General features: G+C 70.1%; 44 protein-coding genes and 1 pseudogene. 25 read left to right on the top strand and 20 right to left on the bottom strand.

Translation table 11 applies throughout. The annotated features are described in order from the left end of the window. From A5714_RS16430 to A5714_RS16385, 10 genes are all read right to left on the bottom strand, one after another. Nucleotides 1-2,804: vWA domain-containing protein (locus A5714_RS16430; RefSeq protein ID WP_231975907.1), on the bottom strand; the 2,804-nt coding region annotated here is incomplete at its 3' end. Then, nucleotides 2,804-3,376: a hypothetical protein gene (locus A5714_RS16425; protein ID WP_068286766.1), complete on the bottom strand. Its 573-nt coding sequence runs from the start codon at nt 3,374-3,376 to the stop codon at nt 2,804-2,806. The genes A5714_RS16430 and A5714_RS16425, both read right to left, overlap by 1 nt. A 10-nt stretch (nt 3,377-3,386) precedes the next feature. Next, nucleotides 3,387-4,058, bottom strand: a complete 672-nt coding sequence (locus A5714_RS16420) for a DUF4190 domain-containing protein (protein ID WP_068286762.1) — start codon at nt 4,056-4,058, stop codon at nt 3,387-3,389. A 4-nt stretch (nt 4,059-4,062) separates the two neighbouring features. Continuing rightward, entirely contained in the window at nt 4,063-4,737 is a 675-nt protein-coding gene (locus tag A5714_RS16415; protein ID WP_082959784.1) for a DUF4190 domain-containing protein, read from the bottom strand. A gap of 384 nt (nt 4,738-5,121) precedes the next feature. After that, a complete protein-coding gene (locus tag A5714_RS16410) occupies nt 5,122-5,883 on the bottom strand; it encodes an Rv3717 family N-acetylmuramoyl-L-alanine amidase (protein ID WP_068286759.1) in 762 nt (253 codons plus the stop codon). Between the two features lie 19 nt (nt 5,884-5,902). Beyond that, nucleotides 5,903-7,165, bottom strand: coding sequence for a condensation domain-containing protein (locus A5714_RS16405; RefSeq protein ID WP_068286774.1), 1,263 nt, complete (start codon nt 7,163-7,165; stop codon nt 5,903-5,905). A 138-nt stretch (nt 7,166-7,303) separates the two neighbouring features. After that, nucleotides 7,304-7,849: a carboxymuconolactone decarboxylase family protein gene (locus A5714_RS16400; RefSeq protein WP_068286757.1), complete on the bottom strand. Its 546-nt coding sequence runs from the start codon at nt 7,847-7,849 to the stop codon at nt 7,304-7,306. After that, nucleotides 7,846-8,364 (bottom strand): carboxymuconolactone decarboxylase family protein, encoded by a 519-nt coding sequence (locus A5714_RS16395; protein WP_068286755.1) that lies wholly within the window; start codon nt 8,362-8,364, stop codon nt 7,846-7,848. The genes A5714_RS16400 and A5714_RS16395 overlap by 4 nt, the downstream gene beginning before the upstream one ends. 13 nt (nt 8,365-8,377) lie before the next feature. Beyond that, entirely contained in the window at nt 8,378-9,256 is an 879-nt protein-coding gene (locus A5714_RS16390; protein ID WP_068286752.1) for a dioxygenase, read from the bottom strand. Between the two features lie 113 nt (nt 9,257-9,369). Next, the gene (locus tag A5714_RS16385) at nt 9,370-9,966 is read right to left on the bottom strand and encodes a TetR/AcrR family transcriptional regulator (protein WP_068286747.1); all 597 of its coding nucleotides are present in this window, start codon (nt 9,964-9,966) and stop codon (nt 9,370-9,372) included. Between the two features lie 66 nt (nt 9,967-10,032). Here A5714_RS16385 and A5714_RS16380 point away from each other — a divergent pair, with 66 nt between their 5' ends. The 6 genes from A5714_RS16380 to A5714_RS16355 all read left to right on the top strand — a co-directional run bounded on the left by A5714_RS16380 (nt 10,033) and on the right by A5714_RS16355 (nt 15,657). After that, nucleotides 10,033-10,461 (top strand): DUF1707 domain-containing protein, encoded by a 429-nt coding sequence (locus A5714_RS16380; protein WP_068286745.1) that lies wholly within the window; start codon nt 10,033-10,035, stop codon nt 10,459-10,461. Between the two features lie 33 nt (nt 10,462-10,494). Further along, nucleotides 10,495-11,298 (top strand): SDR family oxidoreductase, encoded by an 804-nt coding sequence (locus tag A5714_RS16375; protein ID WP_068286741.1) that lies wholly within the window; start codon nt 10,495-10,497, stop codon nt 11,296-11,298. A gap of 32 nt (nt 11,299-11,330) precedes the next feature. Continuing rightward, complete coding sequence (locus A5714_RS16370; RefSeq protein WP_068286738.1) at nt 11,331-12,182, top strand: phytanoyl-CoA dioxygenase family protein; 852 nt, start codon at nt 11,331-11,333, stop codon at nt 12,180-12,182. 339 nt (nt 12,183-12,521) lie between these two features. Continuing rightward, a complete protein-coding gene (locus A5714_RS16365; protein ID WP_068286736.1) occupies nt 12,522-14,189 on the top strand; it encodes a nitrite/sulfite reductase in 1,668 nt (555 codons plus the stop codon). Nucleotides 14,190-14,200: 11 nt separating this feature from the next. Next, a complete protein-coding gene (locus A5714_RS16360) occupies nt 14,201-14,944 on the top strand; it encodes a phosphoadenylyl-sulfate reductase (RefSeq protein WP_068286734.1) in 744 nt (247 codons plus the stop codon). After that, the gene (locus A5714_RS16355) at nt 14,941-15,657 is read left to right on the top strand and encodes a sirohydrochlorin chelatase (RefSeq protein WP_068286731.1); all 717 of its coding nucleotides are present in this window, start codon (nt 14,941-14,943) and stop codon (nt 15,655-15,657) included. The genes A5714_RS16360 and A5714_RS16355 overlap by 4 nt, the downstream gene beginning before the upstream one ends. A 1-nt stretch (nt 15,658) precedes the next feature. Here A5714_RS16355 and A5714_RS16350 read toward each other — a convergent pair whose 3' ends face one another. Both A5714_RS16350 and A5714_RS16345 read right to left on the bottom strand, forming a co-directional pair. Continuing rightward, nucleotides 15,659-16,600, bottom strand: a complete 942-nt coding sequence (locus A5714_RS16350) for a LysR family transcriptional regulator (RefSeq protein WP_068286728.1) — start codon at nt 16,598-16,600, stop codon at nt 15,659-15,661. Nucleotides 16,601-16,753: 153 nt separating this feature from the next. Beyond that, nucleotides 16,754-17,113 (bottom strand): type II toxin-antitoxin system HicB family antitoxin, encoded by a 360-nt coding sequence (locus tag A5714_RS16345; RefSeq protein ID WP_068286723.1) that lies wholly within the window; start codon nt 17,111-17,113, stop codon nt 16,754-16,756. A 229-nt stretch (nt 17,114-17,342) separates the two neighbouring features. Here A5714_RS16345 and A5714_RS16340 point away from each other — a divergent pair, with 229 nt between their 5' ends. Beyond that, nucleotides 17,343-18,617 carry an alpha/beta hydrolase gene (locus A5714_RS16340; protein WP_068286719.1) on the top strand — a complete coding sequence of 425 codons (1,275 nt, stop codon included), beginning with the start codon at nt 17,343-17,345 and terminating at the stop codon, nt 18,615-18,617. A gap of 10 nt (nt 18,618-18,627) precedes the next feature. On the opposite strand, the gene A5714_RS16335 is transcribed toward A5714_RS16340, so the two are convergent. Next, the gene (locus tag A5714_RS16335; RefSeq protein ID WP_068286716.1) at nt 18,628-19,062 is read right to left on the bottom strand and encodes a protease inhibitor I42 family protein; all 435 of its coding nucleotides are present in this window, start codon (nt 19,060-19,062) and stop codon (nt 18,628-18,630) included. Between the two features lie 382 nt (nt 19,063-19,444). Between A5714_RS16335 and A5714_RS16330 the strand changes: the two genes are divergently transcribed. From A5714_RS16330 to A5714_RS16295, 8 genes are all read left to right on the top strand, one after another. Next, the gene (locus tag A5714_RS16330; protein WP_369829452.1) at nt 19,445-20,653 is read left to right on the top strand and encodes an MFS transporter; all 1,209 of its coding nucleotides are present in this window, start codon (nt 19,445-19,447) and stop codon (nt 20,651-20,653) included. Nucleotides 20,654-20,713: 60 nt separating this feature from the next. Then, a complete protein-coding gene (locus tag A5714_RS16325; protein ID WP_068286715.1) occupies nt 20,714-22,327 on the top strand; it encodes a Na+/H+ antiporter in 1,614 nt (537 codons plus the stop codon). 27 nt (nt 22,328-22,354) lie between these two features. Next, nucleotides 22,355-23,530 (top strand): AAA family ATPase, encoded by a 1,176-nt coding sequence (locus tag A5714_RS16320; protein ID WP_068286712.1) that lies wholly within the window; start codon nt 22,355-22,357, stop codon nt 23,528-23,530. Nucleotides 23,531-23,594: 64 nt separating this feature from the next. Beyond that, the gene (alsS, locus tag A5714_RS16315; protein WP_068286710.1) at nt 23,595-25,277 is read left to right on the top strand and encodes an acetolactate synthase AlsS; all 1,683 of its coding nucleotides are present in this window, start codon (nt 23,595-23,597) and stop codon (nt 25,275-25,277) included. 6 nt (nt 25,278-25,283) lie between these two features. Continuing rightward, nucleotides 25,284-26,072 (top strand): acetolactate decarboxylase, encoded by a 789-nt coding sequence (gene budA / locus A5714_RS16310; protein WP_082959783.1) that lies wholly within the window; start codon nt 25,284-25,286, stop codon nt 26,070-26,072. Nucleotides 26,073-26,205: 133 nt separating this feature from the next. Next, nucleotides 26,206-27,351, top strand: coding sequence for a glycosyltransferase (locus A5714_RS16305; RefSeq protein ID WP_068286707.1), 1,146 nt, complete (start codon nt 26,206-26,208; stop codon nt 27,349-27,351). Between the two features lie 67 nt (nt 27,352-27,418). Beyond that, nucleotides 27,419-28,270 carry a sulfurtransferase gene (locus tag A5714_RS16300; protein ID WP_068286704.1) on the top strand — a complete coding sequence of 284 codons (852 nt, stop codon included), beginning with the start codon at nt 27,419-27,421 and terminating at the stop codon, nt 28,268-28,270. Nucleotides 28,271-28,453: 183 nt separating this feature from the next. Beyond that, complete coding sequence (locus A5714_RS16295) at nt 28,454-29,182, top strand: sulfite exporter TauE/SafE family protein (RefSeq protein ID WP_068286701.1); 729 nt, start codon at nt 28,454-28,456, stop codon at nt 29,180-29,182. On the opposite strand, the gene A5714_RS16290 is transcribed toward A5714_RS16295, so the two are convergent. Then, nucleotides 29,160-30,440 (bottom strand): cytochrome P450, encoded by a 1,281-nt coding sequence (locus A5714_RS16290; protein ID WP_068286698.1) that lies wholly within the window; start codon nt 30,438-30,440, stop codon nt 29,160-29,162. The genes A5714_RS16295 and A5714_RS16290 overlap by 23 nt on opposite strands. Next, nucleotides 30,437-31,009, bottom strand: a complete 573-nt coding sequence (locus A5714_RS16285; RefSeq protein WP_068286696.1) for a TetR/AcrR family transcriptional regulator — start codon at nt 31,007-31,009, stop codon at nt 30,437-30,439. The genes A5714_RS16290 and A5714_RS16285 overlap by 4 nt, the downstream gene beginning before the upstream one ends. A 354-nt stretch (nt 31,010-31,363) precedes the next feature. Between A5714_RS16285 and A5714_RS16280 the strand changes: the two genes are divergently transcribed. Both A5714_RS16280 and A5714_RS16275 read left to right on the top strand, forming a co-directional pair. Then, a complete protein-coding gene (locus tag A5714_RS16280; protein ID WP_068286694.1) occupies nt 31,364-31,879 on the top strand; it encodes a lipoprotein LpqH in 516 nt (171 codons plus the stop codon). Nucleotides 31,880-32,094: 215 nt separating this feature from the next. After that, nucleotides 32,095-33,075 carry an alpha/beta fold hydrolase gene (locus A5714_RS16275; RefSeq protein WP_068286691.1) on the top strand — a complete coding sequence of 327 codons (981 nt, stop codon included), beginning with the start codon at nt 32,095-32,097 and terminating at the stop codon, nt 33,073-33,075. A 66-nt stretch (nt 33,076-33,141) separates the two neighbouring features. On the opposite strand, the gene A5714_RS16270 is transcribed toward A5714_RS16275, so the two are convergent. Further along, nucleotides 33,142-34,116 (bottom strand): LLM class flavin-dependent oxidoreductase, encoded by a 975-nt coding sequence (locus A5714_RS16270; protein ID WP_068286688.1) that lies wholly within the window; start codon nt 34,114-34,116, stop codon nt 33,142-33,144. Nucleotides 34,117-34,344: 228 nt separating this feature from the next. Between A5714_RS16270 and A5714_RS16265 the strand changes: the two genes are divergently transcribed. Together A5714_RS16265 and A5714_RS16260 are read left to right on the top strand one after the other, a co-directional pair. Then, the gene (locus A5714_RS16265; protein WP_068286685.1) at nt 34,345-35,553 is read left to right on the top strand and encodes a MalY/PatB family protein; all 1,209 of its coding nucleotides are present in this window, start codon (nt 34,345-34,347) and stop codon (nt 35,551-35,553) included. 108 nt (nt 35,554-35,661) lie between these two features. Continuing rightward, complete coding sequence (locus A5714_RS16260; protein ID WP_068070138.1) at nt 35,662-36,567, top strand: haloalkane dehalogenase; 906 nt, start codon at nt 35,662-35,664, stop codon at nt 36,565-36,567. Nucleotides 36,568-36,577: 10 nt separating this feature from the next. On the opposite strand, the gene A5714_RS16255 is transcribed toward A5714_RS16260, so the two are convergent. Then, a complete protein-coding gene (locus tag A5714_RS16255; protein ID WP_068286682.1) occupies nt 36,578-37,609 on the bottom strand; it encodes an amidohydrolase family protein in 1,032 nt (343 codons plus the stop codon). Between the two features lie 67 nt (nt 37,610-37,676). Here A5714_RS16255 and A5714_RS16250 point away from each other — a divergent pair, with 67 nt between their 5' ends. Continuing rightward, complete coding sequence (locus tag A5714_RS16250) at nt 37,677-38,126, top strand: hypothetical protein (protein ID WP_068286678.1); 450 nt, start codon at nt 37,677-37,679, stop codon at nt 38,124-38,126. Between the two features lie 7 nt (nt 38,127-38,133). Here A5714_RS16250 and A5714_RS16245 read toward each other — a convergent pair whose 3' ends face one another. Continuing rightward, nucleotides 38,134-39,000, bottom strand: coding sequence for an alpha/beta fold hydrolase (locus tag A5714_RS16245; protein WP_369829451.1), 867 nt, complete (start codon nt 38,998-39,000; stop codon nt 38,134-38,136). 19 nt (nt 39,001-39,019) lie between these two features. After that, nucleotides 39,020-39,748: a 3'(2'),5'-bisphosphate nucleotidase CysQ gene (locus tag A5714_RS16240; protein WP_068070140.1), complete on the bottom strand. Its 729-nt coding sequence runs from the start codon at nt 39,746-39,748 to the stop codon at nt 39,020-39,022. Between the two features lie 201 nt (nt 39,749-39,949). On the opposite strand from A5714_RS16240, the gene A5714_RS16235 reads away from it, so the two are divergent. After that, on the top strand, nt 39,950-40,501 hold the full coding sequence (locus A5714_RS16235; protein WP_068286769.1) for a hypothetical protein: 552 nt from the start codon (nt 39,950-39,952) through the stop codon (nt 40,499-40,501). A gap of 10 nt (nt 40,502-40,511) precedes the next feature. Here A5714_RS16235 and A5714_RS16230 read toward each other — a convergent pair whose 3' ends face one another. Continuing rightward, nucleotides 40,512-41,687 carry a thiolase family protein gene (locus tag A5714_RS16230; protein WP_068070152.1) on the bottom strand — a complete coding sequence of 392 codons (1,176 nt, stop codon included), beginning with the start codon at nt 41,685-41,687 and terminating at the stop codon, nt 40,512-40,514. A 187-nt stretch (nt 41,688-41,874) separates the two neighbouring features. Here A5714_RS16230 and A5714_RS16225 point away from each other — a divergent pair, with 187 nt between their 5' ends. From A5714_RS16225 to A5714_RS16210, 4 genes and pseudogenes are all read left to right on the top strand, one after another. Beyond that, entirely contained in the window at nt 41,875-42,267 is a 393-nt protein-coding gene (locus A5714_RS16225) for a hypothetical protein (protein ID WP_068286672.1), read from the top strand. A gap of 95 nt (nt 42,268-42,362) precedes the next feature. Continuing rightward, the gene (locus tag A5714_RS16220) at nt 42,363-43,256 is read left to right on the top strand and encodes a DMT family transporter (RefSeq protein WP_068070153.1); all 894 of its coding nucleotides are present in this window, start codon (nt 42,363-42,365) and stop codon (nt 43,254-43,256) included. Nucleotides 43,257-43,386: 130 nt separating this feature from the next. Next, nucleotides 43,387-44,139, top strand: coding sequence for a sensor domain-containing protein (locus A5714_RS16215; protein WP_068070142.1), 753 nt, complete (start codon nt 43,387-43,389; stop codon nt 44,137-44,139). A 153-nt stretch (nt 44,140-44,292) separates the two neighbouring features. Further along, nucleotides 44,293-44,493 (top strand): annotated as a pseudogene (locus tag A5714_RS16210) (hypothetical protein); the annotation flags it as partial.

The following is a 44,493-nucleotide window of genomic DNA, read 5'->3' as shown; positions in this document are numbered from 1 at the left end:
CCGGGCGGCGGTGGCGGCGACTGCTGGCCCGCGTGGGTTGAATTATCCGACAACGCAATTCGTCCCGACGGCGGCTGCCGCGGGGCCGGGGCGGCGCCCCAGGGCTCGGCGCCGCCGAACGGGTCGTCGGTGGCCGGGGTCGCGGCGGAGCCGGCCGAGTAGCCGGAGCCCACGACGGCGGGGGCATCCCCGAACGGGGACGCCGTCTCCCCGGGTGCGGCGAAACCGGCGCCCAGGCCGGCGTGCATGGCGCGCAGCCTGAGCCCGCTGAGCAGTTCGGGCAGCCGCTGCGCGACGTCTTCGTAGAGCCGCTCCCGCGCGGCGGTGTCGGTGGTGCCGGCGACCAGCAGCAGGACCTCGGCGACGGTCTCGGGGCCGCGCGGGTCGTGCAGCAGCACCCAGGTGTTGTGCACGGCCAACGGCAGCACCGCGCGCAGGCCGGTCTTGTCGGAGCCGGGCAGCTGCGAGCCGACACTCACCAGGCCGTCGGCGTTGACCACCACGCTGCCGGAGCCGAAGGGGCTGCGCCCCAGCACGACGGAGAGGGTGACCCCTGCGACGGACAGGTGCCGGGTGCCGCCGGGGGGTAGCCCGGCGACCGGGTGCACCAGGTCGGTGTCGGCCATCGCGAACGGTTCACCGCCGCGCAGCACGGCGTCGTGCTCCACCTCCACCGGGATGCGTTCGGCCAACAGCGGATTGTCCGGGATCTTGCTCGCCCACCACTTCGAGGCGTAGAGCAGCGCCAGCGGCAGGCCGGGCCCCAGCAACAGGGCGGCGATCAGCACCAGGACGAAATTGGTGGTGTTGAGCGGGTTGATCATCGACGCCGTGAACGCCACCTTGACCACCTGCGCGTCGTCGGGGTTGTCCAGCGTCGAAACATGCACGGGGACAGTACCGTTCAGGCCGCCGTGGCCGTTGCGGTCGGTGCGCAGGGTCACCGGCAGTTGCGCGGTCTCCCCGGCTTGCACCTTGACGCAGTTCTGGCCGGAGTTCGCCGACGAGCCGAGGTGGGGCGTCCCGATCCCGTCCGGTGAGCCCGTCACCGTCGCGGCGTCGCCGTCGCCGATCCATGCGCAGCCCGGCCCGGTGATGCTCAGCTGCGCGGTCGCGCCCTTGGTGCCCTCGACGGTGCCGAAGTCGATGCGCTGCCCGGGCGTGGGCAGTCCCGCCTTGGGCAGGATCTGGATCGGCACGTCGACCTCTTGCGGTGAGAGCTGCGTGCCCTCGACCGGGCCGCCGGTGAGGTCGGTGGTGGGGGCGGTGGTGACCACCAGCGACATCCGCAGCGTCGCATGCCCGGGCTCGACCTTGGTGAGGTCGGCGTCCACCGGTTTGGCGATGTCGTCCTTGCCCGCGGCGGTCAGCAACGGGATCGGCGCGGCGCCGTCGGGCGCCAGCGAGGCGGACATGGTCGCCGAGCCGGCCAGGTCGGTCGGCGCCATCGCCTTGCCCTGGCCGTCGACGAGGCCAAACGTCAAGCCCTGCAGCACTTGTCCGCTGTGCCAGGAAACCTTGTCGGCGCCTACGAGCGCCGGGAAGATGTCGGTGGTGATGTGGATGCTGACCTTCGACACCGCGTCGGGATGCTGGCCGGTGGTGTCGACGTAGACGATCGCCCACAGCCCGGTCCAGCGTGGGACGTTGCTGTTCTGCAGCGAGATGTTCTGCGCCGACTCGGATTGCCATTGATAGGTCACCGGCACGCCGTCGACGCTGACGTTCTGCGCGCCGTCCTTCTTGGGCAGCGGCAGCGTCTGTCCGGACGGCGACACCAGGTAGGGCTCCACGCCCGGCACGCCGCCGGAGCCCAGGATGTTGACCTCTTTGATGGAGCGGTCCAGGACGAAGTTGTGCCGCGCCTCGGGGCAGACCTTGAGGGGGCACACCCCGCCCTGCTCGGTGACCTGGGGGTCGGGGTTGAGCGCGTCGAAGGCGAACAGCATGTCGTCGATGTTGGCGACGGGGAAGAAGTCGCCGGGGACCGGATCGGTGATCGACCCGCAGGTCATGCCCTGCAGTCCCTTGCCGGTGCTGATCGCCGACATCACGTTGAAGTCACCGGGAGTCTGCTTGGCGCCCAACCCGATTCCTAGGATGATGATGTTGCTCGAGCGCAGCTGGTCGGCCAGGCCGCTGGGGCGGCAGATGGAGTTGACGGCCTTCTGAGTGGTGTCGGGAATGCCGTTGGGTGCGTCCAGGTGCACCCCGTCGGCGTAGGGCTTGGCGACGGGCCGGGCGGTGAAGTCGATCATGCCGTCGGAGAACCAGGCGATGGCCTGGCACCGCGGGGCGCCGTTGGTGCCTCCGCCGCGGGTGGCCAGCGCCTGCCGGGCGCCGTCCAGCGCCAACCAGTAGTCGGTGTCGATGCCGGTGTTCTTCTTGGCGATCGGGTCCAGCGACGCGCCGACGCTGCCGGCCGACGCGGCGGTGAGCTGGGTCCAATCGTGTTCCGGCACATAGGTGTCGGAGAAACCGGCCACCGCGACGTCGAGCTTGGCGTTGACCCGGTCGGCGTATTTGCCCAACGTCTGCACCAGATAGCGGGCGGCCTGCACCCGCGCGGCCTGCGGATCGGTCTGCTGCAGGCTGCTCGACTCGTCGAACAGCAACAGCAGATCGCCGGCCTTCTGGGAGGCGAGGCAGCCACCGAACCGGCTGGCGCCCGGTGAGCCCGCCGCCGACGCGGTCGGCGCCCAGCCGATGACGCTCAGCGCGGCGACGACCGCGACCGCGGCCAGCAGGCGCGCGGCAACCGCGAGCCTTCTTGCGCTGGACAAGTTCCGCGTTCCGTCGGCCACTACAGCGTCCCCGCCCACAACGCGATCTGCCAGGCGCCCAACGCGATTCCCGCCAGACATACGGCCAGCACCACCCAGTACAGCGTCGACGTCCAGGTGGGCGCCGAGTAGATCGCCTCGGTGCGCCGGCGGGTGTCGACCCGGCTGAACACGGCCAGCGCGCCGATGGCGAGCGGCCCCGCCAACAGCCAGCCCGCCGCGGCCGCCGCGATCGTCGGGCCGCTCAACGCGCTCAGGCTGGCCAACGCCGCGCCGGCCAGGGCGAGCGCCAGCGCCACCGCGAACCACACCAGCGGCGGGCGGGTGGTGGTGAGCGCGCCCAGTGCCGCCGGGCCGGGCGTCAGCTGGCCGAACGCGTCGCGCCCGGCCGTCGGGTCGAACGCCGTCGGGTCAGCGGCGGCGAACGGTCCCGTGGGTTGCGGGCCTGTAGCGGGGGGCCGTTGGTTGGCCCACGGATCGAAACCGGCCGAGAAGCCGCCCCCGGGTTGGCCCTGGGCCGGCGGCCGCGGCGCACCCGGTCCCTGCTTGCTGGGCCCAAAGTCGCTGAAGTCGAAGGGGTTCGGTGAGCTCATGGACGGTGCCTCAGAACGGGTTCAGGCACAGCGCGAAGGAATGGTCGGGGGGCGCGGCCACGTAGGTCGATCGGCATTGGTTGCTGGCCTTGACCCGCGTCGTCACGGTGTAGACGCCTTCGCGGTGTTCACAGTCGACTTGGTAGAGGTCCAGCGCGTCGTTACCGGAGCTGTTGCGCAACTGGATTTCGACGCAAGTTCCCAGCGGCACGGTCGCCAGGTCGAGCTTGGGCCGGTCGGGGGTGGTTTGCGGCGCCACCGACGTGACGGTCGACGGGGCGACCGGCACGGGGGCGCTCGAGCTGGTCGCGGACGTCGTCGACGAGGCGCTCGGGCGGGTGCCCCAGTAGATGCCGCCGATGATCAGCAGCGCACACATCGCGTAACCAATGACGATGCCGGCGATCGCGGCCGGGCGTCCCCGCTCGCCGGTGCGCCTGATGCGCGGCAACGCCAGGTGGCCCATGATGGCGCCGGCGGGCGGCACGATTACGCCGAAGACCGGCGAGAGTACCGCGAGCGTGTTGTAGTCGGCGCGTGGCGGCGTCCCACCGAAGGGCACACCGGGCGGCATCGTGTATCCGACCGGGCCGGTGGGCCCGCCACCGTAGGACACGGTGGGAGGTGGTCCGCCGAAGGGGTCGCCGCCCTGCGGCGCGAAGGGATCGTCACCGGGATACATCAGCTCAACCCTTGAAGTCGACGATGCACGCGAAGACCGTCTTGTCGTGGTTCCACAGCGTGGTGGGTGTCTTGCAGCTCTCGGTCGACAGCAATTGCGTGACCTGCAGCACGCCCTCGCGCACTTCGCAGGCGACAGGATAGATGGTGATGAAGTCCGCGTTCTCCGAGGGGTCGGGTTTGTTCTGCTGCACCTCGATGCAGTCGCCCACCCGCAGGTTGCTGACCGACACCGTCGGCCGCTGCGCCGGCGGCTGGGTGATCACCGTGGTCCGCGGCGGGGGCGGGGCGGCGTAGCTGGTGGCCGACGGCGTGCGCGAGGCGTTGCTCGGCCCGGAGTGGTCACCGGTCACCAGCCACACCACCAACCCGATGACGGCCAGCGCGATGATCAGGTAGGAGGCCGTCAGCCCGAAGATCGCGCGGTCGCGGCCCCTCTGTTGGCGTTGCCGAATCTGTGACAGCGCCACGTGGCCCAGCGCCGCGCCGGCCGGGGCGAACAGGAACGCGAAAACGGCCGACAGCGTGGCCAGCGTGTTGACCTCTTGTTTCGGCTGGGACGGGAAGCCGGTGGACGCCGTGGGCACGCTTCCCGACTGGCCGAAGGTGGGGCTTTGGGGGGCGCTCCCACCGAAGGGGTCGCCGCCGAAGGGGTCTTGGTAGCCGCTGCTATGCGTCATGGGAGTCCCTGACTGTAGGGCCGGACCGCTTCACCAATCCCCCTCATCAGTTGCCATCCACTTTCCGTCTGGGCGCCCGTGCCGCGATATTGACCGTGCCACTGGCCGCCCGATAAGTCGTGACTTCCCACCGCAACAAATCAAACTTAGTCGGTGCTGGCACGGCTCACGGTTTTTCTCCGAGAAGCGCTTATCGGTACTGCTACATATAGTGGGGGCCCGCGCCGTCGCGCAATTTAGCCCGCGGCCACGATGCGCCCGGCGAGGCGTCAGTGCCCATTAGCCAATGGAGCCGCGGGGGTAGTATGCGGGCTGCTCAAAGGCGCACTCAGTCCCCGTTTGCCGTTAGCTGCCGACAGCCGGGGCCCGACGTTGCGACCCTCGTTATCCGGCCCTGCCGTTGAGAAAGGCGACGATCCCCTGCGTCACCGCCGCGGCGTAGCGCGCGCGCCCGTCCGGGCTTTCCATCAGCGCCGCCTCGCCCGCGTTTTTCATGTTGCCGAGTTCGACCAGGACCGCCGGATACTGGGCGAGATTCAGTCCCGCGAGGTCGTCGCGGCCGTAAAGGCCGTCCGAGCCGATATAGGTTGCCGGGGCGAACCCGGCCTGCGCCAGCGCGTCCCGCATCGCGTGGGCGAGCGCAACGGAGGGGCCGGCCTGGACGTCGTTGAGCGGCGGCGCGGAGTAGTTGACGTGGAAGCCGCTGCCCGACGGCGGTCCGCCGTCGGCGTGCACGCTGACGATCGCGTCGGGGCGCATGGCGTTGGCCGCCGCGGCGCGCTGGTCGATGCAGGGTCCGACGCCGCCGTCGCTGTCGCGCGACAGCTGGGTTCGCACGCCCATCTGGGTGAGCGCGTCGTTGATGAGCGCCACTACGGCCCAGGTGAACGCGTGCTCGGGGTAGCCGTCGGCGGCGGCGGTGCCCGAGGTGTTGCACGGCTTGGTGCCGCCGCGGCCGTTGGTGACCTGCTGGTTGATGGAGGCGTCGTTGATCGCGTTGTGGCCCGGGTCGAGGAACACCGCCGATCCGGCCACCCCGGCCGCCGCCCGCGGGGTAGGCAGCAGCGCGCCGGCGCCCAGGATCACCGGCGCGGACCCGGCGAGTCTCAACAGGTCGCGCCGCGCGAACGATCGCGGCCGGCTCACGGCGCGATGGTAGCAATCGTCAGGGTTGTTCGACCGCGGCCAGCAGGGTCTCCGCGACGCTCTTGAGGAAGGTCGAGGGCACGCTGTAGCCGCACGTCGCCATCCGCAGTTGACCTTCGTAGGTGGTCACGCCGGTGACGTACTCGCCGACGGTCTGGCTCTGCACCACCGGCGCCCACACCGCCGTGGGCCGCAGCGGGCCGATGCCGTCGAAGTGCTGGACGCCCAGGTTGGTGATGAGCAGATCCCACGGGCACAGCCGGCCGAACAGTTCCTCCGCCCGGTCGGTGTCCGCGTCGACCGTCATCAGCTGCTCGCCGGCCATCGCCAGCGTGCGGATGCCGCGGGGCGCCCGGGCCAGATCCAGCTGGGCGGTCGTCTCGCGCGCCTGCTCCCAGAACGGTGTTCCGCTCAGCGGCGCGATTCCGGTCGTCACCGACTGAATGAACATGCCGCAATCGTCCCCGACGCCCATCAGCGCTCGGCAATTGATCGGGTTGAGCGTGCGCACAAAGTCTTCCCCGCGCTCGACGGCCCGCACCCGGGACATCGCGGCCACCAGCGCCGCGTGCACGGTGGTCCGTTCCGTGCGGCAGCGCCCCACCAACCGCGCGGTGTCCCAGGCCGACAGCGCCATGGTGCGCACCTTGGTCGGTGCGCCGTCGAAGGGCCGAAACACGTTGGCCCTCAGCATCCTTGGGTCCTGCGGCTGCGCGGCGGGATCGTAGGCCTCGACGTCCCCGAGCGCGTCATCGATGAGGCGCTCCTGCGGACGCCGCAGCGCCAGTTCGGACAGCGTCTGGCCGTTGAGCGCGCGCAGCACGTCGCGCAGGACGAACATGGTCGAAATCCCGTCCGCGAGCGTGTGATCGAAGGTCAGTAGCAGCGTGCTGCGCGGTTGTGCCTGCAGCAACAACGCCCGCATCAACGGCGCCTGCGATCGGTCGAACGGGCGGGTCAGCTCGTCGGCCGCGGCGGCTTCCCACGACGGGTCCGCGCTGCGGCGGGTGGTCAACGGAATGGGCGCGACGGTCGGTTCGCGATAGAAGCCCAGCCGGGTGTCCGGGCGGTCCTCGACGTGCATGGACAGCAACGGGTGCCGTCGTTGGACGGCGCCCAGCGCTGACCTCAACCCGTCGACGGGCAGCGGCTCGGCGAACTCCGCGACCGCGACGTGATGCGCCGGGTTGCGTTCTGAGAAGCGGTAAAACGCTCGCTCGGACGCGCCGAGGGGGCGAACGAGGACTGCGGGTGGATCGTGTGGGGTGCGTTGCGCCGTCACCGATTCTCCTATCGCCGGACGCTTGGTGTCCACTCATGCAGACGTATCCCGGCGGGGTTTCGTTCAGACGGCGAACGGCAAGTGCGGTTTTCGCTTCACGGCGGGGCACTTGGGCGTGCCAGACGTGGGTGCCGCGCGTCAGTCCCGCGGCGGCAGCGGCAGCCGAGCGGTGTCGTCAAGCTCGACGTCGAGCGCATTGAGCATCAATGCCAGGCCGGCGTATCGGCCGATGACCATCAACGCTTCGACGGTGGCCTCCGAGCCGAGGGCGGCATGCACCTGTTCGAAGAGTGGGGCTGTGACGCGGCGGGTGGTGACCAGTTCGGTCGTGAGTCGCAGCACCGCCAGCTCGGTGGCGTCGAATTGCCCAGTGGGCCAGTCCGATTCGTTGATGATGGCGTCGATGGTGTCCGTGTCCAGTCCGACCGTCTGCGCGACGTCTTTGTGCTGGCCCAGTTCGTAGGCGCAGTCCATCAAGGTCGCGGTGCGCAGGACGATGAGTTCGCGGAGCCGGCGCGGCAGGACGGGGCTGGTCAGGGCGGCGTCGCCGGCCAGCATCCATCCGGTGTAGACCTGCTCGGCGTTGGCCAGTGCGCGGTAGACGTTGAGATTGCCGCGCCGCGCGGTCAATTCGCGGGCTTGCTCGGTCATGTCCTCGGGCCGGCGGTACGGGATGCGGGTCATTTGTCCTCGATGTCGAGGTCGACGGCGTTGAGTACCAGCGCCAGGCCGTAGTAACTGCTGACGATCATCAGCAGTTCGGTGAGTGCCTCGTCGCCCAGCAGGGCGTGGGCGGTGGCGAAGGCGTCGTCGCTCAGGTGGTGGCTGGTGCACAGTTCGGTGACGGTGTCGATGACGGTGCGTTCGTCGCCGCTGAATCCGGCCGCGTCCAGGTCTTCCTTGTCGAGCAGGGCGTCGATTTGTCGGTTGGTGAGCCCCGCGGCGCGGCCGAAGATCACGTGCTGGGCGAGTTCGTACGGCGAGTCTTGTAGGTGCCCCACTCGCAGGATGATCACCTCGCGCAGCCGCGGGGTGAAGGTGGGGCTGGTGAACAGTTGTCCCATCATCTGCGCCCACCCGTCAAAGATGTTGGGGGCGTTGGCAAGCAGTCGAACCACGTTGAGCGTGTCGGGGCGCGCGATGGGCTGCTTGATCCGCTCGGGCTGCCGGTCGGTGTCGACCAGGGGCATCCGCGTCATCGGCCAATCCTCTCTAGCGGTCCGCGTTCGCGGCGAGGCTGAAGGTCCAGCCCAACGTCACGAACGGCTCCTCGACCATAGTTCCGTCCGGGGCGAAACCGGGGTCATGGCGCACGAAGTCGGCCTGCAGCGATGTCTGGTCCGCGAACACCGCGTCCCGGCCGATGTACGGGTCGTCCTTCAAGAACAGCTGCGTGATCAGCGGTTGATAACCGTCGGCGTGAAACCAGAAGTGCACGTGCTGGGGGCGCATGACGGACCGGTTCGCGGCGCGCAGGATCTCGCCGCAGGGCCCGTCGGTGGGCACCGGATAGTAGCGCGGGGCGATGGAGCGAAACCAGAATCGGCCGTCGTCATCGGTGGTGAGGAGCGCGCGCATGGCGAACTCTTCGCGCAGTTTTTCGCTCTGTTGTACGTCGTAGAAGCCCTCGCCGTCGCTGTGCCAGGCGTCGACGCGCGCTTTCGCGATCGGGCCGCCCCGCTCGTCGACGACGCGTCCGGTGACGAACATCGGTGTGCCCGCAACGCCATTGGAGATGTCCGCCCCGTTGTCGGCGGTGGGCCGGCCCTCGACATAGAACGGGCCGAGCAACGCCGAGGCCGTAGTCGACGCCCCGGCGTGTTCGTTGATTTTGTCCAGCAGCATGGACAGGCCGAGGATGTCGGAGAGCAGCACGACTTCTTGGCGGGTGGGGCTGGAGATCTTACCCAGGCGCTCGATGAAATCCATTGCGGTGAACCACTCGTCGCCGGTCAGCCGAACCTCGCGGGCGAAGTCGTGCAGGTGCTGGACGAGGCTGACCATGAGGTGCCGGAAGCGGTCGTCGGTGGCGGTGTGGAAGCTGCGCAGCACTGCCTCGGTGAGGGTCTCTTCGGTCAGGTCGCTCGGCATGCGATCAGCCAACACCGGCGTATCTGCATTTGTCCAACGGTGATCGAGGTGGCTGCGCACGTCGTTCAGCGATGCACTTCACCGGCAACGCAGCGAGGCGACTGGCGAACGCCTCAAAACAATTGCGCCACAACGCCGTCGACCAACTCCTCCGGCGCCCGCTCGACCCCCACCTCCCGCAACTGCCCGCCGATGGCCAGCGACGCGATGCCGTGCACCAGTGACCACAGCGGCGCGGCGAGTTCGAGTGGGTCGGAACCCGCGGCGATGCCCGCCTGTTGGCACGCCGTGATCGCCCCAAGCAGCTCGCCGAACGCCCGCTCGCCCGCCGCCGCGACGGTCGGCTCTTCGGACTTGAGCGACTCGACGCCGAACATGACCTGGTAGTGGTCGGGATGGGCGACGGCCCAGCGCACGTAGACCCGGCCGAGCTCGGCCACCCGCTCCTTGGGATCGGTCACGCGCGCGGCGGCCTCGGCCAGGTCGGCGTGCAACTCGACGAACCCCTGCTCGGCGACGGCGGCCAACAGCGACGCCTTGTCGGCGAAGTGCCGGTACGGCGCCGCGGCGCTGACCCCGGCGCGCCGCGCGGCCTCGGTCAGCGTGAAGCCCTTGGGCCCCTTCTCGGCAACCAGCGACAGGGCGGCGCTGGTCAGCGCGTTCTTCAGGTCACCGTGGTGGTACGTCGTGCGGGCTTTCTGCACTGCCATGTTGACGACATTAACATTACGGACTATGTTAAAGCCATTCACATCGAACACCCGAGGGAGGGCACCATGACCACCCAGCTCGACACCACCGCCACGCTCGCCGGCAACCGCGACCGCGAGAGGACCGCCGATCTGCTGGGCCAAGCCCTCGCGCAGGGCTACCTGCAACTCAACGACTACGACCAACGGCTGCAGGCGATCTATCAGACCCACACCGCCCACGAGCTGCGCCAGCTCCTGGGCGACCTGCCGCTGGACCACATTCGGCGTCACGATCCTCGCCGCCGCGCCGCCCGCATCGCCGCCGCCCGCCGCGGCGTGCGCGCCCACCTCGCCGCGTACCTCGCCATGGTCGTCATCGTGCTTACCGTGTGGGCCGCCGTCGCCCTCACCACCGATGCCACCTACTTCTGGCCCATCTGGCCCATCCTCGGCGCAGGAATCGGCCTGGTCAGCCACGCCGTCTCCATCCCACGCTGCCATAAAGCCCGTTGACACCCGTTGACCAAAAGCATTCGAGGAGAAGCCATGAACGCCAACTGGGCAGTCGTCACCGGAGCCAGCTCGGGCCTGGGCGCGATCTTCGCCGAACAACTGGCCCGACGCGGCCACTCGCTCATCCTGGCCGGGCGTGACGAGGCCCGATTGCAGCAGGTCAGGCAACGCATCACGGCCAACACCGAGGTCGAGCTCGTCGTCGGTGACCTCGGCACCGACGCGGGCGTCGAGGGCCTGATCGCGCGCCTCGACGGCCGCGCGGTCGACGTGCTGGTCAACAACGCGGGATTCGGCACCTACGGCCCATTCGCCGACGTCGACGCCCGGCGCGAGCACGAACTCGTCGCGGTCAACGTCGACGCTCTGGTCCGCCTCACCCACGCGGTGCTGCCCCGCATGCTCGCCCGCGGTCGCGGTGGCATCGTTAATGTGGCCTCCACCATCGCCTTTCAACCCGGCACGTACCAAGCCACTTACGGCGCCTCGAAGGCGTTCGTGCTGTCCCTCAGCCAGGCGCTGTGGGCCGAGACCCGCGGCACCGGCGTCACCGTCACCGCCCTGTGCCCGGGGCCGACGCGCACCGGATTCGTCGACGCGCTCGACGCCGACGTCTCCCAGACCGCCATCTACCGGCACCTCGCCGCGCCCGAACCGGTCGTCGCCGCCGGGTTGCGCGGCCTGGACCGGGGCCGCGCGGTCGTCGTCCCCGGGTTGCGTTTCCGGCTGCTGGCCACCGGCGGAAAACTCATGCCCGGCTGGCTTGCGGCGCTGGTGAGCGGGCGACTGCTGCGGCCGGCCGACACGGCCAAGGCCGCGGCCGGAACGGCCACTTGACCACCGGTCGAATGGGGTCCATGGTCTCGTGTATGAGCCTCGACGAGCCCGTCACCACCCTCGACGACCTCAAGACCGACCTGGCGGGCCGGCACAAGTGGACCACGACCGGCGGCGCGTCGGTCGACCCCGCGATCGTCGACGCCGACATGGCCGCCCTCGACCGCGACGGCTACGTCGTGTGGGAGAACCTGCTCAGCCCGGACGAGTGCGCGCAGATCCGCGATGTCGTCGGGCCGTGGCTGGGCCACACCGGGCGCAACGCCTTCGAAGGCCGTCGCACCCAACGCATTTACAGCGTGCTCAGCCGGACCCGGGTCTGCGACCGGCTGGCCGACCACCCCCGAGTGCTCGCGGTGCTCGACCGGCTGCTGATGCCCAACTATCTGTTATCGGCGTTGCAAGCCATCAACATTCAGCCGGGCGAGTCCGCGCAGCTGCCCCACCATGACGACGGCTTCTACCCGATCCCGCGGCCGCGAGACCCGTTGGCCGCCGCCACCATTTGGGCCATCGACGACTTCACCGCGAACAACGGTTCCACCGTGCTGTACCCGGGGAGCCACCGGTGGGGCCGGCGCCCGCCGGGGCCCGACGACCCGTCGCTGCCGGTCGTGATGCCCGCCGGCTCGTGCGTGTTCTTCGTCGGCACCCTGTGGCACGGCGGTGGCGCCAACACGACCGATCGCGCGCGCCTGGCCATCACCGCCCAGTACTGCCAGCCGTGGCTGCGGCCGATGGAGGCCTACACGCTGTCGATTTCGCGCGACATTGCCCGCGCGGTCTCCGACGACATTCGCCGCATGATCGGCTACAGCATTCACCCGCCGTTCGTCGGCGCGGTCGACGGCCTGCATCCGCTGCGGCTGTTGCAGGATTCGTGAGGGGTCCGCGCCATTCCATGGGGGTCTGGGCCCTGCCCTGACGAGGTAGCGAAGTGCCCGCCTCGCAGCGACAAATCGCCACAGCGCCCCGTTGTCGCTGTGAGGCGGGCACTTCGGATGCACCCCAAGACAGGGGCGCACGTGACGCCTGTGACTCCGAAGCCCAACACTCACAACACGAGGTTGTGTCCTCACAACAGGTGACCTCTACTGGCATCCCGGTCCGCACGGCAGCATGGGAGGCGTGACCCGTGGGTCCAGCGACGTACACACGGGTACGCGCACCATCGACGGCCGGCGCCCAGCCCCACGACAGCCCGGCGCCAGGAGTACATCACCATGACCACAGCACGCCCCGCCAAGACCCGCGTCGAGGGCCAGTGGGCGCTGGGCGACCGCGAACCCCTCAACGACGCCGAGAAATTAAAGAACGACGACGCCCCACTGAACGTGCGCGACCGCATCGTCAACGTCTACGCCAACGAGGGCTTCGACAGCATCGCGCCCACCGACCTGCGCGGCCGGTTCCGCTGGATGGGCCTCTACACCCAGCGCGAGCAGGGCTACGACGGCAGCTGGACCGGCGACGAGAACATCGAGAAAATCGAGGCCAAGCACTTTATGATGCGGGTGCGCACCGACGGCAAAGCCCTGCCGGCGCAAGCCATCCGCACGCTCGGCCAGGTCTCCACCGAATTCGCCCGCGACACCGCCGACATCAGCGACCGCGAAAACCTGCAGTATCACTGGATTCGCATCGAGGACGTGCCCCATATCTGGCGCCGCCTCGAATCGGTCGGCCTGCAGACCACCGAGGCCTGCGGTGACTGCCCGCGCGGCATTCACGGCTCGCCGCTGGCCGGTGACTCGCTGGAGGAGGTGCTCGACCCCTCCCCCGCGATCGACGAGATCCTGCGCCGCGCCCTGAACAATCCCGAATACGCCAACCTGCCGCGCAAATTCAAGACGTCGATCTCGGGCCTGCAGGACGTCTCGCACGAGACCCACGACGTCGCCTTCGTCGGCGTGCACCACCCCGAACACGGCCCCGGCATGGACCTGTGGGTCGGCGGCGGTCTGTCCACCAACCCGATGCTGGCGCAGCGCCTGGGCGCGTGGGTCCCGCTCGACGAGGTGCCCGACGTGTGGGAGGCGGTCACCGCGCTGTTCCGCGACTACGGATATCGGCGGATGCGCGCCAAGGCCCGGATCAAGTTCCTGGTCAAGGACTGGGGCGTCGAAAAATTCCGCGACGTCCTGGAGACCGAATACCTCAACCGCCGGCTGATCGACGGCCCGGCCCCCGAGCCCCTCAAGCAGCCCATCGACCACGTCGGGGTGCAACGAATCAAGAACGGCCGCAACGCCGTTGGGGTGGCCGCGGTCGCCGGACGGGTGACCGGCACCATCCTGTCCGCGGTGGCCGACCTGATGGAGCAGGCCGGCTCGGACCGGGCCCGCTTCACCCCGTACCAGAAGCTGGTCATCCTCGACGTCCCGGACGACAAGGTCGACGAACTCGTCGCCGGCCTCGACGCGCTGGGCCTGCCATCGCGGCCGTTGTCGTGGCGCAGGAACCTGATGGCCTGCACCGGCATCGAATTCTGCAAGCTGTCCTTCGCCGAAACCCGGGTTCGCGCACAGTCGTTGGTGCCAGAGTTGGAACAGCGCCTGTCCGACGTCAACGCCAGGATCGACGTGCCGATCGCCGTGCACCTCAACGGGTGCCCGAACTCGTGCGCCCGAATCCAGGTGGCCGACATCGGCTTCAAGGGCCAGTGGATCGACGACGGCGAGGGCAATTCGGTCGAGGGGTTCCAGGTGCACCTCGGCGGCGGCCTGGGCGAGGCGAGCGGCTTCGGTCGAAAACTGCGACAGCACAAGGTGACCAGCGACGAGCTCGGCGACTACATCGACCGCGTCACCCGCAAATTCCTCGACCAGCGCGACGACGGTGAGCGGTTCGCCGCTTGGGCCCTGCGCGCCGCCGAGGACGACTTGCGCTAGGGGATGACTTGATGAGCCGGGCGCTCACCCACTTCACCGAGGAGCAGCTGCGCGAGATCGCGTCGCGCGGCGCCGCCGAGATGGAGGGTCGCAGCGCCGTCGACATCCTGCGCTGGACCGACGAGCACTTCGGCGGCATCGGCGGGCCCCGCGGCTGGGCCACTTGCAAGTGGGTGGTGACCAGCACCATGCAGGACGCGGTGACGGTGTCGCTGGCGTCCAGCGTCCGGCCCGGCGTGCCGGTGGTGTTCCTCGACACCGGCTACCACTTCGCCGAAACCCTCGGCACCCGCGACGCGGTCGACTCCGTCTACGACATCCACCTGCTCAACATCGCCCCCGAGCGCAGCGTCGCGGAGCAGGACACCCTGCTCGGCAAGGACCTGTTCGCCCGCGACCCCAACGAATGCTGCCGCCTGCGTAAGGTCCTCCCGCTGCGCCGCGCGCTGCGCGGCTACGCCGCCTGGATCACCGGCCTGCGCCGGGTCGAGGCGCCCACCCGCGCCAACGCGGCGCAGATCAGCTACGACGAATCCTTCGGCATCATCAAGGTCAACCCGATCGCGGCCTGGACCGACGAGGACGTCGACGCGTACATCCAGGCCAACGGCGTGCTGGTCAACCCGCTGGTCGACGAGGGCTACCCGTCGATCGGCTGCGCGCCGTGCACCGCCAAGCCGGCCGAAGGCGCGGATCCCCGCAGTGGACGTTGGCAGGGACGCGCCAAGACCGAATGTGGGCTGCACGCCTCATGAGCACCCTGATCCTCACCGCCCACGGCAGCCGCGACCCGCGCTCGGCCGCCAACGCCGCCGCCGTGGCGGACCGGCTCACGAGCATGCGTCCCGGCCTCGACGTGCGGCTGGCGTTCCTGGAACTCAGCGCGCCGAGCTTCGCCGACGCCCTCGCCGGCCTGCCCGACCCCCGCCAGGCGGTCGTCGCCCCGCTCCTGCTGGCCAGCGCATACCACGCCCGTCGCGACATACCCGAGCAAATCGCCCGCGCCGGCACGCACGGCATCCGCCAGGCCGGGGTGCTCGCCGAGGACGCCCGGCTCGTGTCGGTGCTGCGGGAACGCCTCGCGGAGATCCGGGCGTCGCCCGACGACGAGGACCTGGGCGTGTTGGTCGTCGCCATCGGTTCGTCGAACGCCGCGGCCAACGCCCGCACCGCCCAGGTGGCGCGCCGGCTGGCCGCGGGCACCCGCTGGGCGGGCGCCGGCACGGCGTTCGCCACCCGGCCCGAGGCGTCGGTGACGCGGATCGCCCACCAGCTGCGCGGCCGCGGCGCGCGCCGCCTCGTCATCGCGCCGTGGTTCCTGGCGCCGGGACGCATCACCGACGGGGTGTCGGCCTATGCGCGCGAGCACGACATCCCGATGGCGGCGCCCCTGGGCGCGCATCGTCTGGTGGCCGAGACGGTGCTGGACCGCTACGACGAGGCCCGCGCCGCCGACGCCGCGGCCTGAGCTATCGCGGTGCGCCACTGAGGATGTGTGCGAGGAAGTCGCGGATCGCCCCGGCGGGCGGGGTGCGCCCGCCGACCCAGATGGCGCGAAAGTTGCGCCGCAGGTCCAACCCGGGAATGGTGATGGCGCGCAGCCGGCCGACCGCCAAGTCGTCGGCCACCGCCAGCTGGCTCATGGCCGCGGGCCCCGCGCCGGCGAGCACCGCGGCCCGCATCGCGGCGGCCGACGTCAGCTCCAAGACGGGCGAAGCCTGTTGCATGTCGTCGCCCAGCGCCACCCGCAGCGCCGCCGTCAGCGAATCGCGGATGCCTGAATGGGGTTCACGGGCCACCAACGGCGTCTGCGCAAGCTCGCGCGCCGTCACGGGCCGGGATCGCCGCGCCCACTTGTGGCTCGGCGGCACCACGATCACCAACTCGTCCTCGGCGACCACGCAACACCCTAAACCCTGTGGCGTACCCGGACTTTCGATGAATCCCAGATCGGCGCTGCCGTCACGCACCGCGGCGATCACGTGCTCGCTGTTGGTCGCGGTCAGGATGACCCGCGGGACGCTGACGCTGCGCCGCGTCGCCTCGGCCTGCAACGACAGCAACCAGTGCGGCATGAGCTGCTCGGAGGTCGTTTGGCTGGCGGCGACCCGCAGCCGCTCGCGGCCCTCCTTCCGCAACGAATCCATGCCCGCGTCAATCTCTTTCGCGACCTCGAGGAGCCGCGCCGCCCAATCCGCGACGATCAGGCCGGCGGGCGTGAGCTGAGAGCCGCGCGTCGTCCGGACCGCCAGCGTCACCCCGACCTGGGCCTCCATCGCGGCGAGTCGCCGCGACACCGCTTGCTGCGTCAGGCCGAGCTCCCGCGCGGCGCGGCCTAGGCTGCCGGTCTCGGCGATCGCCAAGAACGCCTCGAGGGAGGCGATATCGGGCATCCGGGCGCTGAGCGGCATGGGCAACGGCTCACAATCGACTCGTGTGACACAACATTAGCTTGTGAGGGCACGACACCGAAATCTTTAGCCCGACCCCGAAGGGGTTGGCTGAGAACGACCCGCCCAACGGCGGAAACTTGAGAGCTCGGGCCGAGGCCGTCGCAAGCCGCCCTACCAGTCGAAGCCGGACAGCCCGAGACCGTCGCTGAGTCGACGGCCCGACAACTGCTGCACCACCCATTGGTTCATCGACACGCCCTGCTCGACGGATTCGATTGCCAGGCGGCGGTGCAGCTCGACCGAGGTCCGGATGACGATGGTGCCGCTGTAGCTGCGGTCGGCCATCGGCGTCGGCGGTGTCTCGCCGCCTTCCCGCATCACCTCGACGTGCTCGTCGACGGCCGCCTCTATCGCCAACGTCGCCTCCTGCGCGGTCGGCGCCACGCAGCTGAGAAACGGCATCTCGAGGCAGGTGCTGGCGGACTTGTCGTCCGCCGGTGACCAGCCGACTCGATACGTGTAGTGGTTCACGGCGGATTGGTAGCACGGGCGCTAGCGGATTCGAAAGTCACACATCCCCAGGACAGAGCGCCCGCCGAGGACCCCTAGGCGCGCACGGAATCAGCTAGTGCGGGCGCTAGCGGATTCGAAAGTCACACATCCTCAGGACGGAGCACCCGCCGAGGACCCCTAGGCGCGCACGGAATCAGCTAGTGCGGGCGCTAGCGGATCGGCGATCACCTCCTCGTAAGGTGAGCGAATGCGGACAGCTCGGCTCGGCCACCACCTCCGGCAACTCGCCTCCCTCGCCGTCACCGCGGTGACGGCGGCGACCACCGTCAACGCCTACCGGCCCCTGGCGCGCGGTGGGTTTCCCTCGTTGTACTCGTGGATGTTCGGCCTGGCCGTCACCGACCTGCCGCTGCAGACGCTGGCGGTCCAGCTCGCCGGGCTGGCCGCGACGGGCCGGCGCCTGACCCGCCCGGTCCGCATGCTGGCGTGGCTGGCGACGGGCGCCTCGGCGCTCGGGCTGCTCAACCTCAACCGTGCCGGTCACCAGGCCGACGTCCCGCTGCGCGAGGCGCTGAACAACGGGCTGGGCACCAATCGGCGCACCGACTCCGCGGACCTGTGGCGCCGCCCGGCAGGTGGCGGCACCGCCAAGGCGCCGGGCCTGGTGCGCATGCTGCGGATCTACCGCGACTACGCCCACGACTCCGACATCGGCTACGGCGAATACGGCAGGGCAAACCACCTGGACATCTGGCGGCGCCCGGACCTCGACCGGGGTGAGAAGGCGCCCGTCCTCTTCCAGATCCCGGGCGGCGCGTGGACGACGGGAAACAAACGGGGGCAAGCACATCCGCTGATGAGCCACCTCGCGGAGCTGGGCTGGGTGTGCGTGGCGATCAACTACCGGCACAGCCCGCGCAACACCTGGCCCGACCACATCGTCGACGTCAAGCGTGCCCTCGCGTGGGTCAAGGCGCACATCGCCGAGTACGGCGGCGACCCGGAATTCATTGCCATCACCGGCGGCTCGGCCGGCGGGCACCTGTCGTCGCTGGCCGCGCTGACGCCCAACGATCCGCATTTCCAGCCCGGCTTCGAAGACGCCGACACCCGGGTGCAGGCGGCCGTGCCGTTCTACGGGATCTACGACTTCACCAAGTTCGACAAGACGCTGCACCCCATGATGCCCGGCCTGCTGATCAAGTCGATCATGAAGCAACGGCCCAGCACGCACCAGAAGACCTTCGAGGCCGCGTCGCCGGTCTACCGCGTCACCCCAGACGCTCCCCCGTTCTTCGTACTGCACGGCACCAACGACTCGCTGGCCTACGTCGAGCAGGCACGGACCTTCGTCGACCGCCTGCGCCAGGTCAGCCGCCAACCCGTCGCCTACGCCGAATTGCCGTTGACCCAGCACGCTTTCGACATCTTCGGTTCCGCCCGGGCGGCGCACGCGGCCGTGGCCGTCGAGCAGTTCCTCGCCGAGATCTACGCCCGGCGACGCCAAGCCGCGGTCGCCTAGCCGCGACGGTCTACTGCACCGTCACGTTCGCCGTGTACGTGCATGCCGGCTTGGCGTCCTTGCCCACGAAGCTGGTGTAGGAGGTGGTAATGGTCGTCGCGCCGGGCTTGAGCGCTGCGAACTCCCACACCTCGGTGCCCGGCGCGCCGAGGGCCTCGGAGCTGGGCTGCACGAATTCGTGGCTGATCTGCTTGAGGACGCTCGGGTCGGCGATCTTCATGTCCGGCGCCCACCGGTACGGGGTGGTGTAGTTCGAGCCCAGCTTCACGTACAGCGTGTTCCCGACGGCCAGGGCGATGCTCTGCGTGATGGCGTCCTGCATCAGGACGTCACTCATGGACGCCTGCAGGGTCTTGGTGGACGGCGGGTTTCTGGAGCCGAAGTGGCAGGCCGGTAGGAACAGCGAGACGAGTACGGCGACTGTTGCCAGCAGCCTGATCTTCACTGCGGATCTCCCCTCTCTTCGGCCCGCCGCCTGGCGGCTTACCCGCTGCGCACCAAGCCACTCGATCCTAGATGCCGCGCCCCGAGCGACGGCACCCCCACCGCGGCCCAGAACGAGTTCAAAGGACCGTGTGAACGCCCCAAGCGGTGGGTATAGGACGACTCAGGCCGGAACCGCGCCGTCGGGTGTAACGGGATACACCCAGCGTTCGATTTTGGTAGTCCACTACCCCGGCACTTTCATCAACTTCGTTCCTGGCACGGGACTTTGGGGGGTCGGCTCATGCTTTCTTTGTCGTGCGCGAAAACGGTTCGGCTCTCATGATATTCGGGGAACCCGCCGCACCGACGGGCCAAAGCGCAAGCGTCGCAATCGAACAGCGGTGAACACCGCGACACACGAGATCTCGGCGGCCAGGCGGTGGTCGATGCTGACGGTCTCGCAGCTGGCGACGCTGTGCGCCAATGTCTTCATCAACGGCGTCGCATTCCTAATACCCGCGCTGTCCAAGCACGGTGCGAGCCTCGTCGAAGCGGCGCTACTGGCCTCGATGCCCAGCGTTGGCATGATGTTCACCCTCATTCCGTGGGGCTTCCTGCTGGACCGCGCCGGCGAACGGGTGGTGCTCTCCCTGGGCCTGGGGCTTACCGCCGCGGCCGGGGTGGCCGCGGCGGCGATGGACTCTCCGCTGGCCATGGGCACGTTCCTAGTGCTCGGCGGCATGGCCGCGGCCAGCTGCGTCCCGGCCAGCGGCCGGCTGGTCACCGGCTGGTTCGCCGTGCGCCAGCGCGCGCTGGTGATGGGGGTGCGCCAGACCGCGCAACCGCTGGGCATCGCCGTGGGCGCGCTGGTGCTCCCCGAACTCGCCAAGCGGAATTTGTCGGTGGCCCTGCTATTCCCGGCGGTCCTGTGCGCCGTGGCGGCCGTGGCCGCCGCGGTGGGCGTGAGCGACCCGCCGCGGCCCGACCGGACGGGCGTCCACATGGGCGAGCTCGCCGAGCTGTACCGCGGCACACCGTTGTGGCGCATCCACTTCGCGTCGACGCTGCTGATGGTGCCGCAACCGGTCGTCCTGACCTTCATGTTGGTCTGGTTCACCGGCAAGCACGGCCTGTCGATGGCGTGCGCCGGCCTGCTCATCGGGGTCTCCCAGGGCCTCGGCGCGTTGACCCGCGTCGCCGCGGGCCGGTGGGCGGACCGGATCGGATCGCGGATGCGGCCGCTGCGCAAGATCGCCGTCGTCACCGCCGGGGTCATGCTGGTGCTGGCCCTCACCGACCACCTGGGATGGCCCGTCGCGGTGCCGGCCATGGTGCTCAGTGCGGCCGTCACGGGAGACAATGGCCTGCCCTTCACCACCATCCCCGAGATCGCCGGGCCGTTCTGGTCGGGGTGGGCCCTGGGCACGCAGAACACGTTCGAGCGCCTCGTCGTGGCCGTCGCGCCGCCGGCGTTCGCGGAGGTCATCGTGGCCGCCGATTATCCGCTGGCGTTCGGGCTGTGCGGGCTGTTTCCGCTGGCCGCCATGCCGCTGATCCCGTTGCGCGGCGCCCGGGATCCCGCCGCGCCGGAGCCGTCACGGGTGGGCTGACGCCGGCGGGGTGCGCTCCCCCGCGGCGCGCTGAGCGGGCGAGTCCGGCAGGATGGGCTGGTGTTCGGCCTCGTCCTCATCGTTGCGCTCGTGTCCACCGTCATCCTGGGGACGGTCATCGGTCGGCGCTACCGCGTCGGCCCCCCGGTTCTGCTCATCACGCTCGGCGCGCTGCTAGGGCTGATCCCGCAATTCGCCCACGTCCACATCAACGGTGAGATCGTGCTGCTGCTGTTCTTACCGGCGATCTTGTACTGGGAGGGCCTGAACACCAGTTTCCGGGAGATCCGCGCGAACGCCCGCATCATCGTGTTCCTCAGCGTCGCCCTGGTGATCGCCACCGCCGTGGCCGTGTCGTGGACGGCGCGGGCGTTGGGCGTCGAACCGCACGCGGCGGCGGTGCTGGGGGCCGTCCTGTCACCCACCGACGCCGCCGCCGTCGCGGGCCTGGCCAAGAAATTGCCGCGCCGGTCACTGACCGTCCTCAAGGCCGAGAGTCTGATCAACGACGGCACGGCCCTGGTGTTGTTCGGCGTCACCGTGCACGTCGCCATCGGCGGGGCCGCCATCACCCCGATCGACCTGGTCGGGCGGTTCATCGGTTCCTATCTGGGGGGCGTCGCCGCCGGCCTGCTGGTCGGCGGGGCGGTCACGCTGCTACGCAAACGGCTCGACGCGCCTCAGGAAGAAGGCGCGCTGAGCCTGCTGACGCCGTTCGCCGCCTTCCTGCTGGCGCAATCGCTGGACTGCAGCGGCGTGGTCGCGGTCATGGTTGCGGCCTTGGTGCTCGCCTACGCGGGGCCGGTCGTCATCCGGGCACGGTCCCGGTTGCAGTCGTCGGCGTTCTGGGACAGCGCGACGTTCCTGCTCAACGGCTCGCTGTGGGTGTTCGTCGGCGTCCAGATCCCGAACGCGCTGCGCGGGATCGACCACGTCGACGGGGGTATCCGCCACGCCCTGTTCGTCGCGCTGGCCGTCACCGGCGTGGTGATCGTGTCGCGGATCTTCTGGGGTGAGATCACGACGGTGCTCCTGCGGGTGATCGACCGGCGCGAGGTGCAGCGCGCCCGCCGCGTCGACTGGCGCCAGCGCTTCGTCACCGTCTGGGCGGGCTTCCGCGGCGCGGTGTCCCTGGCCGCCGCGCTGGCCATCCCGACGACCACCCTGAGCGGCGCGCCGTTCCCGGACCGCAGCCTGGTCATTTTCATCGTCACCGTGGTGATCCTGGTGACCGTCCTGGTGCAGGGCAGCACGCTGCCCGTCATCGTGCGTTGGGCGCAGATGCCGCAAGACGTCGCCCACGCCGAGGAGCTGCATCTGGCCCGCGCCCGCGGCGTCCAGGCCGCGTTGCGTGCCTTCCCCGAGGTCGCCGACGAGGTCGGCATCAGCGAGGAGCTGCGCCGCCGGCTGCAGAAAGAATACGAGGAAAAAGCCGCGCTGGTGCTGGCTACCGAGGCCGGCTCCCCCAACCAGCGGCTCGTCGTCGGCCGGGAGAAGGTGCGCCAGGTCCGCCTCGGCGTGCTCGAACACAAGCGCCGCGAGATCACCTCGCTGCGCAATCAGAACCTTATCGACGACATCGTGCTGCGCGAGCTGCAAAACGAAATGGACCTGGAGGAAGTGCAGCTGCTCGACGCCGGCATCGACGACGCCGACGCCGACGTGGACGCCTAGTCGGTCGCCGACCGTACAGTCGGCTCCATGCTGCAGACGGTCGCGATCCGCGGGTACCGCTCGCTGCGCGACGTGGTGCTGCCACTGAGCCAACTCTCGGTGGTCACCGGCGCCAACGGTGCCGGCAAGTCCTCGCTGTACCGGGCGCTGCGGCTGCTCGCCGACTGCGGCCGCGGCGAGGTCATCGCCTCGCTGGCCCGCGAGGGCGGCCTGCAATCCGTGCTGTGGGCCGGCCCCGAGCAGCTGAGCGGCGCGCACCGCACCGGCAAGGTCGAGGGCACCGCCCGCACCCGCCCGGTTTCGCTCGAAATGGGCTTCGCCGCCGACGATTTCGGTTATTTGGTGGATCTGGGCCTGCCGCAGGCGGCCGGTCCACCGGGGGCAACGGAGCCGTCGGTGTTCAACCGCGACCCCGCGATCAAACGCGAGGTGGTGTTCGTCGGGCAGGTGCCGCGGGCCAGCGCCACCCTGGTGCGCCGCACCCGCAACTTCGCCGAGACCAGCGCGGACTCGGGTCGCGGCTTCGACGAGCTGTCGCGGTCCCTGCCGTCGTATCGCAGCGTGCTGGCCGAATACGCCAACCCGCGCGCCCTGCCGGAGCTGGCGGCCGTGCGCGAACGGCTGCGCGGCTGGCGGTTCTACGACGGCTTCCGGGTGGACGCGCTCGCCCCGGCGCGGCACCCGCAGGTCGGCACCCGAACGCCGGTGCTCGCCGACGACGGCGCCGACCTGGCCGCCGCGGTCCAGACCGTCATCGAGGCGGGCCTCGACGACCTGAGCCGCGCCGTGGCCGACGCGTTCGACGGCGCGACCCTCTCGGTGGCCATCAACGACGGGTTGTTCGACCTGCAACTGCGGCAACGCGGCATGCTCCGCGCGCTGCGAGCCTCCGAATTGTCCGATGGCACTTTGCGTTTCCTGCTGTGGGCCACGGCGCTGTGCAGCCCCGAGTCGCCGTCGTTGATGGTGCTCAACGAGCCCGAGACCTCGCTGCACCCCGAGCTGGTGCGGCCGCTGGCGGCGCTGATCCGCGGCGCGGCGCAGCGCTGCCAGGTGCTGGTGGTCACCCACTCGCGGTCGCTGCTGGAGTGTCTCGACGCCGAGTCGGCCATCGAGATCGAGCTGTACAAGGAGTGGGGCGAGACGCGCGTCGCCGGGCAGGAGCTGCTGACGACGCCGCCGTGGGATTGGGGCAAACGCTGACGCCCGCGGCACCGGTGGCGCAGCCGACAAGCGCGTCGCGCCGGCACCGGGAAGACTGGGCCCCATGACTCCCACGCAGCCCGGCAAGGCCGTGCGCAGCGCCCAGAAGATCGTCGACGTCCTCGCGGCGCAGGGCGTCGAGTACGTCTTCGGGGTGCCCGGCGCGAAGATCGACGCCGTGTACGACGCCCTTGTCGACGGCGGGCCACAGCTCATCGTGTGCCGCCACGAACAGAACGCGGCCTTTATGGCCGGGGCGATCGGGCGGCTCACCGGCAATCCGGGTGTGGTGCTGGTGACCTCGGGGCCCGGCACCACCAACCTCGCCACCGGGCTGCTCACCGCCAACACCGAACAGGACCCCGTCGTCGCGCTGTGCGGCGCGGTGCGCCGCGAGGACCGGCTCAAACGAACCCATCAGTCGATGAACGCCGCCGCGTTGTTGCGGACCGTCACCAAGTTCACCGGCGAGATCAGCGACCCCGACAACGCCGCCGAGGCGACCGTCACGGCCTTCCGCGCCGCCGTCAGCGAACCCCGCGGCGCGGCCGCCGTCGTGCTGCCCGCGGACGTGCTGTCCGCCCCGACCACGGCGGGGATCACCGCGCGGCTCCCGATTCCCGCGCTGGCGTCCGCGCCCGCCGCGGCCATCGACGCGGCGCTCGAGTTGATCCGCGGCGCGAGCCGGCCGGCGTTGCTGGTCGGCGTCCGCGGGGCCGATCCGGAAAGCTGTCGGGCCCTGCGTACCCTCGTCGCGACGACCGGGCTGCCGGTGGTGGAGACCTTCCAGGCCGCGGGGGTGATCTCCCGGGCGTTGGAGGACTCGTTTTTGGGCCGTGTCGGGCTGTTCCGCAATCAGCCCGGCGACGTCGTCCTGGCGCACGCCGATGTCCTGGTCGCGATCGGCTACGACTCCGTGGAATACGATCCGGTCCAATGGAACAGCGACGTCGCGCGCACCGTCATCCACATCGATTCCCTGCCCGCCGACATCGACAACCACTATCAGCCGGCGCTGGAATTGGTCGGCAACGTCGCGGCCACCCTGACCGCGCTGGCCGACAACCTCGCCGACCTGACGTTGACCGCCGACTATCAGGCCCAGATCGCCGCCCAGCGAAAGGCGCTGTCCGACATCGACTTCGCGGCTCGTGACGAGCCGCCGCACGGGCCGGGCCTCAACCCGGTGGCCGTCGTGCTGCGCCTGCGCGACGAACTCGACGACACCGCCACCGTCGCCTGCGATGTCGGCTCGGTCTACATCTACATGGCCCGCCACTTCCGGGTCTACGAGCCGCGCCGGCTGTTGTTCTCCAACGGTCAGCAGACCCTGGGGGTCGCGTTGCCGTGGGCGATGGCGGCCTGCCTGGTGCGCCCGGGCACCCCGGTCGTCTCCGTGTCCGGGGACGGCGGATTCCTGTTCTCCGCGCAAGAACTCGCCACCGCCGTGCACCTCGGCCTGACGTTCACCCACATCGTCTTCCGCGACAACAGCTACGACATGGTCGGCTTCCAGGAGCTCATGAAGTACGACCGCAAGTCCGGTGTGCAGCTCAGCGACTACGACTTGGTCTCCTACGCAGCCGCGTTCGGCGCCCGCGGGTACCGGGTGAACACGCTGGACGAGTTCAGCGCCACCTTGCGCCGGGCGCTGGCCGAGGACGGGCCGTCCCTGATCGACGTCCCGGTGGACTACAGCCACAACCTCGACCTGGCCGAGAAACTGCACGACGACCCCTTCGAGTAAGGAAACATGGACAGACAATCAAGCGCCTATGAACGGTTCCGGCATTGGGCGACAAGACTTCTCGCTCATCACGACGACGATGCCGAGGTCTACCAGTTCTCCACCATCAGCGCGCTGCTGGAGGGCGTCTACGACGGTGACGTGACGGTGGCCGAGATCTTGCGCCACGGCGACTTCGGGCTCGGCACGTTCAACGGTCTCGACGGCGAGATGGTGGTGCTCGACGGCGTCTGCTACCGGTTACGCGCCGACGGCACCGCCACCCGGGCGGCACAGGACGATCGATCGCCGTTCGCGGCGATCACCCGCTTTCACAAGGACTTCGACATCACGATCACCGAACGGACGAGCCGGCGGGAGGTCACGAAGGCGATCGACGCCCGCATCGAGAGCGCCAACCTGATCTACGGCATCAAGATCACCGGGCATTTCGACGAGTTACACACCCGCACCGTGATGGCGCAGCAGCGGCCTTACCCCCCGCTGACCGAGGCGACCGAGGACCAGGCCGAGACGGTGTTCACCGACGTGTCCGGCACGGTCGTCGGGTTCCGCACCCCCGACTTCGAACAGGGCATCTCCGTCGCCGGTTATCACCTGCACTTCCTGAACCGTGAGCGCACCGGTGGGGGCCACATCCTCGACTTCACGCTCGCCCGCGGCGACGTCGCGGTCAGCGGCGCCTCCCAGCTGCACCTGAGTTTGCCGACGTCCGGGGCCTTCCTCGACGCCCGGCTCGACGGGGCGGATCTCGCCGAGCGCATCGGCAAAGCCGAAGGGCCACACGGCGATTGAGGTAATCGCCGCCCGCCGCCGCTTCGACCGGGCGGCACGCGACGACGCCGCGCGGCCCGAAATTCACAATCTGTTCAGGCGCGCGTCGATTCAGCATTGGTGAGTGCACACGCGCACCGCGTGTCCTCACCTTATGCGCGTTGTCCAGGTCGCCAATTTCTACGGCCCTCGCTCCGGCGGCCTACGCACCGCGGTGGACCGGCTGGGCGCCGAGTACTGCGCGGGCGGGCACGACGTGTTCCTGCTGGTGCCCGGCCAGCGCGCCGAGCGCAGCCGCCTCCCCACCGGTGTGGTGCGAATCACGCTGCCCGCGCCGTTGATTCCGTTCACCGGCGGCTACCGCGCCGTGATGCCGGGCCCCGTCAAGGCCGTGCTGGAGGCGCTGCAGCCCGACGCGCTGGAGGTCTCCGACCGGCTCACGCTGCGATCGCTGGGCCGGTGGGGCCGCGACCATGGGGCCACGACGGTCATGATTTCCCACGAACGCCTGGATCGTCTTGTGGGACAGATACTTCCGCGGCGTGCCGCGCGACGGTTCGCCGACGTGGCCAACGCCCGCACCGCGGCCGATTACGACGCGGTGGTGTGCACCACCGGATTCGCGCGCGAGGAATTCGATCGCATCGGCGCGACGAACACGGTCACCGTCCCGCTGGGTGTCGACCTGCAGACCTTCCATCCCCGCCGGCACTCCCACCTGGTCCGTCGACGCTGGGCAATGCCGGACCAGATGCTGCTGGTGCACTGCGGCCGGCTTTCGGTCGAAAAGCGAGTCGACCGCAGCATCGACGCGCTCGGCGCGCTCTGCCACGCCGGGGTGGACGCCCGGCTCGTCGTGGTGGGCGAGGGCCCGTTGCGGTCCCGGCTCGAGCGGCAGGCCGCCCGCTTGCCCGTCGACTTCACCGGCTTCATCTCCGATCGGCACACGGTGGCCGGGCTGCTGGCGTCGGCCGACGTGACGCTGGCACCGGGCCCGCACGAGACGTTCGGCCTGGCCGCCCTCGAGTCGCTGGCGTGCGGGACCCCGGCGGTGGTGTCGCGCACGTCCGCGCTTACCGAGATCATCACCCCGGACAGCGGCGCCTCGGCCGACAACGACCCGGCCGCCATCGCCAAGGCCGTGAGCGCCATCGCCAGCCGGCCCGAACTGCAGCGCCGCCGCTCCGCGCGGCGCCGCGCCGAGGACTTCACCTGGCAACGGGCCGCGACCGGGATGCTGGCCTCGCTCGGTGCGCCCGCGGCGGCCGAGCACCGCGATCAGTCCGAGCACACCGCGTAATAGCGCCGCGCGCAACGTCGTCGGGCGGCGCCGCTACGCTCGTCGCAGACGACCAGGAGGTGACTCGGTGGGAGCACGCGCGCAGGTGCTGATCACGCCGGCCGAGCTGGCGGCCCTGCTCGGCTCGGGCGACCCGGTGTCCATTCTGGACGTGCGCTGGCGGGTCGACGAGCCCGACGGACACCCGGCGTACCTGCGAGGTCACCTCCCGGGCGCGGTGTACGTCTCGCTCGACGACGACCTCAGCGATCACTCGGTCGCGGGCCGGGGCCGCCACCCGCTACCTTCGGGGGCGTCGCTGCAGGCCGCGGCGCGGCGCTGGGGTGTCCGGGAGGGTCAGCCCGTCGTGGTCTACGACGACTGGAACCGCGCCGGTTCGGCGCGCGCCTGGTGGGTGCTGACGGCGGCCGGGCTCGGCGACGTGCGCATCCTCGACGGCGGCCTGGCCGCCTGGGTTTCCGCCGGGAACGACCTGCACACCGGGCCGGTGACGCCCGCCCCGGGCAATGTCGTTGTGCCGCACCAGGATCTGTATGCGGGTGGCCGCCTCACCCTGTCCGCCGAAGAGGTCGGCGCGGGCGCCGCGCCGCTGCTGGACGCGCGGGCCCCGGAGCGCTTCCGCGGTGACGTCGAGCCGCTGGACCCCGTCGCCGGCCACATCCCCGGCGCCAAAAACCTGCCCAGCACCGCGGTCCTGGGGGCCGACGGCGTCTTCCGCGACGACGGCTCCGTCGCCCAGCTGCTGGCGGAGCGCGGCGTGGACCCCGACGGTGTCGTGGGCGCCTACTGCGGGTCGGGCGTGACGGCCGCGGTCGTCGTCGCGGCGCTCGCCGCCGCGGGCCGCGAGGCGGCGCTGTTTCCGGGATCGTGGTCGCAGTGGAGCTCGGATCCGCACCGCGCCGTGGAGCGCGGCGACTAGCCCGGCCGCCGCGAGGCGCAGCGCCCTGATAGCCTGTCCCCGATAGCGCCTAGGGTTCCGACGCCTACCCGCGTGCCTGGTCCGAGCGGCGCCACCGCGTTCCCCGACGGAACGCGGTCATCTGAACGGACAAAAGCCTGGAGGACCCCCGTCGGCGCGCCGCGCGCCGACGAGAAGGTCCGCATGCTGGCGTTAATCGTTTTGTTTGTCATCGCGTTGGCCGCCGGGGCGCTCGGCGGCCTGGTGGGCACCGGGTCGTCGCTGGTGCTGTTGCCCGCACTGGTCGTGTTGTACGGTCCCCGAGTTGCGGTGCCCGTCATGGGAATCGCCGCGGTGCTGGCCAACGTGGCGCGAATCGCGGCCTGGTGGCGCCACATTCGGTGGCGGCCGGTGCTGGCCTACGCCGCGCCCGGTACCCCCGCCGCGGTCCTCGGGGCGCACACCCTGCTGACCATCCCGCAAACCCTCGTCGACGCGCTGCTCAGCGTATTCTTCCTCGCCATGATTCCGGTGCGCCGTGTCGCGGCCGCCCGGCAGTGGCGCGTGCGACTGTGGCAGCTGGCCGTCGCGGGCGCGATCGTCGGGTTCCTCACCGGGCTGATTCTGTCCACCGGGCCGCTCAGCGTGCCCGTCTTCACCGGCTACGGCCTTAGCGGCGGGGCGTTCCTCGGCTCTGAAGCCGCCAGCGCGCTGGTGCTCTATCTCGGCAAGATGGGGACGTTCGGCGAGTTCGGCGCGCTGACGCCCGCCGTGATCGCCCGGGGCCTGGTGATCGGCGCCGCCCTGATGATCGGCCCGTTCGTCACCCGGCGGATCGTGCGCCGCGCCCAGCCGCACCATTACGCGCTGATGATCGACCTGGTGCTCGTGGCCGCGGCCGTCGGCATGTTCATTGCGACGGCGCGCAGCTGACCCCGGTCGCGCAGGGCAGCCGTTTGATGCCGTGGAAGAACGACGACCGCAGCCGGTCGGGTGGCCCCACCACGGACAGGCCGGGCACGGCCCCGTACAGCTCCTCGAGCATGACGCGCAGCTCGAGGCGCGCCAGCTGGGCGCCGAGGCAAAAGTGCACTCCGCCACCGCCGAACGCGGCGTGGCCGGCGTCGGGTCGCGTGACGTCGAAGCGATCGGCGCGCTCGAAGACGTCCTCGTCGCGGTTCGCGGACAGATAATACATCAACACCCAGTCGCCGGCGGGAATCAGCTGCCCCCGGATCTCGACGTCTCGGGTGACGGTCCGCCGAAAGTGCATGACGGGGGTGGACCAGCGCAGCAGCTCCTCCACCGCCGGTTTGATCGCGTCGCGGTCGCGCGCGAGCAGCGCCTGCTGATCAGGATGCGCGGACAGCGCCAAGATGCCGTGGCTCAACGTGTTTCGTGTGGTCTCGTTGCCGGCGATGGCCAGCAGCAAGAAGAATTCGTTGAGCTGGTCGCGGTTGAGTTTGTCACCGTCGACCTCGGCGGCCAGCAACGCCGACAGGATGTCGTCGGTGCGGCCGTGCTTGCGCCGGTGCTCCACCAGTTCCTGGCAGTAGTCGAACATCTCGGCCACGGCCGCACCGAGCGCTTCCGGGCCGGGCGCGTAGTCGGGGTCTTCGATGCCCAGGCTTCCGATCGCGTTGCTCCACCGGAACACCTCCAGCCGATCTTCGGCCGGAACGCCCAACACGTCCGCGATCACCTGCAACGACATCTCCGCGGAAATGTCTGTGACGGCGTCGAATTCGCCCTTCGCGGTGATGTCGGCGACGATGTCGCGGGCCACCTTGCGCATCCGCGGTTCCAGCCGCTGGACGTTGCGCGCGGTGAAACCCTGGTTGATCAACTTGCGGAAGTGGACGTGGCGGGGCGGATCGATGCCGGGCAGCATTGCCGAGTTCGGCCCGGCCTCGACCTGCACGAGCGTGTTGCCCTGGCTGCTGGCGAAGGTGTCGGTGTCGCTGCTGACCATACGCACGTCGGCGTGCTTGGTCAGCAGCCACGCCCTAGGCAGGCCGGGCAACTGCACCGGATGCACCGGGGCGCTCGCCCGCAGTCGGCTCATGGCGTCGAATGGGGCACCCGCGACGAAGGTGTCGGGATCCAGCAGCGCCGCGGCGTCGCGATCGGCCGCGCTGTCCTGGTTCTCCGGGACCAGGGAGCCCACCAGGGTGGGTTTGGGAACGCTCATCGGTTCTCCGATCCGGTCGGCAACGACGCCGTGATTCCGGCGATCACGACGTCCAGTCCGTCGCGAAAGCGGTGGGCGGCCTGGCGCTTCCCGCGGGGCGACGGCCGCGCCTCTTCCAGGCTGATCGATCCCAACAAATAGGTGTACAACACCGAATGCACGGCGGCCACAGCGGGTTTCGGCAGGCCGGCCTCTCGCAGCAACGAACGGCTCAGCGCGTCGAGCCGACGGGCCGGCTCACCCCCGCCGCTGGTCTGCAGCACGTTCGCCACGCCCGGAACCGCGACAATGACTTCTCTTGCGGCGCAGTATAATTCGATGAGTCGGACGTCCCATGGGCCGGCGTCGGTGATCGGGATGTCGTCCAGCACGGCTTCCGCAAGCAGTTCCAGGGCCGCCCGCTTGCCCGGGACGTGGTAGTACACCGAGGGCACCGCGGCGCCGAGCTCGCCGGCCAGCTGCCGCATGGTCACTCCCTGGACCCCGACCCGTCGGGCCAGGTCGTGCAGCGACGCCAGCACCTGCGCGCGGTCGAGTTCGCCATAGGGCCGCCGCGTCGCGGCCGTCATCGCGGCACCGTGCCGGCCTCGGTGGCCAACCAATTCCGCCGACATTCGAGCATTGTTCGAATCTACCCGGCATGGAGCCGCCTGCAAAGGCTCGGCGCGTCAAGCCGGCCGTCGCCCAACCCGATACCGCGTCGAGCGCCACTCGTTCGCGCGCCTGGTTGTCGCTCCGTGCGAGGGCCGCAATCGCCTGCGATCGGATCGGCGGCAAAGACATGCGGCGTGCTGCGCCGCGCCACCACCGGACGCGGTGCGGCCGCTGTTCGCCGGACCGCTGCGCCGCATGATCGACTGCGATGCCCGGCCGTAACGAGCGGGCTTTATAGTCCTGATGACCGTCTAACGACAGGACTCAAGATGGGAAATCCGAACGATCGGCGGGCCGTCGTCGCGACCGCCGCGCTGGCGATGGTCGCATTGGGGCCGAGCGTGTCGGCCTGCTCGAGCAAGAGCGGCGCACCGGCCGCCTCGACGTCCGCCACCCCGGCCGCGGTCAGCAGCACCGTGATGATCGACGGCAACAAGCACACGATGATCGCGGCCGTCGACTGCACGAGCTCGGCGGCGCAACCCAACGCGACGCCGCCGGAGTCCGGTGATCTCACCACCCGAGTCAGCGTCCACGACGACACGGCGTCGGTGTCGCTGGCGCTGTCGGACGAACAACCGCCCACCGTCGACGGTTTCGGCATCTCGCTGAAGCTGGACAACGGCCAATTCCAACTGCCCTACCAGGGAACCAAATCGCCGACGCAGGTGCAGGCCACCAAGGACGGCAAGAATTACACCGTGACCGGCACCGGCGAGGGCAGCGCCCCCGGTCAAAGCGGCCTGCGCCAGGTCACCTTCGGCATCCACGTCACCTGCCCGTAGGGGCCGCGTCGCCGCACCCGTCACTCGCGCCCCGCGCAGGTGGGGGCCGCGCATTCGCCCGCCTCACAGCGACAACGGTGGTTTCGTCCGGTCCGGCCCGCGCGCGGCGCCCAGCGGGCCCCGTTGTCGCTACGAGGCGGGCACTTGTCCTACGCCCCCGGAGAGGACGCCGCCGGGGCATTGTCTCGACGGCGCCCCTCTGAAATGCTGGCGGCTTGGACATTTTGGCGCAGTGGCGAACCGGCGGCACCGAACTCCGTTGGCGGTCGACGACCGCCGCCAACGGAGCCCGCGAGGTCGCCGTGTTCAGCCGCCGCTGCGGCACGCCGGGCGCGCCGCCGTTGGTGCTGGTGCACGGCTTCCCCACCTCCAGCGTCGACTTTTACGCGCTCGCCGGCGAACTGGCCGCCGAGTTCGACGTCTATGCGCTCGACTTTCCCGGCTATGGGCTGTCCGACAAGCCACCCGAGCCGTACGTGTACTCGCTGTACGACGACGCGCGGCTGCTGGTGCACGCGATCGGCGAAGTGTGGCGGCTCACCGACTACCGCATGGTCACCCACGACCGCGGGTGCAGCGTCGGCCTGATCGCGCTCGGGATGCTGGCGGAGCAGGCGGCGCCGCCCCGCGACCTGATCCTGACGAACGGCAACATCTACCTGCCGCTGGCCAACCTGACGGCGTTTCAGACGGCGTTGCTCGATCCCACTACCGCCAGGGACACCGCCGCGGCGGTGACCCCGGAGCTGCTGGCGGCCGGCTTGGGCGCCAGCACCTTCATGCCGCGCCGCACGCTCGAGGACCCCGAGATCGCCGCGCTGGCGGCCTCCTTCGCCCACAACGACGGCATCCGGGTGCTGCCCGACACCATCCAGTACCTTCACGAGCGCGCCGCCGACGAAACCCGTTGGCTGCAAGCGCTTTCCACCAGCGAGGTCGACACCACCGTCGTGTGGGGGCTGCACGACAACGTGGCGCCGCTGCGGGTGCCCAATCACGTCTGGCAGACGTATCTCAAGGGCAAACCGGGCCGCAACCGCTACTGGGTGGTGCCGGGTGCCGACCACTACCTGCAGTGCGACGCCCCCGCGCAGCTGGCCGAGATCGTCCGCCTCACCGCGCGGGGCGGCGACATCCCGCTGCAGACGCTCGGCGATCGACCCGGCGGCGCGGTGCTGATCGACGCGACCGGTTAACCCGTCACGACCGGCAGCGCGCCGGCCCCGGGGCGTACCGAACCAATCGACGCGAGGCGCCGCCCGTCAACCCAGCGCCTCGGGCAGCACCACCTCGCCCACCCGCCGCAGATACGGCCAGGCGATGTCCGGGGGCAGCCCACCGCACAACGGCGACAGGTTGAGCACCTGGCCGGACCGCACTCGCGAGATCGCTTCCGGCACCGAGATGATGACGTGTGAGGTGCCGGTCTCGCGCAGCTCGTCGACGGTGTTCACGTGTGAGAAGCCGGCCGTCGTCTCGTCCCCGGGATTCCAGGCGGCGTAGGCCCGCACGTCGTGCAGCAGGTGCTCCCCGATCTCCTTCCACGCGTGGTCGACGTCGTCGGCAACGAACACCACCGACGGGGTATTGCGGTCGGGAAACATCGTGGGCCCGGGCTGGTGGCCGTGCTCGCGGCACGCCTCCTCGTAGGCCTCCCGCATGCCGGGCGCGTTGGCGTTGCCCAACATGCCCAGCCCGTATCGGCCGGCGCGGCGGGCCGCGGCGACCGTTCCGCCGCCCCACATCAGGCCCGGCCCGCCCGGGGTCAGCGGCCGGGGCGTCACCGAGATGCGCCGCCCGTCCTGGACGACGGTCTCCCCGGCGAGCAGCCGCCGCAGCAACGCCAGCTTCTCGTCGCACAGGCGGCCGCGCGTCTTCATCGACACGCCGAAGTGTTCGAACTCCTCGGGTCGATACCCCAACGCCAGGATGTAGGAGGCCCGTCCGTTGCTGAGGATGTCCAGCACCGCCATGTCCTCGGCGAGCCGCACGGTCTCGTAGAACGGGAGGATCAAGATCAGACTGAGCGCCAGCCGCTGCGTCCGCGCGGCCACCGCCGACGCCAGCAGGAACGGTGACGGCAGATAGCCGTCCTCGGAGCCGTGGTGCTCGCACAGCACGGCGGCCAGGCCGCCATGCTCTTCGGCCCATGCGCTCATCTCGGGTGCTGCGGCGTACAGATCGGTTGGGGCGGCGGCCCATTCGGGATCACGCATGTCGAAGCGCAGTGTGTACACGGCCCTACTCCTCGCTGGCTCGATCTTCCCGACGTACGTTACACGTTGCGCCCAAGACGTAAAGCGGCGCGCGTCGGCCCGCGGCCGGGTGGGCCGGATGCGGGTGGTCAGCGCGGGGCCCGATGTCGTTGCCGCACAACCGGGATTGTTCAGTTCGCCGGAGCTGCCCCCGACGGTCCAGCGAAAAGCGTTTGCCGCGTGGTGGGGCCCACCGGATAGTCTGCGGGCGTGACGGTCAATCCCCTCGAGGAGTTGACGCTGCCGCAGCTGCGCCGCCGCACCAGCATGAAATGGCGGGCGCACCCCGCCGACGTGTTGCCGCTGTGGGTCGCCGAGATGGACGTCCGGCTACCCCCGACCGTCGCCGAGGCGGTCCACGCCGCCATCGACGACGGCGACACCGGCTACCCGTACGGCACGGACTTCGCCGAGGCGGTCAGCGGGTTCGCGTCGCGGCGCTGGCAATGGCACGACCTCGAGGTCGCCCGCACCGCGCTGGTCCCCGACGTCATGCTGGGGGTCGTCGAGCTGCTGCGGCTGATCACCGGCCGGGGCGACGCGGTGGTGGTCAACCCGCCGGTCTACGCGCCGTTCTACGCGTTCGTGGCGCACGACGGCCGCCGGGTGATCGAGGCGCCGCTGAGCGCGGCCGGCCGCATCGATCTCGACGCGTTGGCGGACGCGTTCGGCCGCGCCCGGTCCGCGGCGTCGACGGGTGCGGTCGCCTACCTGCTGTGCAACCCGCACAATCCGACCGGAACGGTGCACACGAGCGACGAACTGCGCGAGGTCGCCTCGCTCGCCCGCCGGTTCGACGTCCGGGTGGTGTCCGACGAGATCCACGCGCCCGTCGTCCTCACCGGCGCGCGGTTCGTCCCGTTCCTGACGGTGCCGGGCGCGGAGAACGCGTTCGCCCTGCTCTCGGCGTCCAAGGCGTGGAACCTGTCCGGGCTCAAGGCCGCCCTCGCCGTCGCCGGCCCCGAGGCGTCGGCGGATTTGCGCCGCATGCCCGAGGAGGTCAGCCACGGGCCCAGCCACCTCGGCGTCATCGCACACGCCGCGGCATTCAGCGGCGGGGACGACTGGCTCGACGCGCTGCTCGACGGCCTCGACGACAACCGCGCTCTGCTCGCCGAGTTGATCGACCAGCATCTCCCCCGCGTCAAATATCAACGCCCACAGGGCACTTATCTCGCGTGGCTGGACTGTCGAGCGTTGGGTTTCGACGAGGATGACGCCGCCGAAGGCCTTGCGGTGGTGGCCGACCTCGCGGGGCCCGCGCGCTGGTTCCTCGACCAGGCCCGCGTGGCGCTGAGCTCCGGTCACGTCTTCGGGACCGGTGGCGCGGGCCACGTGCGGCTCAACTTCGCGACCTCGAGGTCGATCCTGGCTGAGGCCGTCGCGCGCATGGGCCGCGCCCTGTCCGGTGCCCGCTGACGCCCGTCGCGCTCGACGACGCCGCCCGGGACAACGAATTGCCCACTAGACGAACTCGCGCCGGCGCGAGAGGCTTGCAGAGGTGCCGGCCTACCGGAGGAGCTGAATATGCGTGTGCTGCGAACCCCGGACTCCCGATTCGAAAACCTGGAGGACTACCCGTTCGTAGCGAATTATCTCGATGTGACGGCCAGCGACACCCCGCCCCTGCGGATGCACTTCCTGGACGAAGGACCGTCCGACGGGCCGCCGATCGTATTGCTGCACGGCGAACCCACGTGGAGCTACCTCTACCGCACCATGATCCCGCCGCTGGCCGACGCCGGGAACCGCGTGCTCGCTCCCGACCTGATCGGCTTCGGCCGATCGGACAAACCCAGCCGGCCCGAGGATTACACCTACCTGCGCCACGTCGAGTGGGTGACGGCCTGGTTCGAACGCCTGAACCTGCGCGACGTCACGCTGTTCGTCCAGGACTGGGGGTCGCTGATCGGACTGCGCATCGCCGCCGAGCAGGGTGACCGCGTCGGGCGCCTCGTGGTGGCCAACGGCTTCCTGCCCACCGCGCGGCGGCGCGTCTCCCCCGCGTTCCACCTGTGGCGCGGCTTCGCCCGCTACTCCCCGGTCCTGCCCGCCGGTCGGATCGTCGCGACGGCAACGGTGCGCCGGGTGTCGGCCAAGGTGCGGGCCGGCTACGACGCGCCCTTCCCCGACAAGGCGTATCAGGCCGGGGCGCGGGCGTTCCCGCAGTTGGTGCCGACCTCGCCGGACGACCCGGCGATTCCGGCTAACCGCCGGGCCTGGGACGCGCTAGGCCGTTGGGACAAGCCATTTCTGGCCATCTTCGGGGCGCGCGACCCCATCCTCGGACGCGCGGACCGCCCGCTGATCAGCCACATCCCCGGCGCCGCCGGCCAGCCGCACGCCCGCATCAACGCGGGTCACTTCATCCAGGAGGACAGCGGTCCCGAGCTGGCCGAGCGGGTGCTGTCGTGGCAGAAGGCCGTGCTGTGACGCGCGCGCCTCAGCGGCTGTTGATCAACCGGACAACGCCGCGCATGACCGCACGGCTCACCCCGCGGCGGAGCTGATCGATCCGGCCACCGGTGTCCGGGAGCGGCGCCTGCCCAAGCCGCGGGAACAACGCCAACGCGTTGTCACGCTCGATCGCGGCGCGGCCGCGCGCGTCGAGCCCCGGGTAGGCCTCCAGGCCCGCGGCGAACAACTTGCCGGCCGCGGTGGGCGCATAGGGCCAGTCGGAGCCGAAGGTGACGTGGCCGGGCTTGGCGAACGCTAGCAGGCTCGGCAGCGCGGCGGCGCTAGAGGACAACGCGGTGTCGAAGTAGAAGCTCGCGAAGTCGTCGAGGTTGTCGGTCAGGCCGCGTCCGGTGTCGCCGGTGATGCTGACCGCCATCCGGTGCGAGGCGTAGGGTACGAAGCCGCCCGCGTGGCTGAGCACGAACTTGATGTTCGGGTAGGCGCGGCAGATGCCGTTGCGCACAAGCAGATACGCGGCGCGGGTGGTGTCGAGCAGGAAGTCCGCCGCGAACGGGACGATACCCTCGACGGGCGGCCCGGGCAGCTCGCCGGGGTGGATGAACACCACGGCCGACCGGTCGTCGAGCGCCGCGAAGAGGTCGTCCTGGCCGTCGGCGCCGAGGTAGGTCCCTGCGCTGTTGGCAAGCAGCACAACGCCGTCCGCGCGCAGGTCGTCCAGAGCCCTGGCGACCTCGTCAACGGATTCGGCGAGGTGCGGCGTGGGCACCGTCGCGAAAAAGCCGAACCGGTCCGGTTGCGCCGCAACGAGTTCGGCCAGGTAGTCGTTAAGGTCGCGGGCGAGTTTCGCCGCGTCCGCGGGGCTGGAGACGATCGCGGTGCCCGGCGTCGAGACCGAGAGGATCGCGGTGCCGACGTCGAGCTCGGCCATGGTGGACAGCGAGGCCTCGGGGCTCCACTCGGGTAATTGGCGCCCGCCGGCGTCAAGCCTGCCGGTCCGTGCCAGCACCTCGCGGTAGAAGGGCGGGATGGCGTGGTGATGGGTGTCGATCCGCAACACGGCTCTCCTCTGGTCGGTGGTCCCCCAATTCTTGGCCATCGGAGGCCGACGATGAAACGATCACCGCATGGACGGAGCGTTGATGGGATTGATGGGCATGGTCGTGGGCGCGTCGGCCGCGGGTGCGGCGGGCGTCGCACGCTCGGTCTCGGACACCGTGCTGCCGCGGATGATGGGAAACGCCGACCACCGACACCAGATGAGCTTGCAACTGCACGCCCAGCGCTGCGAGGCGTTGCAACGGTGGCGCACCGGCCTGGCCGGTGCGCGCGACGCTTACCAACGGTGGGCGTGCGGCGGGCGAGTCGGCGAGCCGCCCAACGTCGTGGGAGACGAATGGTTCGAGGGCCTGCGGCCCCATCTGCCCACCACCGGCGACACGGCGAAGTACCGCTCGGCGCACGAAATACATTGCGATAATCAGACTCTCACCCTGCTCTCCCTCGAGATCGGTCGCCTGGAACAGGACTGGACCGAGGAGGTTAGGGGCCGTCGGCGACGGGATCGCCGGGGCTGACGGTCGGCTACGCGGGCGGGGTCAGCGCCCGCTTGAGCAACGCGGCGAACTCCCCCGGGCATTCGAGCGGGGTGAAATGCCCGACGCCGTCGACCACCGTCACCGTCACGTCGGCGAAGAAATCGTCGAGCCGGTCTGCCCACGCGCGGGGAAACAGCGGGTCGGACCCGGGCCACAGCACCGACGTCGGGGTCCCGATCCGCCGGTCACGCGCGGGTGGGCGTTCCGCCGTGGCCGTGGCCACCGTGCCGGAACCCGCCCGGTACCAGCCGATCGACGCGGCGAACGCCCCGGGCGGCGAATACCGGGCAACGAGGTGCTCGAGGTCCGCGTCGGGAAGGTCGAAGGCGGGCCCCGACCAATGGGTCCAGAAGTGCTTCAGGTAGCCGCGCACCGCGTCGGCGTTGCCGTCGATCAACAACTCGGACAGCGCCAGCCGATGAAAGGGCTGATACCAGAACTCTTTTTGCGCGTCTGCGTTGAGGATCCGGCCGCCGACCCCCGGCAGCGGCGGCGACACCACCAGGTGGGCGACAAGCTCGGGCCGATGGGTGGCAAGCTGTTGCGCCACCCGGCTGCCGACGTCGTAGCCGCCGATGACGGGGCGCCGCAGACCGAGCTCTTCGATGAGCGCCGCGACGCTGCGCGCCTGGGCCGCCGCGCCGTAGCCCTCAGCCGGATCGACGCGATGCTTGTCCGATTCCCCGAAACCCCGGAGGTCGGGCACGACCACGTCGACGTCGTCGCCGAGTAGCGGCACGACCCGCCGAAAATCGGTGCGGTCGCCGGGCCAGCCGTGCAGCAGCACCACCGGCGGACCGCCGCCGCCGTACCGCTCATAGGCGAGGCGGAAACCGTCGCACGCAGAGCTCATTCGCATGGCCGAAACGTTCTCAGCCGGTGACCGCGAGCACGGCCTCGGCCAGCTCCGGCCGGCACACCACCAGGTCCGGCAACTTCGGATCCCGTTGGTTGTAAACCAAGCCGGAGCCGTCGATCCGCGAGGTGTGCAGGCCGGCCGCACGCGCGACGGCGACCGGGGCCGCCGAATCCCACTCGAACTGCCCCCCGGCGTGCACGTACACGTCGGACACGCCCTGAACGATGGAGGCCACCTTCGCTCCGGCGGAACCCATCTCGACCAGCACGCCGTCCAGCGCGTCGCGCACCGCCAAGGCGATGGCCGGGGGCCGGGTGCGCGACACCACGATGCGCGGCTTGCCCGGCGCGGCCGGCGGCGCCGCCACCTCCGGAGTGGCCCAGGTGATGTCTTGTGCCGGCAAGGCGACCGCGCCGGCGATCAGCTCACCGGCCTCCCACAGGGCGACGTGCACCGCCCAGTCGTCGCGGCCGAGCTCGGAGAACTCCCGCGTCCCGTCCAGCGGATCGACGATCCACACGCGCTGCGCGGTCAGCCGGACCGGATCGTCGGCGCCCTCCTCGGACAACACCGCGTCGTCCGGGCGCTCTTCGGCAAACGCCTGCATCAGGAACTCGTGGGAACGCTTGTCCCCGGCGTCTTTTCGTTCGCGAGCGTCGGCGTCGGCGAACTCTTGGCGCACGTCGAGCAGCAGCCGGCCTGCCTCGGTGGCCAGCCGCGCGGCCAGTTCGTGGTCATTCATCCGCAACTCCCTGGACCGTGGCACCCTTTTTGTTGGTAGCGTTGACCAACTTTACCGTGCCATTGCGGGGGTGCGGGCCCACGCCCCCCGGACGTGAAATTTCCGGCGCAACCGGTAATCCTGTTGAGCGTGAGCGTGAGCGGCGGCGGCGACGCCCCTTCTTCGAACCCGTTGCGGCGCATTCCGCGCGGGCGCCCGCTGCTGGTCGGGGCGGGTGCGGCCATGCTACTGGTGGCGGTCCTGACGTTTGTGGGTTTCAAGCTGAGCGGCGACCACCCGCCAACCCCGGCCGCGCAGCCGCCCGCGCCGCCGGACACCTACGCCATCCCCGGCTGCTACAACCTGTCGGCTCCTCCGGTCGAACGTCCCAAGTCGCTGAACGTGCTGGGCTGCGCGAGTGTCGCCGTTGCGCTGCAAGGCATGTCGTGGAGCGGGTGGGGCCCTCAGGGCGCCGACGGGACCGGCACGGCGGTCTTCAAGGTGTGCGACCCGAACTGCGCGGCGGGGTATCAGCTCACCGAGCCGGTCGTCGTCCACGCGTGGAATCCGCGGCCGCCGCGCCGGGAGGCCATCTGCCAGGTGGGGCTCAAGATCTTCGCCGACATGATCCTGGCGTTCCCGCAGGGCGTTCCCCCGCCCACCGTGCAGAAGATGAACGCCGAGTACGACGGGCACCCGGCGGTGCACTTCGCCAACTACTCGAGCGGCGAAACCCGCGGCACGCAGTTCATCGGTTACACGTTCTGCAACTGACGGACCGCCGCTAGACCTCGACGACCACGGCGCCGCCCTGGCCCCCACCCGCGCACATCGCGGCGACGCCGATGCCGCCGCCGCGGCGGGCCAGTTCGTAGACGAGCGTGGTGACCATGCGGGCGCCCGAGGCGGCGATGGGGTGCCCCAGGCTGCAGCCGCTGCCGGAGAAGTTCACCTTCTCCTCGTCGATGCCGTATTCCCGGCACGCCGCGATCGGCACCGAGGCGAACGCCTCGTTGATCTCCCAGAGCGCCACGTCACCGGCCGACAGGCCGGCCCGCTGCAGCACCTTGCCGATCACCTTGACCGCGCCCAGGCCCGTGTCCCGGGGCGCCACCCCCGCAGCGGCCCAGGCCTTGACGGTGCCCATCACGTGAAGGTTTTCCGCGGCGGCGTAGTCGCTGTCGACCAGGGCCACCGCCGCGGCCGCGTCGTTGGTGCCGCTGCTGTTGCCGGCGGTGATCGAGAACCCCTCGATCTCGGGATGCAAAACCTTGAGCCCGGCCAGCTTCTCCACGGTGGTGTCGCGCCGGGGGTGTTCGTCGACGGCGAACTCCGTCACCGAGCCGTCGAACTGCGTCACCTTCAGCGGAATGATCTCGTCGAGGAACTTGCCGGCGTCGATGGCGGCGATCGCCCGCTGATGCGAGCGGGCGGCCCAGGCGTCCATCTCCTCGCGGGTGATGCCCACCGCCTGGGCGGTGTTCCAGCCGACCGTGATCGACATGTCCTTGGCCGGCGCGTCGGGCGTCTCGACATGGGTCGGCGGCATCCAGCGCTCCTCGAACTTCAGCTCGGGCCCCGGGATGCGCCAGTTGGTCAGCGGCGTCATCGACAGCGACTGCACGCCACCGGCGATGAGCACGCGCTCCATTCCCGAGCCGATCTGCGCCGCGGCGTTGCCGATGGCCGTCAGGCTGCCGGCGCAGTGCCGGTTGACCGATTGACCCGGCACGCCTTCCAGGCCGGTCGCCGTCGCGGCGTATCGCGCCAGATCGCCTCCGCCGTAATGCGATTCGGCAAAGATAATGTCGTCGATGGCCGACGGGTCAACGCCGGAGCGGCGCACCACCTCGGGCAGCACCGTGGTGATCAACGTCTCCGGCGGGGTGTTGACCAGCGTGCCCTTGAAGGAGCGGCCGATGGCCGTCCGGACGGCACCGACGATTACGGGTGTGGCCATGGTGTCAACCTCGAACAGGTCTTGGCTGCGGTCGGCAGCGCGGTCATCAGATGTGGCGAATCGTAACAAATACCGTATGACCAATAGTAAATGGCCTGAGTTCGGCCGCGCCGGGCGCGCGGCGGTGGCGGGCGGCTGGTGGACCGGCGGGGCCCGGGCCGGGGAGCTCACAGGACACAATGGAGCGATGACTACCAGATCGCTCGCCGCGCGCGACGCAACCGAGTTGACCGCTTACCGGGTGGGGGCGCTGTTGCTCGGCATGGGCACCCTGCACTTCGTGGCACCCAAGCCGTTCGACGGCATCGTGCCCGCCGAGCTGCCCGGCGACGCGCGGTTCTACACCTACGCCTCGGGGGCGGCGGAGCTCGGCGTCGGGGCGCTGCTGCTTGCGCGTCGCACTCGGCGGTTCGGCGCGCTGGCGGCGGTGGCCCTGTTCCTGGGGGTGTTCCCGGCCAACCTCAACATGTGCCGGCTGTGGTGGGACAAGCCGTGGGCGATGCGCATCGTCGCCCTGGCCCGGCTACCACTGCAGGTCCCGATGATCACCACGGCGCTGAAGATCCGCCGCAACAGCTGAGGCTTTCGTTCAGAGGGGAAATGCGACGCTCGGCGACGCCCGATGCGGCGTGAATTGCGTTGTCGGCGTTGCCGTAGGGACGGGAGATGAGCGTGGTGGGTCAGACGGAGATCGCGGCGGTGCTGGCGGTGGGGGCCGCGCTGATGATCGGCATCGGCGACGTCGCCCAGCAGCGCTCGGCCCAACAGGTCACCGAGCAGTCGGTCGGCACCGTCGCTCTGCTTCGCCGGCTGCTCCGGGACCGCCGGTGGTGGGCGGGCAGCCTGGTCGCCGGCGCCGGTTTCGGCCTGCAGGCCGCGGCACTGGGGCTGGGTTCAGTGGTTCTGGTGCAGGCCCTGTCGGTGACCTCGCTCCTGTTCGCCCTGGTCCTCAACGCCAGGGTGAATCACCGCAAAATCAGTCGCGCGCAAGGCATTTGGGCCACCCTGCTGGTCGCCGCCGTCGCGGTGGTGGTGACGGTCGGCGATCCCGGCGAGGGCACGCCCCGAGGATCGGTGAAGACCTGGACCGTGGTCGCGCTGATCGTCGGCCCGGCGCTGATCCTCTGCGTGGTCGGCGCCCGCATGTTCCCCGGCTCGGTCGGTGCGCTGCTGCTGGGTGTGTTGTCCGGCTCGCTGTGGGGCATTTTCACGGTACTGACCAAGGGCGTGGTCGACCGGCTCGACCACGGCATCCTGGCAGTGCTGCGGCTGCCCGAGCTCTACGTGTGGCTGGCCCTGGCGATCGCCGCGACCGCCTGGGAACAGTCGGCGTTTCGGGCCGGTCCCCTCACCGCGTCGCTGCCGGCGGTGACGGTCACCGAGCCCATCGTCGGGGCGGTGCTGGGCGTCACCGTGTTGGGTGAGACGTTGCAGACCACCGGTCCGCGCGTGGCGGCCCTGACCATTTCCGTCGCAGTCATGGTGGCTGCCACGGTGGCGCTGGCGCACAGCCAGGCCGCGGGCAGCCGCGAGGCCGAGAGCCGCACGCCCGCAACGGAATCAACCTGACGGCAAACATTCGCTTCCTCGACGCCCGCCGCTGTCGTATGCTCCATCCGCACACAACTCTCCAATAGCCAACGCGCGGGGGTGCGCCGAACGCTTGCCGAGCCGATTACGCAGGAAAGGCACCCCGACCATGCGCCAGCTAGCAGCCATTGCCGCCATTGCCGCGATCGCGGCCTCGGCCGCCGCGTGCGGTGACGACAAGCAGGCCGCGCCCGCGTCCTCGTCGAGCAGCACCACCACGACCACCGCGAGCAAACCTCCACTGGCGCAGCCGGCGCTGGGCGGTCTGCTGCTGACGCCGCCCGAGGTCGACGCGGCGCTGGGTGTGGCGGGCTCGAAGACCTTGGAGCCCATCAACCAGCCGAAGGGCGACAACCCGACCGACGTGTTCCCCAAGAGCTACAAGTTCCCCGACGACTGTCTGTTTGTGATGGGGCCCGCCGAGGCGTCGGTCTATGGGGGCAGCGGCTTCACCGCGGTGCAGGGGGAACGCGACGGCACGTCGAGCGATCCGGGCACCCCGGACGTCCAGCAAACGGTGGTGTTGTTCCCGTCCGCCCAGCAGGCCAACGCCTTCTTCACCTCGTCCGCGCAACGCTGGCCGGGGTGCAGCAACCGGGGTGACACCGTGCCCGGTGAGGGCGACAACCCGACGGTCACCTGGAAGGTGGGGCCCGTCGCCAACAACAACTCGGTGCTGAGCGCCACCACGTCGCTGAGCCTGTCCAAGGGCGACCAGACCATGATATCGGGGACCTGCCAGCGAGCGCTGACAGTCCGCAACAACGTGGTCGTCGACGTCGAGGCGTGCAAGACCGCCGACATCGGCGACACGGCCGTCAATGTCGCGAACCAGATCGCCGGGAAAGTCGACAAACAGTAGACCGGCCTCGCCAATTGCCGGGGCACACAGCCGATTCGACGGGCGTGGCTCATGATGGGTTGTCGCCGAACGCGTTTGCGCAATGTCTTCCGGGACCGAGCAGCCTGTCTTATGCTCCGCTGACGGCCGTCACTCGAGCGAAAGGACACCCCCATGCGCCAGTCGACAGCCGGAGTCGCGGTCGCCGCCGCACTGCTCGTCGCGGCGTGTGGCAACGACAGCTCCGGCACATCGTCGTCGACCACCACGAGCACCAGCACGTCCAACGGCGGCCCCCTGGCGCAGGCGGGCCATCGGCGAGCCGACGCGTCGAAGAACGCCCGCGCCTGTTCGGGGGCGGGGAACAGCACCACG

It is taken from the genome of Mycobacterium sp. E2462 (assembly GCF_001672685.1).
Lineage (GTDB): Bacteria > Actinomycetota > Actinomycetes > Mycobacteriales > Mycobacteriaceae > Mycobacterium.
Note: the sequence above shows the minus strand (reverse complement) of the source record. Positions and strands in the feature narration are given on the sequence as shown.

What these genes read in the sequence shown, in the direction of transcription:
- A5714_RS16230 (WP_068070152.1), bottom strand. Translation starts at nt 41,687, where the DNA reads ATGGCCACACCCGTAATCGTCGGTGCCGTCCGGACGGCCATCGGCCGC.
- A5714_RS16350 (WP_068286728.1), bottom strand. Translation starts at nt 16,600, where the DNA reads ATGCCGCTCAGCGCCCGGATGCCCGATATCGCCTCCCTCGAGGCGTTC.
- A5714_RS16385 (WP_068286747.1), bottom strand. Translation starts at nt 9,966, where the DNA reads ATGGCAGTGCAGAAAGCCCGCACGACGTACCACCACGGTGACCTGAAG.
- A5714_RS16365 (WP_068286736.1), top strand. Translation starts at nt 12,522, where the DNA reads ATGACCACAGCACGCCCCGCCAAGACCCGCGTCGAGGGCCAGTGGGCG.
- A5714_RS16225 (WP_068286672.1), top strand. Translation starts at nt 41,875, where the DNA reads ATGACTACCAGATCGCTCGCCGCGCGCGACGCAACCGAGTTGACCGCT.
- A5714_RS16280 (WP_068286694.1), top strand. Translation starts at nt 31,364, where the DNA reads ATGGGAAATCCGAACGATCGGCGGGCCGTCGTCGCGACCGCCGCGCTG.
- A5714_RS16245 (WP_369829451.1), bottom strand. Translation starts at nt 39,000, where the DNA reads ATGAGCTCTGCGTGCGACGGTTTCCGCCTCGCCTATGAGCGGTACGGC.
- A5714_RS16375 (WP_068286741.1), top strand. Translation starts at nt 10,495, where the DNA reads ATGAACGCCAACTGGGCAGTCGTCACCGGAGCCAGCTCGGGCCTGGGC.
- A5714_RS16290 (WP_068286698.1), bottom strand. Translation starts at nt 30,440, where the DNA reads ATGAGCGTTCCCAAACCCACCCTGGTGGGCTCCCTGGTCCCGGAGAAC.
- A5714_RS16380 (WP_068286745.1), top strand. Translation starts at nt 10,033, where the DNA reads ATGACCACCCAGCTCGACACCACCGCCACGCTCGCCGGCAACCGCGAC.
- A5714_RS16305 (WP_068286707.1), top strand. Translation starts at nt 26,206, where the DNA reads ATGCGCGTTGTCCAGGTCGCCAATTTCTACGGCCCTCGCTCCGGCGGC.
- A5714_RS16320 (WP_068286712.1), top strand. Translation starts at nt 22,355, where the DNA reads ATGCTGCAGACGGTCGCGATCCGCGGGTACCGCTCGCTGCGCGACGTG.
- A5714_RS16355 (WP_068286731.1), top strand. Translation starts at nt 14,941, where the DNA reads ATGAGCACCCTGATCCTCACCGCCCACGGCAGCCGCGACCCGCGCTCG.
- A5714_RS16260 (WP_068070138.1), top strand. Translation starts at nt 35,662, where the DNA reads ATGCGTGTGCTGCGAACCCCGGACTCCCGATTCGAAAACCTGGAGGAC.
- A5714_RS16360 (WP_068286734.1), top strand. Translation starts at nt 14,201, where the DNA reads ATGAGCCGGGCGCTCACCCACTTCACCGAGGAGCAGCTGCGCGAGATC.
- A5714_RS16390 (WP_068286752.1), bottom strand. Translation starts at nt 9,256, where the DNA reads ATGCCGAGCGACCTGACCGAAGAGACCCTCACCGAGGCAGTGCTGCGC.
- A5714_RS16420 (WP_068286762.1), bottom strand. Translation starts at nt 4,058, where the DNA reads ATGTATCCCGGTGACGATCCCTTCGCGCCGCAGGGCGGCGACCCCTTC.
- A5714_RS16340 (WP_068286719.1), top strand. Translation starts at nt 17,343, where the DNA reads ATGCGGACAGCTCGGCTCGGCCACCACCTCCGGCAACTCGCCTCCCTC.
- A5714_RS16295 (WP_068286701.1), top strand. Translation starts at nt 28,454, where the DNA reads ATGCTGGCGTTAATCGTTTTGTTTGTCATCGCGTTGGCCGCCGGGGCG.
- A5714_RS16250 (WP_068286678.1), top strand. Translation starts at nt 37,677, where the DNA reads ATGGACGGAGCGTTGATGGGATTGATGGGCATGGTCGTGGGCGCGTCG.
- alsS (WP_068286710.1), top strand. Translation starts at nt 23,595, where the DNA reads ATGACTCCCACGCAGCCCGGCAAGGCCGTGCGCAGCGCCCAGAAGATC.
- A5714_RS16370 (WP_068286738.1), top strand. Translation starts at nt 11,331, where the DNA reads ATGAGCCTCGACGAGCCCGTCACCACCCTCGACGACCTCAAGACCGAC.
- A5714_RS16215 (WP_068070142.1), top strand. Translation starts at nt 43,387, where the DNA reads ATGCGCCAGCTAGCAGCCATTGCCGCCATTGCCGCGATCGCGGCCTCG.
- A5714_RS16400 (WP_068286757.1), bottom strand. Translation starts at nt 7,849, where the DNA reads ATGACCCGCATCCCGTACCGCCGGCCCGAGGACATGACCGAGCAAGCC.
- A5714_RS16285 (WP_068286696.1), bottom strand. Translation starts at nt 31,009, where the DNA reads ATGACGGCCGCGACGCGGCGGCCCTATGGCGAACTCGACCGCGCGCAG.
- budA (WP_082959783.1), top strand. Translation starts at nt 25,284, where the DNA reads ATGGACAGACAATCAAGCGCCTATGAACGGTTCCGGCATTGGGCGACA.
- A5714_RS16415 (WP_082959784.1), bottom strand. Translation starts at nt 4,737, where the DNA reads ATGACGCATAGCAGCGGCTACCAAGACCCCTTCGGCGGCGACCCCTTC.
- A5714_RS16240 (WP_068070140.1), bottom strand. Translation starts at nt 39,748, where the DNA reads ATGAATGACCACGAACTGGCCGCGCGGCTGGCCACCGAGGCAGGCCGG.
- A5714_RS16425 (WP_068286766.1), bottom strand. Translation starts at nt 3,376, where the DNA reads ATGAGCTCACCGAACCCCTTCGACTTCAGCGACTTTGGGCCCAGCAAG.
- A5714_RS16395 (WP_068286755.1), bottom strand. Translation starts at nt 8,364, where the DNA reads ATGACGCGGATGCCCCTGGTCGACACCGACCGGCAGCCCGAGCGGATC.